52 protein-coding genes, 4 tRNA genes and 1 other RNA gene (1 of these 57 running past the window's edge) are annotated in these 56,399 nt (G+C 63.9%); 27 read left to right on the top strand and 30 right to left on the bottom strand.

From position 1 onward, the window contains the following. On the bottom strand, positions 1-877 hold the 5' portion of the coding sequence (locus D0Z70_RS14215; RefSeq protein ID WP_119747646.1) for an isopenicillin N synthase family dioxygenase. It extends 71 nt beyond the left edge of the window; only the first 877 of its 948 coding nucleotides appear in the window; the start codon lies at positions 875-877; its stop codon lies beyond the left edge, outside the window. Between the two features lie 118 nt (positions 878-995). Between D0Z70_RS14215 and D0Z70_RS14210 the strand changes: the two genes are divergently transcribed. Continuing rightward, a complete protein-coding gene (locus D0Z70_RS14210) occupies positions 996-1,403 on the top strand; it encodes an EVE domain-containing protein (RefSeq protein WP_119747533.1) in 408 nt (135 codons plus the stop codon). A 152-nt stretch (positions 1,404-1,555) separates the two neighbouring features. Next, positions 1,556-1,837: a hypothetical protein gene (locus D0Z70_RS14205; RefSeq protein ID WP_119747531.1), complete on the top strand. Its 282-nt coding sequence runs from the start codon at positions 1,556-1,558 to the stop codon at positions 1,835-1,837. A 70-nt stretch (positions 1,838-1,907) separates the two neighbouring features. On the opposite strand, the gene D0Z70_RS14200 is transcribed toward D0Z70_RS14205, so the two are convergent. From D0Z70_RS14200 to D0Z70_RS14180, 5 genes are all read right to left on the bottom strand, one after another. Then, on the bottom strand, positions 1,908-2,210 hold the full coding sequence (locus D0Z70_RS14200) for a glycine zipper 2TM domain-containing protein (RefSeq protein WP_119747644.1): 303 nt from the start codon (positions 2,208-2,210) through the stop codon (positions 1,908-1,910). Positions 2,211-2,877: 667 nt separating this feature from the next. After that, a tRNA-Thr gene (locus D0Z70_RS14195) sits at positions 2,878-2,952 on the bottom strand. 28 nt (positions 2,953-2,980) lie between these two features. Beyond that, complete coding sequence (locus D0Z70_RS14190) at positions 2,981-3,838, bottom strand: hypothetical protein (RefSeq protein ID WP_119747642.1); 858 nt, start codon at positions 3,836-3,838, stop codon at positions 2,981-2,983. Further along, positions 3,835-5,157 (bottom strand): replication-associated recombination protein A, encoded by a 1,323-nt coding sequence (locus tag D0Z70_RS14185; RefSeq protein WP_119747529.1) that lies wholly within the window; start codon positions 5,155-5,157, stop codon positions 3,835-3,837. Before D0Z70_RS14185 ends, D0Z70_RS14190 begins: the two co-directional genes overlap by 4 nt. 28 nt (positions 5,158-5,185) lie before the next feature. Next, positions 5,186-6,364, bottom strand: coding sequence for a glycosyltransferase family 4 protein (locus D0Z70_RS14180; RefSeq protein WP_119747527.1), 1,179 nt, complete (start codon positions 6,362-6,364; stop codon positions 5,186-5,188). Positions 6,365-6,491: 127 nt separating this feature from the next. Between D0Z70_RS14180 and D0Z70_RS14175 the strand changes: the two genes are divergently transcribed. The 3 genes from D0Z70_RS14175 to rnr all read left to right on the top strand — a co-directional run bounded on the left by D0Z70_RS14175 (position 6,492) and on the right by rnr (position 10,041). Next, positions 6,492-6,710, top strand: a complete 219-nt coding sequence (locus tag D0Z70_RS14175; RefSeq protein WP_119747525.1) for a hypervirulence associated TUDOR domain-containing protein — start codon at positions 6,492-6,494, stop codon at positions 6,708-6,710. A gap of 58 nt (positions 6,711-6,768) precedes the next feature. Beyond that, positions 6,769-7,422, top strand: a complete 654-nt coding sequence (locus tag D0Z70_RS14170; protein ID WP_119747523.1) for an MOSC domain-containing protein — start codon at positions 6,769-6,771, stop codon at positions 7,420-7,422. A gap of 300 nt (positions 7,423-7,722) precedes the next feature. Beyond that, positions 7,723-10,041 carry a ribonuclease R gene (gene rnr, locus D0Z70_RS14165; RefSeq protein ID WP_119747514.1) on the top strand — a complete coding sequence of 773 codons (2,319 nt, stop codon included), beginning with the start codon at positions 7,723-7,725 and terminating at the stop codon, positions 10,039-10,041. Positions 10,042-10,180: 139 nt separating this feature from the next. On the opposite strand, the gene D0Z70_RS14160 is transcribed toward rnr, so the two are convergent. Beyond that, entirely contained in the window at positions 10,181-10,636 is a 456-nt protein-coding gene (locus D0Z70_RS14160) for a universal stress protein (protein ID WP_119747640.1), read from the bottom strand. A 185-nt stretch (positions 10,637-10,821) separates the two neighbouring features. Here D0Z70_RS14160 and D0Z70_RS14155 point away from each other — a divergent pair, with 185 nt between their 5' ends. The 4 genes from D0Z70_RS14155 to D0Z70_RS14140 are packed head-to-tail and all read left to right on the top strand — an operon-like array spanning position 10,822 to position 14,584. Then, positions 10,822-12,135 (top strand): pyruvate dehydrogenase complex dihydrolipoamide acetyltransferase, encoded by a 1,314-nt coding sequence (locus tag D0Z70_RS14155; protein ID WP_119747512.1) that lies wholly within the window; start codon positions 10,822-10,824, stop codon positions 12,133-12,135. Further along, positions 12,135-12,536: an acyl-CoA thioesterase gene (locus tag D0Z70_RS14150; RefSeq protein ID WP_119747510.1), complete on the top strand. Its 402-nt coding sequence runs from the start codon at positions 12,135-12,137 to the stop codon at positions 12,534-12,536. Before D0Z70_RS14155 ends, D0Z70_RS14150 begins: the two co-directional genes overlap by 1 nt. Positions 12,537-12,558: 22 nt before the next feature. Continuing rightward, entirely contained in the window at positions 12,559-13,974 is a 1,416-nt protein-coding gene (gene lpdA / locus D0Z70_RS14145; RefSeq protein WP_119747508.1) for a dihydrolipoyl dehydrogenase, read from the top strand. Continuing rightward, on the top strand, positions 13,952-14,584 hold the full coding sequence (locus D0Z70_RS14140) for a phosphatase PAP2 family protein (RefSeq protein WP_119747506.1): 633 nt from the start codon (positions 13,952-13,954) through the stop codon (positions 14,582-14,584). The genes lpdA and D0Z70_RS14140 overlap by 23 nt, the downstream gene beginning before the upstream one ends. On the opposite strand, the gene D0Z70_RS14135 is transcribed toward D0Z70_RS14140, so the two are convergent. From D0Z70_RS14135 to map, 4 genes are all read right to left on the bottom strand, one after another. Then, the gene (locus tag D0Z70_RS14135) at positions 14,564-16,042 is read right to left on the bottom strand and encodes a DUF2142 domain-containing protein (protein ID WP_119747503.1); all 1,479 of its coding nucleotides are present in this window, start codon (positions 16,040-16,042) and stop codon (positions 14,564-14,566) included. The two genes, D0Z70_RS14140 and D0Z70_RS14135, sit on opposite strands and share 21 nt — an antisense overlap. A 159-nt stretch (positions 16,043-16,201) precedes the next feature. Continuing rightward, entirely contained in the window at positions 16,202-17,614 is a 1,413-nt protein-coding gene (gene glnA, locus D0Z70_RS14130) for a type I glutamate--ammonia ligase (protein WP_119747501.1), read from the bottom strand. Between the two features lie 97 nt (positions 17,615-17,711). Next, the gene (locus D0Z70_RS14125; protein ID WP_043151458.1) at positions 17,712-18,050 is read right to left on the bottom strand and encodes a P-II family nitrogen regulator; all 339 of its coding nucleotides are present in this window, start codon (positions 18,048-18,050) and stop codon (positions 17,712-17,714) included. A 247-nt stretch (positions 18,051-18,297) separates the two neighbouring features. Next, entirely contained in the window at positions 18,298-19,125 is an 828-nt protein-coding gene (gene map, locus D0Z70_RS14120; RefSeq protein WP_119747499.1) for a type I methionyl aminopeptidase, read from the bottom strand. 80 nt (positions 19,126-19,205) lie between these two features. Between map and D0Z70_RS14115 the strand changes: the two genes are divergently transcribed. Further along, entirely contained in the window at positions 19,206-19,967 is a 762-nt protein-coding gene (locus D0Z70_RS14115; RefSeq protein WP_119747497.1) for a competence/damage-inducible protein A, read from the top strand. A 3-nt stretch (positions 19,968-19,970) separates the two neighbouring features. Here D0Z70_RS14115 and D0Z70_RS14110 read toward each other — a convergent pair whose 3' ends face one another. Continuing rightward, positions 19,971-20,642, bottom strand: a complete 672-nt coding sequence (locus D0Z70_RS14110; RefSeq protein ID WP_119747495.1) for a spermidine synthase — start codon at positions 20,640-20,642, stop codon at positions 19,971-19,973. A 134-nt stretch (positions 20,643-20,776) separates the two neighbouring features. On the opposite strand from D0Z70_RS14110, the gene D0Z70_RS14105 reads away from it, so the two are divergent. Beyond that, the gene (locus tag D0Z70_RS14105; RefSeq protein WP_119747493.1) at positions 20,777-21,226 is read left to right on the top strand and encodes a hypothetical protein; all 450 of its coding nucleotides are present in this window, start codon (positions 20,777-20,779) and stop codon (positions 21,224-21,226) included. On the opposite strand, the gene D0Z70_RS14100 is transcribed toward D0Z70_RS14105, so the two are convergent. From D0Z70_RS14100 to D0Z70_RS14055, 10 genes are all read right to left on the bottom strand, one after another. Beyond that, positions 21,211-23,001, bottom strand: a complete 1,791-nt coding sequence (locus tag D0Z70_RS14100) for a carboxypeptidase-like regulatory domain-containing protein (RefSeq protein WP_119747491.1) — start codon at positions 22,999-23,001, stop codon at positions 21,211-21,213. The two genes, D0Z70_RS14105 and D0Z70_RS14100, sit on opposite strands and share 16 nt — an antisense overlap. Then, positions 22,998-25,121, bottom strand: a complete 2,124-nt coding sequence (locus D0Z70_RS14095; RefSeq protein ID WP_119747489.1) for a DUF4175 family protein — start codon at positions 25,119-25,121, stop codon at positions 22,998-23,000. Before D0Z70_RS14095 ends, D0Z70_RS14100 begins: the two co-directional genes overlap by 4 nt. Beyond that, the gene (locus D0Z70_RS14090; RefSeq protein ID WP_119747487.1) at positions 25,118-26,266 is read right to left on the bottom strand and encodes a BatA domain-containing protein; all 1,149 of its coding nucleotides are present in this window, start codon (positions 26,264-26,266) and stop codon (positions 25,118-25,120) included. The genes D0Z70_RS14095 and D0Z70_RS14090 overlap by 4 nt, the downstream gene beginning before the upstream one ends. Next, positions 26,263-27,156 (bottom strand): DUF58 domain-containing protein, encoded by an 894-nt coding sequence (locus D0Z70_RS14085; RefSeq protein WP_119747485.1) that lies wholly within the window; start codon positions 27,154-27,156, stop codon positions 26,263-26,265. The genes D0Z70_RS14090 and D0Z70_RS14085 overlap by 4 nt, the downstream gene beginning before the upstream one ends. A gap of 8 nt (positions 27,157-27,164) precedes the next feature. Next, positions 27,165-28,154: an AAA family ATPase gene (locus tag D0Z70_RS14080; RefSeq protein WP_119747483.1), complete on the bottom strand. Its 990-nt coding sequence runs from the start codon at positions 28,152-28,154 to the stop codon at positions 27,165-27,167. Positions 28,155-28,281: 127 nt separating this feature from the next. Next, positions 28,282-28,977 carry a DUF4159 domain-containing protein gene (locus tag D0Z70_RS14075; protein WP_119747481.1) on the bottom strand — a complete coding sequence of 232 codons (696 nt, stop codon included), beginning with the start codon at positions 28,975-28,977 and terminating at the stop codon, positions 28,282-28,284. A gap of 16 nt (positions 28,978-28,993) precedes the next feature. Further along, entirely contained in the window at positions 28,994-30,328 is a 1,335-nt protein-coding gene (locus tag D0Z70_RS14070) for a TldD/PmbA family protein (protein WP_119747479.1), read from the bottom strand. 19 nt (positions 30,329-30,347) lie between these two features. After that, a complete protein-coding gene (locus D0Z70_RS14065) occupies positions 30,348-31,982 on the bottom strand; it encodes a TldD/PmbA family protein (RefSeq protein ID WP_119747476.1) in 1,635 nt (544 codons plus the stop codon). A 285-nt stretch (positions 31,983-32,267) separates the two neighbouring features. Further along, a tRNA-Pro gene (locus tag D0Z70_RS14060) sits at positions 32,268-32,344 on the bottom strand. A gap of 102 nt (positions 32,345-32,446) precedes the next feature. After that, a complete protein-coding gene (locus tag D0Z70_RS14055; protein ID WP_119747474.1) occupies positions 32,447-32,737 on the bottom strand; it encodes a JAB domain-containing protein in 291 nt (96 codons plus the stop codon). 165 nt (positions 32,738-32,902) lie between these two features. Here D0Z70_RS14055 and thyA point away from each other — a divergent pair, with 165 nt between their 5' ends. From thyA to D0Z70_RS14035, 4 genes are all read left to right on the top strand, one after another. Beyond that, positions 32,903-33,838: a thymidylate synthase gene (gene thyA, locus D0Z70_RS14050; protein WP_119747472.1), complete on the top strand. Its 936-nt coding sequence runs from the start codon at positions 32,903-32,905 to the stop codon at positions 33,836-33,838. Between the two features lie 120 nt (positions 33,839-33,958). Further along, positions 33,959-35,254, top strand: coding sequence for a 3-methyl-2-oxobutanoate dehydrogenase (2-methylpropanoyl-transferring) subunit alpha (locus tag D0Z70_RS14045; protein WP_119747470.1), 1,296 nt, complete (start codon positions 33,959-33,961; stop codon positions 35,252-35,254). A gap of 214 nt (positions 35,255-35,468) precedes the next feature. Continuing rightward, entirely contained in the window at positions 35,469-36,473 is a 1,005-nt protein-coding gene (locus D0Z70_RS14040; RefSeq protein ID WP_119747468.1) for an alpha-ketoacid dehydrogenase subunit beta, read from the top strand. A 100-nt stretch (positions 36,474-36,573) separates the two neighbouring features. Continuing rightward, positions 36,574-37,875, top strand: coding sequence for a dihydrolipoamide acetyltransferase family protein (locus D0Z70_RS14035; RefSeq protein ID WP_119747466.1), 1,302 nt, complete (start codon positions 36,574-36,576; stop codon positions 37,873-37,875). 3 nt (positions 37,876-37,878) lie between these two features. Here D0Z70_RS14035 and D0Z70_RS14030 read toward each other — a convergent pair whose 3' ends face one another. Beyond that, positions 37,879-38,352: a hypothetical protein gene (locus D0Z70_RS14030; protein ID WP_119747638.1), complete on the bottom strand. Its 474-nt coding sequence runs from the start codon at positions 38,350-38,352 to the stop codon at positions 37,879-37,881. 172 nt (positions 38,353-38,524) lie between these two features. On the opposite strand from D0Z70_RS14030, the gene D0Z70_RS14025 reads away from it, so the two are divergent. From D0Z70_RS14025 to D0Z70_RS14015, 3 genes are all read left to right on the top strand, one after another. Continuing rightward, positions 38,525-39,679, top strand: a complete 1,155-nt coding sequence (locus tag D0Z70_RS14025; protein ID WP_119747636.1) for an AI-2E family transporter — start codon at positions 38,525-38,527, stop codon at positions 39,677-39,679. 42 nt (positions 39,680-39,721) lie between these two features. Next, positions 39,722-39,798, top strand: a tRNA-Asp gene (locus tag D0Z70_RS14020). 82 nt (positions 39,799-39,880) lie between these two features. Continuing rightward, positions 39,881-39,957 (top strand) — tRNA-Asp (locus tag D0Z70_RS14015). Positions 39,958-40,037: 80 nt separating this feature from the next. Here the strand turns inward: D0Z70_RS14015 and aqpZ are convergent. The 6 genes from aqpZ to D0Z70_RS13990 all read right to left on the bottom strand — a co-directional run bounded on the left by aqpZ (position 40,038) and on the right by D0Z70_RS13990 (position 42,875). Continuing rightward, complete coding sequence (aqpZ, locus tag D0Z70_RS14010) at positions 40,038-40,769, bottom strand: aquaporin Z (protein WP_119747464.1); 732 nt, start codon at positions 40,767-40,769, stop codon at positions 40,038-40,040. Between the two features lie 279 nt (positions 40,770-41,048). After that, a complete protein-coding gene (locus tag D0Z70_RS14005) occupies positions 41,049-41,282 on the bottom strand; it encodes a DUF2842 domain-containing protein (RefSeq protein ID WP_119747462.1) in 234 nt (77 codons plus the stop codon). Next, positions 41,279-41,866, bottom strand: coding sequence for a 5-formyltetrahydrofolate cyclo-ligase (locus D0Z70_RS14000; protein ID WP_119747460.1), 588 nt, complete (start codon positions 41,864-41,866; stop codon positions 41,279-41,281). Before D0Z70_RS14000 ends, D0Z70_RS14005 begins: the two co-directional genes overlap by 4 nt. Positions 41,867-42,172: 306 nt before the next feature. After that, positions 42,173-42,329, bottom strand: a non-coding RNA gene (gene ssrS, locus D0Z70_RS25935) — 6S RNA. Between the two features lie 11 nt (positions 42,330-42,340). After that, complete coding sequence (locus D0Z70_RS13995) at positions 42,341-42,676, bottom strand: cell division protein ZapA (protein ID WP_119747458.1); 336 nt, start codon at positions 42,674-42,676, stop codon at positions 42,341-42,343. Then, entirely contained in the window at positions 42,669-42,875 is a 207-nt protein-coding gene (locus tag D0Z70_RS13990; RefSeq protein ID WP_239018931.1) for a hypothetical protein, read from the bottom strand. Before D0Z70_RS13990 ends, D0Z70_RS13995 begins: the two co-directional genes overlap by 8 nt. 179 nt (positions 42,876-43,054) lie before the next feature. Here D0Z70_RS13990 and tkt point away from each other — a divergent pair, with 179 nt between their 5' ends. From tkt to hflX, 9 genes are all read left to right on the top strand, one after another. Further along, the gene (tkt, locus tag D0Z70_RS13985; RefSeq protein WP_119747456.1) at positions 43,055-45,022 is read left to right on the top strand and encodes a transketolase; all 1,968 of its coding nucleotides are present in this window, start codon (positions 43,055-43,057) and stop codon (positions 45,020-45,022) included. Between the two features lie 29 nt (positions 45,023-45,051). After that, positions 45,052-46,062: a type I glyceraldehyde-3-phosphate dehydrogenase gene (gap, locus tag D0Z70_RS13980; RefSeq protein WP_119747454.1), complete on the top strand. Its 1,011-nt coding sequence runs from the start codon at positions 45,052-45,054 to the stop codon at positions 46,060-46,062. 145 nt (positions 46,063-46,207) lie between these two features. Beyond that, complete coding sequence (locus D0Z70_RS13975) at positions 46,208-47,410, top strand: phosphoglycerate kinase (protein WP_119747452.1); 1,203 nt, start codon at positions 46,208-46,210, stop codon at positions 47,408-47,410. A gap of 68 nt (positions 47,411-47,478) precedes the next feature. Continuing rightward, complete coding sequence (locus tag D0Z70_RS13970; RefSeq protein ID WP_119747450.1) at positions 47,479-48,384, top strand: fructose bisphosphate aldolase; 906 nt, start codon at positions 47,479-47,481, stop codon at positions 48,382-48,384. 268 nt (positions 48,385-48,652) lie between these two features. Then, positions 48,653-49,369: a thiamine phosphate synthase gene (gene thiE / locus D0Z70_RS13965; protein WP_119747448.1), complete on the top strand. Its 717-nt coding sequence runs from the start codon at positions 48,653-48,655 to the stop codon at positions 49,367-49,369. Continuing rightward, the gene (locus tag D0Z70_RS13960) at positions 49,366-49,989 is read left to right on the top strand and encodes a glutathione S-transferase family protein (RefSeq protein ID WP_119747446.1); all 624 of its coding nucleotides are present in this window, start codon (positions 49,366-49,368) and stop codon (positions 49,987-49,989) included. The genes thiE and D0Z70_RS13960 overlap by 4 nt, the downstream gene beginning before the upstream one ends. After that, complete coding sequence (locus tag D0Z70_RS13955; RefSeq protein WP_119747444.1) at positions 49,976-51,232, top strand: M24 family metallopeptidase; 1,257 nt, start codon at positions 49,976-49,978, stop codon at positions 51,230-51,232. The genes D0Z70_RS13960 and D0Z70_RS13955 overlap by 14 nt, the downstream gene beginning before the upstream one ends. Before the next feature lie 181 nt (positions 51,233-51,413). After that, the gene (gene alaS, locus D0Z70_RS13950) at positions 51,414-54,071 is read left to right on the top strand and encodes an alanine--tRNA ligase (RefSeq protein WP_119747442.1); all 2,658 of its coding nucleotides are present in this window, start codon (positions 51,414-51,416) and stop codon (positions 54,069-54,071) included. A 4-nt stretch (positions 54,072-54,075) separates the two neighbouring features. After that, complete coding sequence (gene hflX / locus D0Z70_RS13945) at positions 54,076-55,410, top strand: GTPase HflX (RefSeq protein ID WP_119747439.1); 1,335 nt, start codon at positions 54,076-54,078, stop codon at positions 55,408-55,410. 140 nt (positions 55,411-55,550) lie between these two features. On the opposite strand, the gene D0Z70_RS13940 is transcribed toward hflX, so the two are convergent. After that, positions 55,551-56,219: a hypothetical protein gene (locus tag D0Z70_RS13940; RefSeq protein ID WP_182913968.1), complete on the bottom strand. Its 669-nt coding sequence runs from the start codon at positions 56,217-56,219 to the stop codon at positions 55,551-55,553. Positions 56,220-56,399: the final 180 nt, after the last annotated feature.

Below are 56,399 nucleotides of genomic sequence, written 5' to 3'. Positions count from 1 at the left end.
CGCGGCGCGGATTGGCGTCGCTCACACATTGCGGCAGCGCATCGATCATTACGTCGGGGCGCAGGTGCAGGAAGAAGGGCATCGAATAGCGCGAATGGCCGCGCCGCTCCGGTGGCGGATTGACCACGCGGTGGCTGGTCGATGGCAGCCTATGGTTGGTCAGCCGCTGGAGCATGTCGCCGACATTGATCGCCAGCGCGCCGGGCGGCGGCACCACTGGCAGCCAGTTGCCGTTGCGGTCTTTGAGTTCCAGCCCGCCTTCTTCGGCCCCCAGCAACAGGGTGATCAGGTTGATATCCTCATGCGCGCCTGCGCGGATACCCGGCGCTTCCGGCGACACCGGCGGATAATGGAGCAATCGCAGGATCGAATTGCCCCGGTCGATCGGCCCGTCGAACCAGCGTTCCTCCAGCCCCAGATAGAGCGCGATCGCCGACAGCAATTCCGCGCCGACCCGGTCAAACTCGGCATAGAGTTTGGCAAAGACCGGGTGGAAAGCGGGCAGCTCATCGGGCCAGACATTGGGCGGCATCGTCTCGGCCAGCGGGTCGCCCGGCGGCAGATCGCGCCCCACATGCCAGAATTCCTTCAGGTCGTTCTCGCTGGCACCCTTGGCGATTTCCGTGCCGAACGCGGTATAGCCGCGCTGGCCGCCATTAAATTTGGCATCATAGGCGCGCTTGGCGGCTTCGGGCAGGGCGAAAAAGTCGCGCGCCAGCGTCCATCCCGCGTCGATCAGCGCCGGGTCCATGCCATGATCGCGCACCATCGCGAAGCCGAATCGCTGGAAGGATTCGCCGAACCCCTGCGCGAAATCCGCCTTGCTCAACTCCGCCATCGACAGGACGGGCACCTGATCCAGCACCGATTGCGACACTTGGCACTTCTCCGAAAATTTGGGTCTGAAAACATTGAGGGCAGGGCGCGCAACATAAGGATCGCGCACCGATATTCCCATCCTTGATCGCGGCGAAGCGGTGATGCAAGGAGGCAAAATGAACTATTGGCTGATGAAATCGGAACCCGACGTTTTTTCCTATGACGACCTGGTCGCCAAGGGGAAGGCGGAATGGGACGGCGTGCGCAATCACACCGCCCAGATCAATATGAAGGCGATGCGCCGGGGCGACCTGGCGCTCTTCTACCACAGCAATATCGGGGTAGAGGCCGTGGGCATCATGGAAATTGTCGAGGAAGCGGCGCCCGACAGCACGGACGAGAGCGGCAAATGGATCGCGGTCCATGTTCACGCGCGCGAAAAGCTCGCCAAACCGGTCACGCTCAAGACGATGAAGGCCGATCCGGCGCTGGTCGGCATGGTCATGCTGCGCCAATCGCGCCTGTCCGTGTCACCGGTGTCAAAGGCCGAGTTCGATCATATTGTCGCACTATCAAAGGCTTAAGGCGTCAGAATCGTTCCGGTTGCGTTCTGCGCAATTGCGGTGACGTTCTTTGCGATTGTCGCTTTGCTGCGCTGCGACATAGAAGCGCCTCAACAGAATAAGAATATTTCAGAGGTGTTTGATCGGCATTCACAAGGAGTTTACCCATGCGAATGCTGTCCAAGTTTGTTGCCGCCAGCGCCCTTAGCGCTTTTGTTGCCCTCGTTGCGCCTGCCCAGGCTGAAGAAGCCGCCAAGCAGCGCTTCACCCACGAAGGCTATACCTACGTCTATGACGTCAAGGATACCAAGTCGGGCAAGGTCATTTCCGGCCGTCGTTTCCCCGACGCCGTCGCCTTCAACCTGTCCGTCAAGAACGGCAAGGTTTCCGGTGTGTCGGGTGGCCAGCAGGTCACTTTCAAGGTCGACGAAGCCCGTGGTGCCGCCACGAACTGAGCGTCACGCCGCTTGAGCCACTAAAAAAGGCCGCTTCCGACGGGAAGCGGCCTTTTTTGTCGGGTAAGCCTCAGCGGCAGCGACGCTTGCTGTCGATTTCCTTGCCAAGCAGACCGCCGCCAACCGCGCCGAGGATCGTCCCCGTCGTGCGTTCGCCGCGCGTATCGATCGCCCGGCCGAGCAGCGCGCCACCGGCAGCACCGACGATCAGACCGGTCGTGCCATTGGACTTGCGGCAATAGGTCCGGCCATCGCGACCGCGCCATTCCTTGTAGCGATGATCCTTGCGCGCCTGTGCGCCATCGGTCGGCACGGCCATGGACAGCGGAACGGCCAGCGAGACGGCGGCCAGGGCGAGTAGGGTTTTACGCATGAGTATCTCCTCCATTTGCGTTGATTTGATGCTTGAACCCCCGCACTTTGGCTGAGGTTGCATGAACCTGTCACAACGAGATAAGCTGTTGTTTTTAATCAGTTAAAATTTCAGTCGCGATGACGTCACGCAGGGATGATCGCGATCGGCTTGGACCGATCTCCCTGAAACTCAGCGACGCGAAAACTTATCCACAGCTTTATGACAGTCCTGATACGGACCGATGCCGATTCCGCTTTGCACGACTCGCTTTTGGTGAGACCATCCCTCTATCGGAACAGTAGGAAACGGAGTGATCCATTTCCAAAAATCCCTGGTAAAACAGGAATTTAATGCTGACCTGATGGTCCGTAGGAAGGGCGTCGTTCGCAAGGGCGACATCAGCCAACGGATCGGTCCAAAAGACCGTAGCCGGGTACGCGCGAAAGTGAACGTCGGGCTTCGGATATGACGGACCAGAGCCGGATTGGCTGCCCTTGGCCCAATCTGGAGCAGTCCTTGGCAAACAGCCTTTCAGGCCGGTGCCAGGACAACGCCGGGCCGATGATCGCCTCTCGCCAGAGAAGCGGATCGCATGACCCGACGGCAGTGGGGACCGACAGCAATGTCGGCCCCCATTTTGCGTTTGGGGCCTGGCGCTGAACGCATCGGGGGGAACTACGCCAACTGGTGCCGGATGCAGGATTTGAACCCGCGACCTTCGGTTTACAAAACCGCTGCACTACCACTGTGCTAATCCGGCGCGCCAGTCAGGTGACACGCCCTTACTATCAGATGACGCCGAACGTCCAGCCCTCCGTTGCAGCAATTTGTCGATCGAGCGCGGCTGGCGTCCACAGCGTATCCAGCCCCGCCACCGCCCGCATCCACGCCGCCGTCAGGATCGCGTCCGCGCCATGATCGTCCGGCATGGCGCCCTCATGCCGCTGCGACCCGATTCTCTCCAGCGCATCATTGAGCGCCGCCAAATCGCGCATCTTGGCCCGACCCTTCGCCCGCCCGGCAGCCGACGCTGCAAGGCTGGTATAGATTTCCACGATCAGCGACCCGCGCGCAGGCAAGGGATCGAACGGCCACACCGGCACATCGCCCCGCACCCGGTGCAGCAATCGCATCCCGGCAAAGCTTGCCTTGGCCACCTGCGCCGCGCCGATCGCGTCATAGACGGTGGATGGCTTGCCCCCACCACCCGCGAGATAATGCGCCTCGCACGCGCGATTATGCATATAGTCGGCCTTCACCCCGTCCGCCTTGCCGAAATAGAAATGTCGCCGGTGCGCCACCTCCAGCAGGCTCGCCGCGCCCAGATCAACATCCTCGCATATCGCATCGACATAGGCCCAGAAGTCCGGTCCATTGTCCGGCACGGCGTCCCCCGGCAGATAGCCACCGCGCGCCACGAAGGGCGGCGCAAAGCTGAAATCGAACCCGAACAGGGTAGGGGCCTCGCCCGCGATTCCCACCAGCCAGTCGGCCACGCCCGTCCGCGACCAGACCCCGTCCGGTGCCTCCACCAGCCGAGGCACCGCGCTCCCCGCCTCGCACAGCGCGACCGCAATCCCCTTATGCCGCGTGCCCTTCGCCCCGGACCAGTCGATCGCGGCAAAGCGCGTGAAGCCGGGCGTCACCCTGCGCCGCGCTCCGCCCGCAATCGCTGCCAATAGGCGATCCGCTCGGCAATCCGCGCCTCATAGCCCCGGTCGGTCGGCGCATAGAATGTCTGCGGCGTCATCTCATCGGGCCAGTAATTCGCGCCGGAAAAGCCATCCGCCGCGTCATGATCATATTGATAGCCTTTGCCATAGCCGACATCCTTCATCAGCTTGGTCGGCGCGTTCAGGATGTTCTGCGGCGGCATCAGCGACCCGGTGTCGCGCGCCGATTTGAACGACGCCTTCATCGCCATATAGGCCGCGTTGGATTTGGGCGCGGTCGCGCAATAGAGGCAGGCCTGCACGATCGCGACTTCGCCTTCGGGACTGCCCAGAAAGTCGTAAGCCTCCTTGGCCGCCAGACACTGGACCAGCGCTTGCGGGTCCGCCAGGCCGATATCCTCGGCGGCAAAGCGCACCAGCCGCCGCAGCACATAAAGCGGCTGCTCGCCCGCCACCAGCATTCGCGCCATATAATAAAGCGCAGCCTGCGGGTCCGACCCGCGCAGCGACTTATGCAGTGCGGAGATGAGGTTGTAATGCCCCTCCCGATCCTTGTCATACACCGCGACCCGGCGGTGGAGCAGGGCGGACAGGCCAGCCGGATCGAGCGGCTCTGCTATGTCGATCGCATAGAGCGTCTCGACCTGATTGAGCAAAAAGCGCCCGTCGCCATCCGCGCTCGCCACCAGCGCCTCGCGCGCGTCCGCGTCCAGCGGCAGGGGACGCCCCGTCACGGCTTCGGCCCGATCCAGCAATTGCTCCAGCGCTGCCGCATCCAGCCGCCGCAGGATCAACACCTGCGCCCGCGACAGCAGGGCCGCGTTCAGTTCGAAACTCGGATTTTCGGTGGTCGCGCCCACCAGCGTTACTGTTCCATTTTCAACGAAGGGCAGAAATCCGTCCTGCTGCGCCCGGTTGAAACGGTGAATCTCGTCCACGAACAAGAGAGTCTTGTCGCCCCGCCGCCCATGCTCCTTCGCGGCGGCAAAGACTTTTTTGAGGTCCGCGACGCCCGAAAATACTGCCGATATCGGCTCAAATCGCATCCCCACCGCATCGGCCAATAGCCGCGCGGTCGTGGTCTTGCCGGTGCCGGGCGGTCCCCACAATATGATCGAGGACAGTCGCCCCGCCGCAACCATCCGCCCGATCGCGCCGTCTGGCCCGGTCAGATGCTCCTGCCCCACTACCTCCGCCAGCGTGCGCGGACGCAAGCGATCGGCAAGCGGCGCGGTCTCGCTGACGGCATCAGTGCCGGTCAGGGCGTCATCGGAAGCGAAAAGATCGGCCATGCCTATTGATATAGGGACGAAAGCGCGCTCAGGGAACCGGGCTGGATCGCGGCATCATGCCCTGCTCGCGCTGGCGGATGATCCGCAAATAGGTGTCGACCAGCGCCTGATTGACCTGATCCCAGCCATTGCGCTCCGCCCGCACCTGCGCCGCCGCACCCGCCTGTCCGCGCGTGTCCGCATCCAGGCAATAATCCTGCAAGGCGTCGGCAAAGGCGCCGATCGCACCGGGGCGGATCAGTCGCCCGGTCACCCGGTCGGTCAGCAGGCTCTCGCTCCCCGTCGCGCGCGCCGCCACCGTCGGCAGGCCGCACGCCATCGCCTCCAGCGTGACATTGCCGAACGTCTCGGTCACGGACGGGTTGAACAGCATGTCCATGCTCGCGACCGCGCGACCCAGATCATGACCCTGCTGAAAGCCTGTAAAGACGGCGCCGGGCAAGCGGTTCTGGAACCATTCGCGCGCCGGGCCTTCGCCCACCACCAGCACCTTATGCGCGACCTGGCGCGTCGCAAGCTGGTCGATCGTGTCGGAAAACACGTCCAGCCCCTTTTCCATCACCAGCCGACCGATAAAGCCGATGGCGGGCATGTCATCGCTAATGCCGATCGAACGCCGCCAATCGAGATCGCGCCGACCCGGATTGAAAATCTCCCGGTCGATGCCGCGCGTCCAGATGCCGACGTCATAGCTCATCCGCTGTTCGCGCAGCAGTTGCGCCATCGATTCGGACGGCGCGACGATCGCGTCGCAGCGGCGGTAGAAGCGGCGCAATATCCCTTCGATCACCGGCTCCAGAAAGGCCAGGCCATAATAGCGCGGATAAGTCTCGAACCGCGTATGCACCGATGCGACCGTGGGCAAACCATTCCGCCGCGCCCAGCTGAGCGCCCGATGGCCCAGCGGATCGGGACTGGACAGATGGATCAGATTGGGCGCGAACGCCTTGAGATCGCGGCGAACCCTGGCCGACATGGCATAAGGAATCCGATATTCCTTGCGCCCCGGCACCGGCACCGACGGCGTGCTGATCAGATCGCCTGCGGGCGCGAAAGCCGGCGTGTCGGTGGTGGGCGAATAGACCCGCACCGCTGCGCCCTGCCGCAGCAAATAGCCAACGAAGCGATTGAGCGCCTGATTGGCCCCATCGCGCACATAATTATAATTGCCGCTGAACAGGGCAATGCGAAGGCCGCTAACATCCATCGCAGCCCCTTAGCCCAAGAAATGTGAAAACCCAAGGGAACCGGGTAAGCCTTTGGGAATTATGCCCTTCGTTAGGATTGGGACACCGGCTGACGCGGTTGCGCCCACAGGATGAGAGGATGCCCCGATGTCGCAGACATTCCGTAAAGGTGCGCGAGTCAGATGGAATTGGGGGCAGGGCGTCGGCCGGGGACATATAGCGGAGCGGTTCGACCGTCCCGTCGAGCGCCATATCGAAGGCGTGCCTGTCCGCCGCAACGGGTCGCCCGCCAACCCTGCCTATCTGATCCACGCCGACAATGGCGCGCAGGTGCTGAAACTCAGTTCGGAAATCCACACCGCCTGACACCACTGTCTGGCAGCCGGCATCTCGCATCATCAATGCAGCCATGGCATGAGGGGGCATGGACACGCCCTTCATGACCATAGACGCGCTGCTCGTCGGCACGCCCGTTCCCTTTCGCGACGGCGACTATAGCGCCATCGCCAAGACGCCCGTCACCGGCCCTGTGCAGATCAGATGGGACGGCTTCGTCGGTAATCAGGTCGCCGACCCGATCCACCATGGCGGCTGGGACAAGGCGATCCACCTCTACCCGCAGGACCATTATGACTGGTGGCGCGACCGCAAGCCCGGTCAGCCCTTGCTCGATGCGCCCGGTGCCTTTGGCGAAAATATCGCCTCGCGCGGGATGACAGAGGATCAGATTTGCCTGGGCGATCGCTTCACTTTGGGCAGCGCGATCGTCGAAGTCAGCCATGGCCGCCAGCCCTGCTGGAAACTCGATCATCGCTTTGGCGCGCGTGACGTCATGGCGACCATCGTCAAGACCGCGCGCAGCGGCCTCTACTTTCGCGTGATCCAGCAGGGGGAGGCGCAGGCTGGCACCGCCATGACCCTGATCGACCGCCCGCTCCCTGACTGGAGCATCGCCCGCGTCTTTCACATGCTGATCGGCGGCGGCCACAAAAGCGACCCGTCCGCCGTCCGCACCCTCGCCAACACGCCCGTCCTCGCCGAAGCCTGGCGCGATCGGGCCCGCAGACTCGCCCCCTAACCCTTCTCCCCTTGGGGGAGAAGGATATGAAGCCTTAACGAACGCAGTGAGTTTAGGCGAAGTTGGAAGAGGGGAAACGGCGGGCCGTTCTCTGTCCTACAAGCTCCCATCCTGCTATACCGCCACCCGGCTCTTTCCCGCGTAAATCCGCACAAACGCACCTTGTAACATTATTACCAACTACAGACCGAAAATATCGCAATTGCCGGGAAATATGCGAAGTTAAGCGTCTCATTTCCAACATTCCGCCGCTCCGCCATTCCTCTGGCGCAGGCTCAGCCGCCCCCCTATAGCTGTCCCATGACATCAAACGACAAAAAGGCGCCTGCCCCCAAGCGCCCCGCCCGCGATAAGGTGCGCCCCGCCGGTTTCCCGACCCGCAACGAAATCATGGATTTCATCACCACGTCCGACCAGCCAGCGGGCAAGCGCGAAATCGCCAAGGCGTTCGGCCTCAAGGGCCAGGAAAAAATCGCGCTCAAGGCCCTGCTCAAGGATATGGCCGACGAAGGCTTGATCGACCTCGGCCCCGCCCGCGCCTTCCACAAGCTGGGCGGCGTGCCCAAGGTCACGGTACTGCGCATCATCGATGTCGACGACACCACCCTGATCGCTACCCCCGAACGATGGGAAGCCGAAGGCCAGCCAGCCCCCCGCCTGCGCATCGTCGAGCGCGGCAAACGCGGTGCCCTCACCGTCGGCGACCGCATCCTCGCCCGCACCGAGGAAGCCGGGAAGGGCTGGATCGCCCATCCGATGAAGAAGCTGCCCAAGGCGACCGAAATGCTGCTCGGCGTGGTCGAGGAAATGGCCGACGGCAAGCTATGGCTCCGCCCGGTGGACAAACGCATCCGCAAGGACACGCCGATCAGCGATCTTGGCTCGGCTAAAAAGGGCGATCTGGTGCTGGCCGAACCGACCGGTCGCCCGCCGCGCATATCCGCCCGCGTCACCGACATTCTCGGCGACCCCTTCGCCCCGCGCAGCTTCAGCATGATCGCCATCCACAAACATGGCATCCCCCACGTCTTTCCCGACGCGGTGGAAGAGGAAGCCGTCACCGCTTCCGCCCTCCCGCTCCATGCCGAAAAGCGGGAGGATCTGCGCCATCTGCCGATCGTCGCGATCGACCCGGTGGATGCCCGCGACCATGACGACGCTGTATGGGCGACCCCGGACGAGGATGAAGCCAACCCTGGCGGCTTCCGCGCCATCGTCGCCATCGCCGATGTCAGCTACTATGTCCGCCCCGGCAGCGCGCTCGACCGCGAAGCCCGCAAGCGCGGCAACAGCGTCTATTTCCCCGACCTCGTCGTGCCGATGCTGCCGCACCAGCTTTCCTCCGACATGTGTTCGCTCCGCGCCGGGCAGGACCGCGCTGCCATGGCCTGCCATCTCGTCATCAACGCAGCTGGCAAGGTGACATCCTGGCGCTTCTCCCGCGCCATCATCCGCGTCGCGGCCGTGCTGGCCTATGAGGACGCGCAGGCGGCGATCGACGGCAAGGCCGATCACCCGATGCTCGACATTGCGCTGAGGCCGCTCTGGGCCTGCTGGGCGCTGCTGCACAAGGCGCGCGAGAAACGCGAGCCGCTGGCGCTCGACCTTCCCGAACGGCGCGTGGTGCTGGACGAATGGGGCAAGATCGTCAGCGTCGCGGTGCGCGAACGGCTCGACGCCCATATGCTGATCGAAGATTATATGATCGCCGCCAATGTGGCAGCGGCCAAGGCGCTGGAGCAGAAAAAGGCGCCTGTCATGTACCGCGTCCATGAACCTCCCAGCCGCGACAAGCTGGTCGCGCTCAAGGATTATCTGGCGACCTTCGACATCGACTTTGCTCTCGGTCAGGTGATCCGTCCGGCAACCTTCAACCAGCTCATCAAGCGGGTAGGGGAGGCGGAGGAAAAGCCGCTGATCATGGAGCAAATCTTGCGCAGCCAGACCCAGGCCTATTACAGCCCGGTCAATATGGGTCATTTCGGCCTGGCGCTCGGCTCCTACGGCCATTTCACTTCGCCCATCCGCCGCTATGCCGACTTGCTGGTCCATCGCGCGCTGGTCGGCGCCCATGGCCTGGAACTGCCCGCGCCCAAGGGTGGCACCATCCCCGCCAAATCCTCGCTCAGTGTCGAGGATTATGAGAATATGGGCCGCGTCGGCGAAATGATCAGCCAGTTCGAGCGCCGCGCCATGGAAGCGGAACGCGACACGGTCGATCGCTACGTCGCCGCCTTCCTCTCTGCCCATGTCGGTGAAATCGTGAAGGCGCGGATCACCGGGGTCCAGAATTTCGGCTTTTTCGCCACGGTCGAGGAACTGGGCGGCGACGGGCTGGTCCCGGTATCGACCATGGGCCGCGAACGCTTCTTCTACGACGAAGCGGGCCGGGCGCTGGAAGGCGTGGAAAGCGGCGATCGCTACTCCGTGGGCCAGCGGCTGGAATTGCGACTGGCCGAAGCCGACCCGATCAACGGCGCGCTGCGTTTCGAATTGCCCGACGCGCCACCCTCACGTGGCGGCCCGATCAAACGCGACCGCACCCGACCGGGCAGTCATCGCGGACGACCGATCAATGTCCGCCACATGGGTAGCAAAAGGGGCAAGCATAAGCGGTAACCGCGATCCTCCCCGGCACGGGGAGGGGGACCACGAAGTGGTGGAGGGGGCCATCCACCCGCACGGCGTTGATACGCCACCCCCCTCCGTCGGGCTGCGCCCGCCACCTCCCCTTGCAGGGGAGGATCAATCAGTAGAATCAACTCAGCCGATCAATCGCCTCAGCATCCAGCCCGCCCGGAATTATCATGATCGGGCAGGGCATCCGCCCAGCGTCCGCCCCGGCAAAGTGCGATACCAGCGCGCCCGGCGGGCCGCTGGCCGCCGCGCCCAGCACGAGAGCTGCGACATCGTCCATCTCGTCCAGCGTCCGACGCACCACAGTGACTGCATCGCCCTGCCGCACTGTGATGCTGGGGCGGATGCCGGACTCGTCGGTCAGCGTACCCGCCGCGCTGGTCACCAGCGCTTCGGCACGTTGCAACGCCTCATCCTCCATGGTCGCCTGCACGCCGCCCCACTGGACGAACTCGGCAGGCGGGATCAGGGCCAGGATGCGGACCGCGCCGCCCGTCTGGGCGGCCCGGCGGGCGGCAAAACGCAGCGCGGTTTCGGCTTCCGGCGATTCGTCCACGACAACCAGATATGTCCGCACTTTCCATCGCCCCCGCGTCGCTTTGATGGCCCCGCCGGGCATCATTGCCGGTCCAACGAACCAGTGCGGTGAAATGTGGGCCATATTTGCCCCTTCCGCAAGCGCTCGCTTGACCGATCCGGCGAATGGGTGAAAACGGGCAGCCATTGGCGCGTGCCGTACAGATAAGAAGAGGCCCCGAACGCATGAGCAAGACGATCCAGATGCCCGCTTTGTCCCCGACCATGGAGGAAGGGACGCTGGCCAAATGGCTGGTCAAGGAAGGGGATACGGTATCGTCCGGCGATCTGCTGGCGGAAATCGAAACCGACAAGGCGACGATGGAATTTGAAGCGGTCGATGAAGGCATCGTCGCCAAGATATTGGTGTCCGAAGGCTCCGAAGGCGTGAAGGTCGGCACCGTCATCGCCATCATCGCTGAAGAGGGCGAAGATGTTGCGACCGCCGCCGCCAGTGGCGGCAAGCCCGCGCCCAAGGCCGACGCCGTTCCCGCCAAGGCAGAGGCCGCAGCCCCCGCCGCTGCCGCGCCGAAGGCAGACGCAGTCCCTGCTGCGCCAGCCTCAACCGACGCCCGCGTCAAGGCTAGCCCGCTCGCCCGCCGTCTGGCGCAGGCCAAGGGCATTGATCTGGCCGCTGTTTCCGGCACCGGTCCCAACGGACGCATCGTCAAGGGCGACCTGGACGGTGCAAAGGAAGGCGTCGCCGCCCCAGCCGCAGCACCTGCGCCTGCGCCTGTCGCGGCTCCCGCTGCCAAGGCACCCGCAGCAGCCCCGGCACCCGCCGCCGCCAGCGGCGCGCAGGATTTCGGCATTCCGCACGACGTCGTCAAATTGAGCGGTATGCGCAAGACGATCGCGCGCCGCCTGACCGAATCCAAGCAACAGGTGCCGCACATCTACCTGACCGTCGACATTCAGCTCGACAGGTTGCTCAAGCTGCGTAGCGAATTGAATGCGGGTCTCGCCAGCCGCAAGGTCAAGCTTTCGGTCAACGACCTGCTGATCAAGGCGCTGGGTGTCGCGCTGATCGAAGTCCCCGAATGCAACGTCCAGTTTGCGGGCGACCAGATGCTGCAATTCAAGCGCGCGGACATCAGCGTCGCGGTGTCGATCCCTGGCGGCCTGATCACCCCGATCGTGACCGGCGCAGATGCCAAGGGCGTCGCTGCCATCTCGACCGAGATGAAGGATCTGGCCGATCGCGCCAAGGCGGGCAAATTGTCGCCCAATGAATATCAGGGCGGCACCGCGTCGCTCTCCAACATGGGCATGTTCGGCATCAAGCAGTTTGAGGCGGTCATCAATCCGCCCCAGGCCATGATCATGGCGATCGGTGCGGGCGAAAAGCGGCCCTATGTCATCGACGACAGCCTCCAGATCGCCACCGTCATGTCGGCGACCGGCAGCTTCGACCATCGCGCCATTGACGGTGCCGATGGCGCGCGGCTGATGAAGGCGTTCAAGGAACTGATCGAAAACCCGATCGGTATGCTGGCCTGATGGCGCTGATCGACGAGCAGCCGCCGGAATATAGTCCGGCGGTGCGCGTCATCGCCATGCCCGCCGATACCAATCCCCATGGGGATATTTTCGGCGGCTGGTTGATGAGCCTGATGGATTCGGCAGCTGGATCAGTCGCCGCCCGTCATTCAAAAGGCAGGGCGGTGACGATCGCGGTCGAGGGGATGACGTTCCTGCGCCCGGTCATTGTCGGCGATGAAGTGTCGGTGTTCGCCAGCCTGGCGTCGGTCGGCTCCACGTCGATGAAGATCATGGTCGAAGCCTGGCGACGCGCCCGTCATGACGACCGTTCCTATCGCGTGACCCAGGCGACCTTTACCTTCGTGGCGATCGGAGAGGATCGCCAGCCCCGTTCCGTTCCGCCGATTGCGGAAGCCTAATCATAAGAAGCGAGTGTGACCCATGGCTGATACCTACGATCTCATCGTCCTTGGCTCCGGCCCCGGCGGCTATGTCGCCGCGATCCGCGCCGCGCAGCTTGGCTTGAAAACTGCCATTGTCGAGCGCGAAAACCTGGGCGGCATCTGCCTCAACTGGGGCTGCATCCCGACCAAGGCGCTGCTGCGGTCGGCCGAGATTTTCCACTATATGCAGCACGCCAAGGATTATGGCCTGGCGGCGGACAATATCACCGCTGACATCGAAGCGGTGGTGAAACGATCGCGCGGCGTGGCCAAGCAGCTTAATCAGGGCGTTACCGGCCTGATGAAGAAGAACAAGATCAGCGTCCATATGGGCGACGGCAAGCTGACCGGCAAAGGCAAGCTGACCGTCACCAAGGACGGCAAGGTCGAGGAACTGACCGCCAAGCATATTATCATCGCCACCGGCGCGCGCGCGCGCGACCTGCCGCAGCTCAAGGCTGACGGCAAGCGGGTGTGGACCTATCGCCACGCGATGACGCCGCCGGAAATGCCGACCAAGCTGCTCGTCATCGGCTCCGGCGCGATCGGCATCGAATTTGCCAGCTTCTATAATGACATGGGCGCTGACGTGACCGTGGTCGAGATGATGGACCGCATCGTCCCGGTCGAGGATGCAGACGTGTCCGCCTTCCTTGAAAAGGCGGTCAAGAAGCAGGGCATGACCGTGCTGACCGGCGCGAAGATCGAGAAGATCGCGACCGGCGACAAGGGCGTGACCGCGACCATCAAGGACAAGGCAGGCAAGGCGATCGAGGCTGAATATAGCCATGTCATCGTCGCCATCGGCATCGTCCCCAATGTCGAAAATCTGGGTCTGGAAGATGTTGGGATCGAGCCGGACCAGCGCTACCATATCAAGACCGATGCCTATGGCCGCACCAATGTCGACGGCTTCTGGGCGATCGGCGACGTCACCGCGCCGCCATGGCTGGCCCACAAGGCGAGCCATGAAGGCGTCATCGTCGCCGAGGCGATCGCGCAGGCGCTGGGCAACACGGATGTCCATCCCCACGCGATGGACGTGCGCAACATTCCCGGCTGCACTTACTGCCACCCGCAAATTGCCAGCGTCGGCCTGACCGAAGCCAAGGCGAAGGAAGCCGGTTACGACGTGAAGGTCGGCATGTTCCCCTTCATCGGCAATGGCAAGGCGATCGCGCTGGGCGAATCCGAAGGCTTCACCAAGACCGTGTTCGACGCCAAGACGGGCGAATTGCTGGGCGCACACATGATCGGCGCGGAAGTGACCGAAATGATCCAGGGCTATACGATCGGCAAGACGCTGGAGACGACCGAGGCGGAATTGATGCACACGGTATTCCCGCATCCGACCATTTCGGAATCGATGCATGAAAGCGTGCTGGCGGCCTATGGCCGTGCGCTCCATATCTGATCGCTGGACAGTATGGAAAGGCGCGGGGGCTTTGGCTCTCGCGCTTTTTTGCGTCTTGGGCGTTGCTCTGATGCAGCGGGCGGGGTGGTTGGATGGCCTGAATGTCGGGCTGATGGGCTGGGCCGGGGCGGCGCGCGATAGCGGGATCGGCCAGCAACTCACGCTACTGATGCGGCTGGCAACGGCGATCGGCGACACGATCGGCAGACTTGCGATTTTGGCGCTGGTCCTGCCGGCGCTGCTGTTGTGGCACCGCCGCGCCGACGCGCTCTGGCTGGCGCTGATGATGGCAGGCGGGACTGCGCTGAACCTGATCCTCAAGCAGATATTCGCCGCGCCGCGCCCCGACTTGCTGCCGCATCTCGACATCGTCCACAGCTACAGCTTTCCCAGCGGTCATGCAGCGGGCAATATGATGATGTTCGGCGCGCTGGCGATGCTGGCGGGACGGCACAGCGCCTATTGGGCGGCGGGCGTGATGATCGCGCTGATCGGGATTAGCCGTGTCTGGCTGGGCGTGCATTGGCCGAGCGATGTCACTGCCGGATGGATCGAAGGGCTGGGTTGGCTTGCTTTGTGCCGCGTCTGGCTACCAGCGCGGCGAGGGTAGCAGCAACGCCTGCGTCAGGCTGTCATGCGGCGGCATCCCGTCGCTGGTGATGAAGCCATGGACCCAGAAACTGTCATAAGCGCTGGCCATCGCGATTAGCAGGAGGAGCAGCGCTGAGGTGGCAAGCACTGTCCGTGCGCCGCGCACGGCCCGGTCTGGTGGGAGCGCCAGCAGCACCAGCGGCAGGACAGGCAGGAAATAGCGCCCCTGCGTCCCCTGGATGAAATCCGCGCCCGGCGGCGTGCCGGTCAGATACATGGCGGTTTCGATCAGCAGCGCGACCCCACCCGCAACCGCCAGCCACCAGAGCCGCTGGGCCATACCAAAGCGCGCTTCCGCTCCGCTCAGGACTGCCGCTGCCAGCATCACGGCTGCCAGCGGATAGGCAGCCAACGGCAGCAGGATCGCGTTCCAGCCAAAGCGCCCGACGATCTGGAGCGCATAGACCGGCGCCCGCTCGATCACGCTGGACGTCAGGATGTGGCCATAACCCACCGGATCGTTCAGGATCACCGCCAGTTGGTCGGCCAGCGGCGCGGTCAACACGCTCTCGCCGGTCTTACGGGACATGATATGGTAGAGCGCCTGACTGCCGCCCGAAAATTTCATCCAGCCTATGAAAACCGCCGCACCCAGCGCCATCGCACCCAGGATCAGCCACGGTCGCCTATCGCGCCGATGCTGCGGCCAGCGCAGACCCGCCGCCATCAACGGCAGATAGACGCCCTTGGCTAACGCCAGCAACGGTGCGGCCAGGAACAGTCCCGCCGAAGCCTGCCCCATGAAGCCGACGCGCAGCGCCAGTGCCAGCCCCAGAAAGCCCATGCCGTTGATCACCGCATCGGGCGAGAGCGAGCCGATCTGATAGGCAAAGGTCGGCAGCAGCGCGACGCCCAGCATTGCCATCCGGCCAAAAGGCAGCAGTCGCAGCGCCGCGATCAGCAGGGCCAGCGCGACCAGCGCATTGACGATCCGCCCGATATAGAAACTGCCCAGCCGCGGCAGACCCAGCGCATCGCCGATCAGCAGGCCCGCCGCGCCCGGTGCATAAAGCGTCGGCGCATAGCTGGCGACATTGGGGAATTCGGCAAAGACGGTGCCGGGCCGCGAAGAATCCGCTTTCCAGCTGTGCGCCAGCATTGCGGTGTCGAACCGGCGCACAGTGGCAGGCACATCGGTCGGGAAATCGATGCCATGAAGGTCGATCGCCGCGCGGGGCAATTGCGCCCCGATCGCCTCGCCCCGCTGCGTTGTCAGCACGCCGCCTTCGGACAGCAGCAGCGCCTTCATATAATGCTGGTTTTCGTCCGGCGCCTGAAAAGGTGGCGTCACCAGCGCAAAGAACAACGTCGCGACGCAGATCGCCGCCAGCAGCAGCCGTTCGAGCGCAGACCATGGCGCGGCGAACAGCATATCGCCCCCCGTCGCCCGCGCCATCCCGATCCGCTCGTTCCGCATTACCGCCCTGTGCTTCTGGTTCGTTCCCGCCGGACCATAGGCCGCCAGCCCTTAACATTTCGCGCCTGTAAATAGATTTTGCCCGATCATGACTGCAACGGAAAAGGCCCGGTCGCTTGGGAGCGACCGGGCCTTTCGATTGTACAGAGCCGAAAAAGATCAGCCGCTATAATACATGTCGAATTCGACCGGCGAAGGCGCCATTTCCCAACGATACACTTCGGGCCACTTCAGTTCCATGTATGCGTCGATCTGGTCCTTGGTGAACACGCCGCCCTTGAGCAGGAAGTCCTGATCCTTTTCCAGGCTTTCGAGCGCTTCGCGGAGCGATCCGCACACGGTCGGCACCTTGGCCAGTTCCACCGGCGGCAGGTCGTACAGATTCTTGTCCATGGCTTCGCCCGGATGAATCTTGTTTTCGATCCCGTCGATGCCTGCCATCAGCAGTGCCGATGTGGCAAGGTAGGAGTTGGCAAGCGGATCGGGGAAGCGGAATTCGACGCGCTTCGCCTTGGTGCCGGCACCGTAGGGGATACGGCACGAAGCCGACCGGTTGCGCGCCGAATAGGCGAGCAGCACGGGGGCTTCAAAGCCCGGCACCAGACGCTTGTAGCTGTTGGTGGTCGGGTTGGTGAAGGCGTTGAGCGCCTTGGCGTGCTTGATCACGCCGCCGATGAAATAGAGGCAGGTGTCGGACAGACCGGCATAGCCGTCACCGGCAAACGTGTTCTGCCCCTTGCTCCAGATCGAAATATGCGTGTGCATACCCGAACCATTGTCGGCCTTGATCGGCTTGGGCATGAAGGTCGCGGTCTTGCCATAGGCCTGGGCCACCATCTTCACGACATATTTGTAGACCTGGATGCGGTCGCAGGTTTCGACCAGCTTGCCAAAGGTCAGGCCCAGTTCGTGCTGGCTGCCCGCGACTTCATGGTGATGCTTGTCCATGGGCAGGCCCATTTCCATCAGCGTGGTCACCATTTCGGCGCGGATGTCCGTGGTCACATCGACCGGGCCGACCGGGAAATAGCCGCCCTTGGCGCGCGGGCGATGGCCCATATTGCCGCCATCATATTTCGTGCCGGTGTTGGTCGGCAGCTCGACATCATCCAGCTTGTAGAAGCTGCCATTGTAGGTGTTGTCGAATTCGACGCTGTCGAACATGAAGAATTCAGGTTCCGGGCCGATATAGACGGTGTCGCCAAGGCCGGTCGACTGGAGGAACATTTCGGCGCGCTTGGCGGTCGAACGCGGATCGCGCGAATAAAGCGAACCATCTTCGGGTTCCACAATGTCGCACACCAGGATCATCATCGGCGTCGCGCTGAACGGGTCGAAGAACACCGCGTCCAGATCGGGCTTCAGAATCATGTCCGATTCGTTGATTTCCTTCCAGCCCTCGATCGAGGAGCCGTCGAACATCAGGCCGTCGGTCAGTTCATCTTCGCCAATGACGTTCGCGCACATCGTCAGGTGATGCCAGGTGCCCTTGGGATCGGTAAAACGGACATCGACCCACTCGATCTCCTTTTCTTCGATCATCTTGAGAATGTCTTTTGGCGTATTGGCCATGTGCGCTTGCCCTTCTCGTTGTTACCCCCCCGAAGGGGTAGATGGATGCCCGTTGTTCCGTCGCCCCGATGCCGGGGTGACGAGAATTTGCGTGAGTTCAGATCGCGTCGCTGTCCCGCTCGCCGGTACGAATCCGCACGGCGCCCTCGACGTTGGAAATGAAGATCTTGCCGTCGCCGATGCGCCCGGTCTGCGCAGCAGCGCAGATCGCCTCGACCACACGGTCCGCCAGCGCATCATCAACAACGACTTCCAGCTTCACCTTGGGCAGGAAATCGACGACATATTCAGCGCCGCGATAGAGTTCGGTATGGCCCTTCTGCCGGCCAAAACCCTTGGCCTCGGTCACGGTAATGCCCGACACGCCCACTTCGTGGAGCGCTTCCTTCACCTCGTCCAGCTTGAACGGCTTGATGATCGCTTCTATCTTTTTCATCACTTGTAATCCCAACCCATGACGCACGACAGAATGCGGGCGCGACCCGCATCCCTCTCTCCTCAAGTGACGATCGTCATGTCCCCCCAAAGGCCAAGCGCCGTCCCTCTTGATATCCAATTACCGTGCCAAATGGCGAATCGCTAGAACATGCTTTCGGCGATGCAGCAATCTTTGTCCATATTGCCCGGATTCAGGGCATTTCCGTGCCAAACTGCCCGTTTTTTAAGCAGGGCATGGCGCGCGCTCAGCTATAGGGCGGCGCGTCCAGTCCGGCAGGGCTTTTGGTGAAAATCTCGCACCCGGTTTCGGTGATGCCGATGCTGTGTTCGAACTGGGCGGACAAGGTGCGGTCGCGCGTTACCGCGGTCCAGCCATCGTCCATCATCTTGACGCCGGGCTTGCCGATATTGATCATCGGCTCGATCGTGAAGAACATGCCGGGCTTGAGTTCGGGACCAGTGCCGGGGCGGCCGATATGCACGACCTCCGGGCTGTCATGGAATACCCGACCCAGCCCATGGCCGCAAAAATCGCGGACCACACCATAGCGGTGCTTCTCGGCGTGCCGCTGGATCACATGACCGATGTCGCCCAGATGGTTGCCCGGTTTCGCCTGCTCGATGCCCAGCATCAGGCACTCATAGGTCACCTCGACCAGCCGCCGCGCCTTGATCGGCGCGTCGCCCGCGATGAACATCCGGCTGGTATCGCCATGCCAGCCATCGACCAGCGGGGTGACGTCGATATTGACGATGTCGCCGTCCTTCAGCCGATAGTCGCCGGGAATGCCATGGCAGATGACATTGTTGATCGATGTGCAGCAGCTATGGGTATAGCCGCGATAGCCCAGGGTCGCAGGCACGCCGCCACCATCCAGCGTCATGCGCCGCACAATGTCGTCCAGTTCGCCCGTCGTCACGCCCGGCACGACATGCGGCACCAGCGCGTCGAGTATCTCCGCCGCCAGCCGACCGGCGCGGCGCATACCTTCAAAACCGGCCGCGTCATACAGTTTGATCGCGGACGAACGGGAAATCGGCGCATCGGCCGTCATCGTCATATATTCGGTCATGGCATGACTATAGGGGCAGATGCGCCATAATGCGAGAGGGGCGGCTAGGCAGGGCGGACAGGGCAGGCTATGGACGCGCCATGGCCGATCCCACCCGCATCTGGACCGCAGCGCTGATCGTGATCGGCGACGAAATCCTTTCTGGTCGCACCCAGGACAAGAATGTCAGCCAGATTGCGACCTGGCTGAACGTCCAGGGCATCCGCCTGCGCGAAGTGCGTGTGGTGGCGGATGACAGTGACGCGATCATCGAGTCGGTCAACATCCTGCGCTCGCGCAACGATTATCTGTTCACCACCGGCGGCATTGGTCCGACCCATGACGACATCACGGTCGATGCGATCGCGGCGGCGCTGGGCGTGGCGGTGGAGGTGCATCCACAGGCACGCGCAATGCTGGCGGGCTATTATGAAACGCGCGGTGGCCTGACCGACGCGCGACTGCGCATGGCGCGGGTGCCTGCCGGGGCCAGCCTGATCGAAAACCGCATGTCGGGCGCGCCGGGCATTCGCCATGGCAATATCTTCATCATGGCCGGCGTGCCGCACATCACCGCCGGGATGCTCGATAGCCTTACGGGAACGCTGGAGGGTGGGCTGCCAGTCCTCTCCGCCACCATCGGCTGCTGGGTCGCGGAAAGCGAGATTGCAGACCTGCTGGGTGCCGCCGAACGTGCACATGATGGCTGCCAGATCGGCAGCTACCCCTTTTTCCGCGAAGGCCGCACCGGTGCCAACTTCGTGGTGCGCTCGACTGATGCCAGTGCGCTAGACCAGTGTGTCGCAGCGCTCAGTGCCGCGCTGGAACAGGGTGGTTGGCCCGTGGTGCCGGACGGTATTTAAGGATCAGCGTTTCGCCGCGAACCATATGACATGGCGTGGCCCCTTGCCATTGTCGCGCGCCTTGACCACCACTTCATCGACGGCAAAGGCGGCATTGCGCAGGCGGCGGGTAAAGGCATCGTCCGATCCCGCCGACCACACCGCCAATATGCCGCCGGGGGTCAGCGCATCGCGCGCCGTCGCCAGACCCTGCGCGGAATAGAGCCGGTCATTGGCCGCCATGGTCAGCCCGTCGGGACCATTATCCACGTCCAGCAGGATCGCGTCATAACTCCCACGCCCGTCCGCAATTGCCGTCGCGACATCACCCATCACCAGTTCGACCCGCGGATCGTCCAGGCATCCGGCAGCCAGCTCGACCATCGGCCCGCGCGCCCATGCGATGATCTCCGGCACAAGTTCGACCAGCGTGATTCGGGCGTCCGCGGGCAAGATCGCCAGCGCCGCGCGCAGGGTGAAGCCCATGCCATAGCCGCCGATCAGCAGATGCGGTGCCTTGCGCCCCGCCAGCCGCTCGATCGTCATGACGGCCAGCGCCTTTTCCGACCCGCTCATCCGGCTGCTCATCAATTCGTTGCGATCCAGCACGATCATGAAATCGCCACCCCGGCGGTAGAGCTTCAATTCCTCCCCGCCCGGAATGGCGGCAGAGCCAAGATATTCGCGCGGGGTCATGCTGGCGTCTTTCCTTATGATGCGTCGCTGGCGCGCATGGCAGCTTGGCAAGCACGGCGCAAATGCTACAGGCATGTGCCAGATGCCGTCGCGCGATGGCCAGACATATCGAACGGCAGGCAGTTCCTCTCTTCATGCGCTATTTTCTCGACACCGAATTTAACGGCTTTGGCGGCGCGCTGATCAGCGTCGCGCTGGTGCCGGAACATGGCGACCAGGAATTTTATGTGGCACTCCCACTGCCCGACGATGTCGAGCCATGGGTGGCACAGCATGTCGTCCCCTATCTGCGCCATGTGCCGCCGGGCATTTTTCTGGAACTCAACCGGGTGGATGCGGCCGATCATGTCGCCGCCTATCTGGAGGGGGATGACGATCCTCTGATCATCGCCGACTGGCCGGAAGATCTGGCCCATTTCTGCGCCCTGCTGGTCAAGGGACCGGCGCTGATGGCCGGGGTCGATTTCGGTCTGCGGCTGGAACTGATCAACGCGGCGGGCTTTAGCGCGGCGGCCAACAGCCGGGTGCCGCACAACGCCCTGCATGATGCGCGGGCGCTGCGGGATTTCTACTTCGCCGATTGAGGCACAGTTGCGCGCCCAATCCGCGCCCGCTCCAGCCACCACAGCAGCGCACTGACCAGCAGCCAGCCCAACGCGAAGGGCCAGGACGATCCGGGGCTTGGCTGGCCGGTCGCCGCCCGGTCGTCCCGTGCTGGCGGGCGCAGCATCAGCATGGCGTCTCGATCTCGCGCTGCGCGCATGACCGGCAGAGCATCAGCGGACTGTACGTAGAAAGGCGTCGACCGGCTATCTCCGGGTTGGCGCAGCAGATGCCAACCCGCCTTGTCGGGCCAGAAAGCGCCGCAGCCGCCCACGGGCAGCAGGTTCGCCTGCCGTCCATCCGGGCGTTCGACCTGTGCCGTAGCGGACAAGCCGCACGGGGTCATGCGCTCGTCTGCCCAGCCGGAGGTGGTGATCGGGGTCATGCCGGGCGCGGGGCGCGCAACAGTCGCCAGCATCGCACTCCACCAGTCGCCATAGAGCGTCCGATACCCCGTCAACGTCAGCGCATAGCTGTCGATCCCCGTGAACAGCGCAACCCGCCCGGTGCCAACCGCCCGCCACGCCGCCAGCGTCGCGCCGCCCGCATCGCGCAGCAACGGCACGGCATCGCCGCCATCGGGCGTCAGGCCAAGGCGGCTGATCTCCGGCAGCATCTCGTCGGGCAGGGCAATGTCGGCTGGCACATCGTCATTGCCGATGCCCTGACGGGTACGGGCGATCGCGGGTGGGAGAGCCTTGGGCAAAGCGAGCGGTGCCACACCATCCTTGCCCGCCAAGCCAAAGCCCAGCGCCCGCCACTGGCCGCGCGTCGCCGCGTCGATCGGCCCGCTGGCGCGCAGGATCAGGCCCAGCCCGTCCCGCACCGCGCCCATGACCACGCCGCGCCGCGCCGCCCAGCTCCGATCGTCGATGATGGCGACATCGAACCGGCGCAGCGTCGCGCCGTCGATTGCGATCGGGGCATCACCCAGCGCGATCCCGCCGCCCGCGCTCATCTGCGTCGTGACGGCAAAGCCCGCATCACTTGCCCAGCGGCGCAGATATTTGATTTCGGCATTGGGCGCGGCGGAGAGGATCAGCAGGCGGGGGGCGGGGCTGTCGGCCACCAGTACCGGCACGCTGGCCTGTTCGACTGTACGTCGCCCGTCGCGCACGCGCAGGGTGAACAGCACGGCTCCGGCAGCGCGCGCCGTGCCGGTCAGCGCGAAGCGCCCATCGGCATCGGCCTGAACGCTGTCCGTCACCTGGCCCGCGGGGTCCAGCAACTCGACGGTGGCGCGGGGCAGGGCGCTTAGCTGGCCGCCAACTCTGAAACTGCTTCCCGGCGCAACGATCGAAGGGGGAGCGATATGGCTGATCCCCGGACGCTGCGGCGGCGGGTCGAAGCGGACGGTAACAGTCTTGGCCGCTTCGATGTCGCGGGGCGTCAGGCCATTGCCCAATATGATGATCTCGCTGGTGCCGGGATGCCGACGCAACGCGGTCGCAAGGTCCGGCACATGCTCACCAGCGCCAATGTCCGGGGCTTCTGGCAGCAAGATGAGTGGGCTACCCATGGCGCCAAGGCGCGGCGTTCCTTGGGTCGCGATCCGCAGCGTGGCGTTACCCACCGTCACGGCAGGCGGGAATAGCGCCAGGAACAGCAGCACCGCACAGATTGGCTGGAGCGAGAGCAGCGCGATCAGGCGCTTGAACGATGGCGCGGCAGCGCTGCGATACCACAGGACCAGCCGCACGCTTGCCAGCAGCACGGCCATGCCCAGCAGGATGGCGGTGATCCATGCGGCGGTCATGGCGTACCGCCTCCCATCGCGCCTAAATAGCGCGCACCACCAGCATCAGCCGGACGGCGACGGGCGAGGTGGGCGGGTGGCCGCGCCATGGCGGTCCACAGCAAGGCGCGCAGCTTCGCACGACAGGGCAGGCAGGCCGGGTCGCGACGCACCGCGTCGATCGCGCCGGACAGCGCCAGCGGATCGGGCAAATGCGCGGCTTGCGCCCGCGGCCAGCGATCGAGCGCATCCAGCGCGATTGGTCCCCGGATCGCACCCGGCCCATCGCCCAGCGCCCGCCAGGCCGCGGCGGCGGGACCATCGCGTCCCTCGACAGGCGCGATTGCCAGCACCCGGCTCGACAGCCCCTCCCGCTTGCCGGTCATGCGGCGGCTGGCGTCGATCGGCGGCAATTCCGGCCCGACCCGCGACAGGAATATCCGCGTCGCCTGCTGCACCTCCTTGATAAAGCGCAGCGCGCGATAGGCGAAGGGCAGCGCCAGATCGGGATGCCCCTGCTTCAATTGCAGTTCGGACTGCCACATTTCATCGACCGCCTGTTTCAGGATCGCGCGGGTTTCGGGATCGAGGCTGGAGGCGGGCGAATCGTCATGCGGATGGCCGAAATCCGCCAGCACATCCTCCGGCGCGCCAAAGCCGGGTGCGTTCTGGCGCGGCGGCCCGCCATGATCATGGCCGTCATCATCGCTATGCTGCTCGCCATCTGCGGTCGGCGATTCGGGCGTTTCTTCCTCCTCGCCGCCCAGAAACTGGCTGTAGCGCCCGCGCAATATCTGCTGGTCGCCGCCAATGCTGGCGGAACGGGTGAGATAGCGATCGGCGGCAAGGCCGCGCTTCTGCCTGATCAGCGTTTCGGCGTCGATAATGATCTGGCGCTGGCTGCGGAAATAGGCGGGCAGGGTGGTGTTGACCATGCCCTGAAGGCCGCTGCTTTCGGGCTGTTTGGGCGATGGCCAGCGCAGGATCAGGCTGGGACCGCGCACTTCGTTGGCGACGGGCTGGCGCGTGTCCCGTACGATCAGCTGCACCACCATATCCCCGCCCGCGCCAAAGCCCAGAGCGCTGAAATCCAGCCGGGGGGTAAAACGCCGGTCGCGCGCCGGACCGCTGCCGGACAGGGCGATCTCGCGCTCGCTGAAGGTGACATTTTCTCCTTCGCCCAGCGCCAGCGTGATGCGCAGCCGGGCGGTGGCGGCGACGCCATAGTCGTCCGTCGCGGTAAAGACCGGGGTCCAGCTGCGTTGACCGGCCGTTACCATCGTCAGGCTGGCGGCGGGGCTGATTGCTCTCACCTGCGGCGGGCTATCGGCAATGGCGTCGATCCGGTGGAGTGGCGGCGTCGGGCCACGGCCAGAGGCTGGATCGACACGATAGAGAAAGGAAGCGTCGAGCGTGCGGCTGGCAATCCAGTTGGCGCCATCCCGGCGCAGGCCAAGCCGCGCGCCGCCGATCGGCTGGATCGCGGGGACAGTCGCCTGCGGATCGAAGCGCAACGTCCATTCGATCCGCGATCCCACCGGCGCGCGGGCGTCCAGCGACGCTGAATCGCGCGGCGGCAGGCCGGTATAGGCTGGCGGGATGATCCGCAGATTCTGGGCAACCAGACGCGGGATGCCGGGCGTTGCGGGGAGTGCTTCGGTGCTGGGCGCCAGGGTCGGTGGACCATGGCCGGGGCGAGGCCAGAACAGCACCAGTCCGATCATGATCAAACCGGCGATCCACAGGATCAGGATCAGGCGGCGCGACCAGTCGGGGCGCAGGCTTTGCGGACTGTCGCCGTCGATCCGGTCCGCCAGACGCGCCTGCTGGAGCCGTTCGAGTAGACCGAGCATGGCCGGGTCAGCGAACAACAGGTCGGCGCTGTCCTCCAAATCCGGCCGGATGGCATCCAGCGCACGGACCAGCCAGCGCTGATCGTAGCGGGCTGCACGATGGCGGGCGAAGAACAGGGCGATCGCCGAACCGATCACGACAATCACGACGGCAGCAACAATGCCGAACAAGCGCCAGCCGATCGCGGCAGTGGCGATGATCAGCGGCAAGGCAAGCGCCAGACTGTCGGCCATCACCCGGCGTTTTGCAGGGGCCGTCCAGCGCGTGGGCAAATCCCCCGCGCTCATGGACTGGTCCCCCGGTTGCGGCGGGTCGCCAGCCAGCGTTCGGCGATAAGCAGCGCCGCAATCAGCATGGCCAGCCACGGGCTTACATCCTGCGGCGGCTGGTCATAGACGCGACCACCGGTCAGCGGAGCATAATCAACGGCAGCAACCCGCGCTGGCGCTGGCGGAGCGAGTGCCAACACAGCGCGCAGCTGCGCCGGAAAGTCCGCCTCCAACAGGGCTGGCATCATCGCCGGGGTCAATGGGCGGGTGAAACGCAACAGCCGCCCTTGGCCCAAAGGTATCGCCTCGACCAACGCCACGCCAAGCGGATCACGCCATATCGAGGCGCGCGGCTGGTCCGCAGGGACCAGCATGTCCGAAGCGACCAGCGCTGTTCCACCCTGCGCGATCCACCGGGTCAGACCGTCCGGCATCGTACCGCCGCCCAGCCAAATGAGGAGGTGGCGCTGGTCCGGTAGTGGCGCATCGAGCGCGCCAATGTCGATAGCCGCCGCGCGTCCGGCGGGTTGCCATGCCAGCGCAGCGGCGCGCAGATAGCGGACGCCGCCACGATGCTGGTCATCGTGCCGGATTGACAGCAACGGCATGGCGACAGGCTGGCTGCGTGGCGCGGGCATGGCACCCGGCACGATGCGCCAATCCAGCTTGCGCGAGAGGCGCAGGCGGTCGGCATCGGCGCCTTCAATCACTTGCGGCGTAACGATGGTCAGCGGAACCCCTGCCGGAATGTCAGCGTCGAGCTGGCGGATCAGGCTGGCAACCGGCAGCGCCCCGGTCGGCGATGGCTGGTCGATCGCTGGAAAGCTGGGTGCCAGCCAGACGGTTCGGACGTCACCAGTCGGCGCGCGCGCCGGATCGACACCGGGCACCAGCGCGACGACCGGCGTGCGGTCGCCCGCCCCGAACAGCACCGGATGCGCCAGCCACAAGGCCACCAGCGCAAGCAGCGCCAAGCGCAACAACAACAACACCCGTTCGTCAAAGCGCAGTCGCGATCGGGGTCGGGGCCGTTGCCGCAGCCAGCGCAAGGCGGCGAAATCGGTCGGCACCTGCTCGCTGCGCCGGGCGATATGGATGACCAGCGGGATGACGAGCGCCAGCAGCGCCGCCAGCGCGCCGGGCAGCAACAGGGCTGGGGTCATGAATATTCCGCCGCTTCATGCGCACCGAACAGGCGGCGCAGGGGCAGGTCGATCGGCTGGTCCAGCACATGGGTGGCGTAACGGATGCCCATAGCATCGAACCGGTTGTGCAGCGCATCGCGCGCCGCGCCGAAACGGGCCAGAAATTCGCTACGCAAGGCGGCCCCGTCCGCCAGTAACTCCTCGCCCGTTTCAGGATCGCGGAAGCGATAGCCGCCATCGAATGGAAAATCGCGCTCGGCGACGGTCAGCATTTCGATCACGAGCGTTTCGCGCCCCGCTGCGGCCAGTTTTTCTGCCAGTTCGACCGCGCCGGGATCGAAACAGTCGCTGAGTAGGATGACGAGATCGCGCGCGCCGATCCGCTCCCACAGCGGGCCAAGCTGGTCCTCCCGCGCAAAGCCGCCTACCGCGTCCACCGCGATCAGGTCCAGCAACAGCCGGTCCCGCTGGCGCGCGCCGCTGGCAGGCGGCAGCAGCGCCAGCCCCTGATCGCTTAGCGCCATCCAGCCAAAACGGTCGCCCTGCCGCATCGCCAGATCGGCGATGCAGGCGGCCAGCCCTTTGGCGGCGTCGAAGCGGCGATAGTCGGGGCGGGCAGCATCGGCCTGCGTCATGGAGGCGCTGGCGTCCATCAATATCCACACCGCAACCGGACTTTCCCGCTCGGCTTCCCGCACGAAGAATTTGTCCGACCGGGCGTAGAGCTTCCAGTCGATCTGGCGCAGCTCGTCGCCGCGCTCATAGGCGCGATATTGCGCGAACTCCAGGCCCGCGCCCCGGCTGTGGCTCTGGTGCAGCCCAATGCCGTGCGACCCCACCGCCCGGCGCGTGACGAGGCGCAGGCCTTTCAGCCTGCTGCGCACGTCCGGAGGAATGAGATCGACCACTCGCAAGCTCAGCTGAGCGGCACGGCGCGGAGCAGGGCGGCCACGACATCGTCGGCGCTGCGTCCTTCCGCCTCCGCCGCGAAGGACAGCAGCAGGCGGTGGCGCATCACCGGCGCGGCCAGCGCGACGATATCCTTGCGCGTGGCAGCCAGCCGTCCGTGCAGCAATGCGCGCGCCTTGGCCGCCAAGATCAGCGACTGCCCGGCGCGCGGCCCCGCACCCCATTTCACATATTTGCGAATCTCGTCTGGCGCGCTGTCTCTGGGGCGGCTGGCGCGGACCATGTGCGTGACCCAGCGCAGCAGATCATCGCTGAAATGCACCTGCCGCACCCAGGCCTGCAACGCCAGCACCTCCTCGCCATGCATCACGGCAGGGACGACGTTTGCCTTCGCCCCCGTCGTCTGAGCAAGGATGTCCTGTTCCTCCTGCTCGGTCGGATAATCGACGCGGATGTGGAGCAGGAAGCGGTCGAGCTGCGCTTCGGGCAGGGGATAGGTGCCCGCCTGCTCCAGCGGATTTTGCGTCGCCAGCACGAAGAAGGGGGCGGGCAGCTGGTGCGTCACCCCCGCATAGCTGACCGTCTTTTCCTGCATCGCCTCCAGCAGCGCCGCCTGCGTCTTGGGCGGGGTACGGTTGAGTTCGTCGGCCAGCAGCAGATTGGTGAATACCGGCCCTTTCTGGAAACGGAAGCTGCGATGGCCGGTGCCATGGTCCTCCTCCAGCAATTCGGTGCCCAGAATGTCGCTGGGCATCAGGTCGGGCGTGAACTGGACGCGGCGAAACTCCAGCTTGAGCGCTTCACCCAGCGACCGGACGAGCAAGGTCTTGCCCAGCCCCGGCACGCCCTCCAGCAGGCAATGGCCGCCCGCCAGCAGGCCGATCAGCAATTGTTCGACAACCTCGCCCTGTCCCACGATCGCCTGTCCGATTGCAGACCGCAATTCGGTAAGGCGGGCTAGCTGGCCCTGAATATCGGCTTCGGTGATGCTGGTCATAACGAGTCCGTTACCTCAATTAATAACGTCATTCCCGCGAAGGCGGGAATCCATCTCCTGACTTTGCGTGCCGGGATGGGGTGGGAGATGGAACCCCGCCTTCGCGGGGATGACGAATGCCTACAAATCACACCGACAGCGCATACATCACGATATTGACCCCGAATTTGGTGTTATCCTCGGCCAGGAACCGTTTGTTGCGCCAGTCATAGTCCCATTCGCAGCCATAATCCTTGTTGCTGTACAGCACGCCCAGCCGCCCTTCGATCTCGATCCCTTTCAGATAGTCATGAACCAGATCGTCGCCCCAGCCATTGAGTTCCAGGCCGGTATTGGGCGGGCCGTCAAATTTGAAGAAGGACCGGTAGAGCGGGTGGGCATTGGGCAGTTGCTTCAGCGCCTTGGCCCCGAAAATCTTGCCCATCTGCGCCTCGAACGACCGGGCGAACAGGCCGTCAATATCGTGGTTGCAATCATCGACCAGCACGAAGCCGCCATTGCGGACATAGCGCTCGAAATTGCGCCGCTCGGCGGCTGAAAACTCGACCAGCTTGTGGCCCGCGAGATAACAGAAGGGCGCAGTCAGCATTTTGGGGTCCGACAGGGCAATGACATGCTCCTTCGGGTCCACCCGCAACGTCGTATAGTCGATCAGCGACGTGATCAGGTTGGACGGCATCCGCTGGTCGACATCCCAGTCGCCGGAGTCGTAGCGCAGCCGCGTGAACCAGAAATCATAGCCCCCGGCGGCGGCGAGCGGCCGGGCCAGCATTGCGCTGGCCAGACCACCCGCCATCAACCGAAGAAAGTCGCTTCGCGTCATATCGCGCGCATAGGCCTTACACCGCGTCCGACAGTGACGTGAAGGTGAAGTCGCGCAGCTTCATCGGCGGCACGACCATCGGCGCATCCGCCTCGTCGCCCTTTACCCGGACGGGTTTGCCCAGTTCCTCGACATTGTTCAGCATGATGACCGGGGATTCGTTGAAGCGGAAATTCTTGATCGGATATTTGATCTGGCCATTTTCGATGTAGAAAGTGCCGTCGCGGGTCAGGCCGGTCAGCAGCACCGTCTGCGGATCGACCATGCGGATATACCAGGTGCGTGACACCAATATGCCGCGCTCGGTCGTGCGGACCAGATCGGCGGTCGATTTGGTGCCGCCGGTCATGATCAGATTGCCCGGCTGCGCCATCGCGGGCTTGCCCTGCTTTTGCGACCAGTAGCGCGAATATTCCATGTTCACGAGCTTGCCATTTTCGACGATCGGCATCTTTCCGCGCGGCAGGCCTTCTTCGTCCCACGGATAGACAGCCGCTCCGGGATAGGCCGGGTCGGCGAAGAAATTGACCTGCGGCCCGAACACCTGTTCGCCCAGCTTGTTGCCGCCGCCCTTTTTCGACAGGAAGCTGCGGCCTTCGTCGGCCGATCGCGCATCGAAATAGAAGAACATGAACTGGATGAGGCCAGCGGCCGCCGCCGGTTCCAGAATGACGGTATATTTACCCGGTTCCAGCGCCTTGGCTTCGGCTGACGCACTCGCCTTGCGCATGGCGACGCGGATATCCTCACCCGCGTTGAAGGTTGCGACATCCTGCACATTATGCCCGACCCAGCCGGACCCGCGGCCATCCTCGGTGCGGACGGTGCAGGTATAATCGGCACTGGTGCCGGTCTGGTAACCGTAATTGCCCTTGCTGTTCATGAAGGCGACGAACCCGGCCTGATCCTCCAGATAGCCAGCCGCAATCAGCTTTTCGGCGCGGCAGGGCGCGATCGAATCGATCGCCACCTTGGCGCGATAGTCAGCGGTGATGCCGGCGGTAGCCGCGCTATATGTGGGCGTCGGCTTGTAGGTCTGCTTCTCGACCGCGGGCATGAATTCCGGGTTTTCCGGGGCCAGCTTCGCCAGTTCCTCCGCCCGGCGCACCACGCGCTCCAGCGCGGCATCATCAAACTGGTTGATGGTCGCGATGCCGACCCGCTTGCCATAGGCGACCTGCACCGACAGTTCGATATTGTCGGTGATGCCTGCGGTCGACACGTCGTTGCGGGCGAAGCGCACATTGCCACGGATCGAACCGGTCAGTTGCGCGGTACATTCGTCCGCCTTGGAAAAGCCCACGACCTTGGTCAGGATCGCCTTGGCCTGTGCTTCGGAAAGGATGCTCATATTTTCTCTCCCTGACCGATCAACCGAGCGAACGGGCGGTGTTGATGACGTTGATGCCGTTGAAGCGCGCAGTGCTGGAGCCGTGCGACACGGCAGAAACCTGCGCAGGCTGGCCCTTGCCGTCGAAGAAGGAGCCGCCCAGGCGATAGTCGCTGGCGTCGCAAACCCTGGCGCAGGCGTTCCAGAATTCCGGGGTGCGGATCTGGTAGGCCACATCCTCGATCTGTTGGGTGATCTTGCCCTGCTTGATCTCGTAGAAGAGCTGTCCGCCAAATTGCGCGTTGTAGCGCTGCTGGTCGATCGAGAAGCTGCCGTCGCCGATGATGTAGATGCCGTCCTCGACATTGGCGATCATGTCGGCGACGCTCTGCTTGGCCTTGCCGGGTTCAAGGCTGACATTGGCCATGCGCTGGAACTGGACGTTGGACCAGCTGTCGGCATAGCAGCAGCCGTCGCTCTCGCTCTTGCCCTCGATATGCGCCTGGTCGCGGATCGCCTGATAGCCGACCAGCTTGCCGTTGCGGATCAGGTCCCACTTCTTGGTCTTGACGCCTTCATCATCGAAGGCGACTGCGCCCAAGCTGCCGGGCTGGGTCTTGTCCGCGACGATATTCACCTTGTCGCTGCCATATTGGAAATTGGCCTGCAGCTTGTCCATCGTGGCAAAGCTGGTGCCAGCATAATTGGCTTCATAGCCCAGCACCCGGTCGAGTTCGAGCGGATGGCCGACCGATTCGTGGATGGTGAGCCAAGTGTGCGACGGGTCCAGTACCAGATCATATTTGCCCGGCTTGACCGACGGTGCCTTGATCTTCGCACGCGCCTGTTTGGCGGCGGCGATCGCATCTTCCTTCATATCATAGCTGTTGCCATAGACGGTGACGCCGTTGGGCAGCACGGTCTTGCCCGACGCTGCGCCATCCAGATATTCAAAGCCCAGCCCCATCGGCGCGGACAAGCCTTCGCGCACGCGGAATTTGCCTGTCGCCTTGTCGACGGCGGTGACCTCCATGGGTGCCCAGATGCGGTGGACATCCTGGTCGATATAGCTGCCATCGGTGCTGGCAAAATATTTCTGCTCATTGACCAGGAACAGGATGGAGCGGATGAAGTCCGCGCCTGCATCCATGGCGGCGGCGTTGACGCCCATCAGCAGGTCGACCTTGTCCTTGATCGGCACGGTCATGCTGTTCTTGACGATCGGCGTGCGCCAGCTGACTTCGCCCGCGCCCTTGACCGGGGCGAGTTGCACCGGTGCAGACTGGGTCGGTGCATTCGCCTTGGCAATGGCGACCGCCTGGGTCGCGGCCTTGGCCACGGCTTCCTTGGTCATCTCGTTCGTCGCGGCAAAGCCCCAGGCTCCGCCTGCGATCACGCGGATGCCAACGCCGGTCGATTCGGTGTTGACGATATTTTCCACATTGCGTTCGCGGGTGATGACGAACTGGCGCAGGTAGCGGCCGACGCGCACGTCGCAATAGGTTGCGCCGGCGCTCTTGGCGGCATTCATCGCTGCGTCGGCCAAGGCCTTCTTGACCGCGACGTCGATGACGCTGTTCAGTTCCTCAGCCGCAATGACCTTGCCGAACATCGACGGCAGGATCAGGCCGCCCACGCCCATGGTGCCAAAGGCCAGAAAATCTCTTCTGTGCAAGGTTCGTCTCCACCTGCAAATGCCCGCGCGACGCGGGTCGGATTGTGCTTGGGATGCGGCCGGTTGGCCGTACCGATGGGCGGGATCATCGCGGCAGGGCGGGGCCGGGTCAAACATCTTTTACGACTGCGCAACTTGGGGCCGCGCGCTTTCGACATATGACATCTGTCGAAAGTTGCTGGCCAGCGCGGAACAGGCCGGACGTTGCGTGGACGCAACAAAATCCGGCGCGGATGGCCGTTCCCCGTGAAGGGGTGGATCAGTTCATGATGCTGTAAAGAAAGTTGGTCGGGGAAAGAGGATTCGAACCTCCGGCCCCTGCCTCCCGAAGACAGTGCTCTACCAGGCTGAGCTATTCCCCGACCGATGCCGAAGCCGCTTTGAGGCGACCCCGTAAGGCAGGCCGCAGCCTATAGAGACGGCTTTTCAGGCTGGCAAGCGGCCAGAGCGGCTTTTTTTGCACCTCACAAAAGCCCGGCAGCGCGGAAGCTGAACCGGCTTTCCCCGGCCTCTATCATATGGTCGGCCAGCCGCATGTCGAGCGGGCGCAGCCGCCGCGTGAGGGCGCGGGTCAGGGCGATGTCGGCCGGGCGGGGCAGGGCGGGGGTGTCGTCGGGTCGCTGTTGGTGGATGGCCAGCCATCGCCCCTCCAGCGCCAGCAATTGGCCGATGACGGTACGCCAGTCGTGCGCCAATGGCACGCGGTCGCGGGGACGCCAGGTGCGATCGAGGATGAGCAGGTCCAGTCCAGCCATGCAGGAAATGTGACCCAGGCCGGTTTGGCGTCGCCAGCGCAAGCCGCGCCATTATGGTGAAGGACGCCCGACAACATGGTCCAGAACGAACGGGACATTGGCGGGCGGCCATGGCTGGGCTACAGCGGGCGGTGATCCATAGCCTTCAGTTCAGGATGCCCGCCCTTGCGCGACACGACGCCCCATTATGAGCAGCAATATCTCGACCTGATGCGCCATATCTGGCGGCATGGCGACGAACGGATCGACCGCACCGGGGTCGGCACAAGGTCGATCCTGGGCGCGACGATGCGTTTTTCGCTGGCCGACGACGCCGTGCCGCTGCTGACGACCAAACGGGTCTATTGGAAGGTCGCGGCGCGGGAGATGCTGTGGTTTCTGTCGGGCGACACCAATATCCGCGAACTGGTGCGGCAGGGTGTGCATATCTGGACCGACTGGCCGCTCGACGCCTATCGCCGCGCAACCGGCGAGACGATCGACCGCGATGCTTTCGAGGCGCGAATCATCGAGGATGAAGCGTTTGCGCGGCAATGGGGTGATCTGGGTCCGGTCTATGGCGCGCAGTGGGTCAACTGGCCGCGCTATGAAGCGGCGGGCGACGGCCTCTACCGGCGGGCAGCCCAGGGGCATAACCAGATTGCCGATCTGGTCGCCGCGATCCGGGCAACGCCGGGGTCGCGGCGGTTGCTTTTCACCGGATGGAATGTCGCGGAAGTCGCCAATATGGCGCTGCCGCCCTGCCATATGACCTATCAGTTCCAGGTGTCGAACGGCAAGCTCAACGGCCTGCTGTTCCAGCGCAGTTGCGACCTGGGGCTGGGCTTCGCCTTCAACATATTCGGCCTGTCGATGATCACCCGGATGCTGGCGCAACAATGCGATCTGGAGCCGGGCGAGGTGGTCTGGCAGGGTGGAGACGTGCATCTCTATCTGAACCATGCCGCGCTGGTGGAGGAACAGATGGAGAGAATTCCGAGTGGCGCCCCCAGGCTGCGGATCAATCGGCGGCCTTCGGACATTTTCAGCTACGCCATCGAGGATTTCGAGGTGATCAACTACGCGCCGCAGGCCCATATTTCCGCGCCGGTCGCTGTCTAACCCGACGGTGAGCCGGACATAGCAAAAAGGAAAAATAGGTAAGGAAGACTTGCCTTTCGCGGTGACGTAATATAATGTTAGCAGCAAGTAACATTATTGCGATGCAGCATAGGAGGCAGGATGACCGATCCGCACGATTCGGCGCGATTGCAGGGTGAGGCCGGGCGTAATCTGCCCCCGCTGCGCCTGCACGTCCCTGAGCCGCCCGCCCGCCCCGGCGAGAGCGCGGACTTCACCCATTTCGACATTCCCGCTGCCGACGCAGCGCCCCGGCCCGACGAAACGGCGCAGCCTGCGACGATGCGCGACCTGGCCTATGGGCTGGTGCGAGTGCTGGACGAAGAGGGTGCGGCGGTGGGGCAATGGAACCCCAATCTGCCGCCCGAAACCTTGTTGCGGATGCTGCGCGCGATGGCGCTGACCCGCGCGTTCGACGCCCGCATGTTCCGGGCGCAGCGGCAGGGCAAGACCAGCTTCTACATGAAGTCGACCGGCGAGGAGGCGGTGTCGATCGGCGCGGCGCTGGCGTTGGATCGCGATGACATGTGCTTCCCTAGCTATCGCCAGCAGGGCATCCTCATCGCCCGCGACTGGCCGATCATCGACATGATGAACCAGATTTATTCCAACAAGGGCGACCGTCTGAAGGGCCGCCAGCTACCGATCATGTATTCGGCGCGGGAGGCTGGGTTTTTCTCCATCTCCGGCAACCTGACGACGCAATATCCCCAGGCCGTCGGCTGGGCGATGGCGAGCGCGGCGCGCGGCGACACGCGGATCGCGGCGACCTGGTGCGGCGAGGGATCGACTGCGGAGGGTGACTTCCATAGCGCCTGCACCTTCGCCAGCGTCTATCGCGCGCCGGTGATTATGAACGTGGTCAATAATCAATGGGCGATCAGCAGCTTTTCCGGCTTTGCCGGGGCCGAGGCGACGACCTTTGCCGCGCGCGCCGTGGGCTATGGCATTGCCGGGCTGCGGGTCGATGGCAATGATGTGCTGGCGGTCTATGCCGCGACCCGCTGGGCCGCCGACCGGGCGCGGGCCAATGCCGGGCCGACGCTGATCGAACATTTCACCTATCGCGTCGAAGGGCATAGCACGTCGGACGATCCGACCGCCTATCGCTCTGCCGAGGAAAGCAGCCTGTGGCCGCTGGGCGACCCGATCGCGCGGTTGAAACAGCATTGCATCGGCCTGGGCATCTGGGACGAGGATCGCCACGCCGCGATGGACAAGGATCTGGCCGAGATGGTCCGCGACGCCGCGCGTGAGGCGGAGAAGAACGGTATCCTTGGCCACGGTCTGCACCATCCGATGGAAAGCATGTTCGAGGATGTGTTCGAGGACATGCCCTGGCACCTGAAGGAACAGCAGCAACAGATGCTGGACGAATGGAAGGCGGCGGGGCTGTGAGGGCGCGTCATCATCTCCTCTCCCCGGCGGGGAGAGGATACCGCAGCTCAGCAGCTTGCTGCTTAGCGAAGGTTGGAGAGGGGGCTATGCCCGCTCGTTACTCAACCGCTATTCCCCCTCTCCCAGCTTCGACTAGGCAGCAAGCTGCTAAGTCTGCGCATCCCTCTCCCCGCCGGGGCGAGGGAAGGATGGTGCCATGACTGACACGATACACATGAACATGATCCAGGCAATCAACAGCGCCATGGACGTGATGATGGAGCGCGACCCGACGGTCGTGGTGATGGGCGAGGATGTCGGCTTTTTCGGCGGCGTGTTCCGCGCCACCGCCGGGCTGCAACAGAAATATGGCAAGAACCGCGTGTTCGACACGCCGATCACTGAATGTGGCATCATTGGCGTCGCGGTGGGCATGGGCGCCTATGGGTTGCGGCCGGTGCCGGAAATTCAGTTTGCCGACTATATCTATCCCGCGCTGGACCAGCTGGTGTCGGAAGCCGCACGCTTGCGCTACCGCTCGGCAGGCGAGTTTATCGCGCCGATGACGGTGCGGTCGCCCTTTGGCGGCGGCATCTTCGGCGGCCAGACGCACAGCCAGTCGCCCGAAGGCATCTTCACCCATTGTTCGGGGATCAAGACAGTGATCCCGTCCACCCCCTATGATGCCAAGGGGCTGCTGATCGCGGCGATCGAGGATAATGATCCGACCATCTTCTTTGAACCCAAGCGCATCTATAACGGCCCGTTCGACGGCGAATATGATACGCCGGCGACTAGCTGGGCCGGCCATGCTGACGCCCAGGTGCCGACCGGCTATTACCGCATCCCGCTGGGCAAGGCGCGGATCGCGCGGGCGGGCGGGGCGCTGACCATCCTCTGCTATGGCACGATGGTCCATGTCGTGGAACATACGGTCGCGATGCTGGGTCTGGACGCGGAGATTGTCGACCTGCGCAGTCTGGTGCCGCTCGACATCGAAACGATCGAGGCGTCGGTGAAAAAGACCGGGCGCTGCCTGATCGTGCATGAAGCGACCCGCACCAGCGGCTTTGGCGCGGAACTGCTGGCGCAGGTGCAGGAACGCTGTTTCCATCACCTCGAAGCGCCGATCGAGCGGGTGACCGGGTTCGACACGCCTTATCCGCATAGTCTGGAATGGGCCTATTTCCCCGGTCCCGTCCGTATCCGCGAAGCCATCAACAAGATCATGAAGGATTGACCTTCAACCACCTTCCGTTCGTTTCGAGCGAAGTCGAGAAACGGAAGCGCAGTTTCAAGTCATGTGTCTCGACTTTGCTCGACACGAACGGAGCTTTTTTATGGCCCTCTTTACATTCAAGCTGCCCGACATTGGTGAGGGCATTGCGCAGGCCGAGATCGTCGGCTGGCACGTCAAGGTCGGCGACCGGGTCGAGGAGGACCAGCCGATCGCCGACATGATGACCGACAAGGCCACGGTCGAGATGGAAAGCCCGGTCGCAGGCATAGTCGTGCGCCTCGCGGGCGAGGAAGGCGATCAGGTCTCGATCGGCGCGATGCTGGTCGAGATAGAGGTCGAGGGCGACGATGTTGCCGCGCCAATGCCGCCGGTCGAGGTGATTGAGGCGGAAACAGCTGGCGCAGCTGAAATTGCGGAAGCTGAAAAGCCCCTCCCCTTCAGGGGAGGGGTTGGGGTGGGGCCTATCGAGGATAGCACGCCGCTGGCCGAACCGCACCACCCCCCGACCCCCTCCCCTGAAGGAGAGGGGGAGAAGGCCAGCGCCCCCATCCTCGCCTCCCCCGCCGTCCGCGCCCGCGCCAAAGACCTCGGCATAGACCTCGCGCAGGTAAAGTCCGCTGGCGACCATATCCGCCATGCCGATCTCGACGCCTATCTGCTCTACGGGCAGGGGCAGGGCTATCGCGCGGCGGGTGCGTCCGCGCGTCGTCCCGACGAGCAGGTCAAGGTGATCGGGATGCGCCGCCGCATCGCCGAGAATATGGCCGCCTCCAAGCGCCACATCCCGCACTTCACCTATGTCGAGGAAATCGACGTCACCGCGCTGGAAGTGCTGCGTGAACAGCTCAACGCCAGCCGGGGCGACAAGCCAAAGCTCACCATGTTGCCGCTGCTGATCGTCGCCATCTGCAAGACTTTGCCCGACTTTCCGATGCTCAACGCCCGCTATGATGATGAGGCGGGCGTGGTGACGCGCCATGGATCAGTGCATCTGGGGCTGGCGACGCAGACCGATGCGGGGCTGATGGTGCCGGTGATCCGCGATGCGCAGGACCGCAACGTCTGGCAGCTGGCGAGCGAAATCCGCCGCTTGGCCGACGCTGCCCGGTCGAGCAAGGCGAAGTCGGAGGAACTGTCCGGCTCCACCCTGACGCTGACGTCGCTGGGTCCGCTTGGCGGCATTGCGACCACCCCGGTCATCAACCGGCCGGAAGTGGCGATCATCGGTCCCAACCGGGTGATCGAGCGCCCGATGTTCCGGGGCAAGGAGATTGTCGCGGCGAAGCTAATGAACCTGTCGATCAGCTGCGACCATCGCGTTGTCGATGGCTGGGACGCGGCCAGCTATGTGCAGGCGATCCGCAAATTGCTCGAAAGTCCCGCCTTGCTGTTTGTCGATTAAAATTCAGCGCATCGTCGCGCGATAGCTGAGCCGTCCGGCATGGCCGGGCGGCACCGCTTGCGGCAGCGACCAGCGGACATGGGTGACATCGGCCGCCACGGCGCGGCGCGTGCCGCCCAGTGGCGTGGGCAGCCATAGCTGCTCCATCCGGCCCCAATGCGCGCCGCCATCGACCGACACCTGCATGGTGGGATCGGTCGGGTCTATCTGCGCGCCACGCGGCAGTGGGCGCACCACAGCCTGATCGCGCAGTGGCGCGCTGCCGTCATTGCGCCAATGGACGATGACGATCAGCTGGTCGCCGGGCGCAACCCGGTCAGCGCTGGCCAATAGGCGGCGGGATCGACCGTTGACGTCAGTCGTCACCCGCTCGACGAACATCTGCGTGTCGAGCCGGACGCCCGGTTGCGCCCATGCCGCCTGCGGCACCGCAAGGCCCGTCAGCGCGATCATCCATGACAATATGGCGGCCTTCATGCCCATTCCCGTTTTACGTCCCCGTGTCCGTCCCTAGAACGGCTGGGCCAATATTTGGTTAAGCCGCTGTTTTCCTGCGTCCGGTCATGGGCCTGACCCTGCTTTGCAAATTGACGCCCGGTGGCAGCGGGCGCACATCGGACTGGCCCTTCGACCGGAGAATCAATCGACCGTGAAACTGCCCGAACAGCAGGAAATCAACCGCAGGCGCGACCGGCTGCTCGCGTCGATCGCGCTGACGGCGGGGATCGGGTTGGTGCTGGCGCTGCCCTTTGCGCTGCGCGCGGGGGCGGAGTTTTTCCTGCCACTGACCGCTGCGCTGGTGATCGCGATCGCGCTGGTGCCGCTGCTCGAATGGATGGAGCGGCATCGCCTGCCGTCCGGACTGGCGGCGCTGCTGGCGGTGATCGGATTCCTGGTGGTTGCCAATAGCGCGCTAGTCCTGATCATCGTGCCAGCGACCGACTGGTTCCGCATCTTGCCGCAACGATTGCCACAGATTCAGGCGAACCTCGCCCCGCTGATCGATTTCTATTCCAACCTCCAGCGCTTCGTCGATGAAACAGTGCAGATGCTGGCGACGGGGCCGGTCGCGGCGGCGCAGACCGCGACGGTCGATACGCCGCGCTCCCTGCTCCAGTTTGCCGCCATGTCCGCCCCGGCGGCGATCATCCAGATGGTGTTCGCGCTGCTCATCATCTACTTCTTTCTGGCGGGCTGGACCGGCCTGCGGCGGCGCACGATCAACAGTCGCGACAGTTTCGACGGCGCGCTGGCAGTGGCGCGGGTGATCCAGAATGTGGTCGATGCCACGTCCGCCTATGTCATCACCATCGCCGTCATCAACCTGTGCCTGGGTCTGGCGGTCGCGCTGGCGCTGTGGCTGATCGGGATGCCGTCGCCCTTGATGTGGGGCGGTATCGTCGCGCTGCTCAACTTCATCCCTTATTTCGGCCCGATGCTGGCGGCGGTGCTGCTGGCGCTGGGCGGGTTGATGGTGTTTGACGATGTGTGGGTGGCGATGATGCCTGCGGCCTTGCAGGTCGGCTTTCATCTGGTCGAGGCCAATGTGATCACGCCCACGGTGCTGGGGCGGCGGCTGACGATGAACCCGTTGCTGATTCTCGTGTCGCTCACCTTCTGGGGCTGGGTGTGGGGGACGCCGGGCGCGCTGCTGGGCGTGCCGCTGCTGATCATCATCCAGACCGTCGTTTCAGCCGCCGGCACGCCCGATATCGCCGGTTTCCTGTTCGAGCAGGGGACGCTGACGGTCGCGCCGCGCAAAGAAAGTGACGAGAATGCGAAAACAGCCGATGCGGACGGTTGACAGTCCCGGCGGACGCACATAGACGGCGCTTCCACACCGAACGCGGGTGTAGCTCAGTTGGTTAGAGTGCCGGCCTGTCACGCCGGAGGTCGCGGGTTCGAGCCCCGTCACTCGCGCCACTTTCCTTGACCGGAAGGTGGGAATAAGGTGGATCAGGCAGCATCGTCTGGGGACTAAAATCCCGAACGGATGTCACCCTGCGCGGGTGTAGCTCAGTTGGTTAGAGTGCCGGCCTGTCACGCCGGAGGTCGCGGGTTCGAGCCCCGTCACTCGCGCCATTTCCTGCCGATGCAGGGGATGGCGCAATAGCGCAGATGAACGGGCCGACACGCATGGTATCGGCCCGCCTGTCCTTGGCTTACAGATTGTCGCCCGTGATTGCGGGGGCAAGCGGTTCGTTGGCCAGCCAGCGATAGATGCCGCCTGCGGCCAGCGCGCCGACCATCGGGGCCAGCCAGAACAGCCACAATTGCTGCACCGCCAGCCCGCCGACCAACAGCGCCGGACCGGTGCTGCGCGCCGGGTTGACCGATGTGTTGGTCACCGGAATGCTGATGAGGTGGATGAGCGTCAGCGCCAGACCGATTGCGATCGGCGCAAAGCCCGCCGGCGCGCGGCTGTCGGTCGATCCCAGGATGACGACCAGGAAGCCCAGCGTCAGCACCGCCTCGATCGCAAAGCCCGCTTCCATGCTATAGCCACCGGGCGACTGCGCCCCGTAGCCATTGACCGCCAGCCCGGTGCCGGTCAGGGCGAAATCGGGCTGGCCACTGGCGATGAACAGCAATAGCTGCGCCGCGATCACCGCGCCGATCAGTTGCGCGATGATATAGGGCGCGATGTCGCGTACCGGAAAGCGCCCGCCTGCCCACAGGCCCACGGTAACGGCAGGATTGAGGTGGCAGCCCGAAATATGGCCGATCGAATAGGCCATGGTCAGTACCGTCAGCCCGAACGCCAGGCTGACGCCCAGCAGGCCGATGCCGACATCAGGGAAGGCCGCCGCCAGCACCGCGCTGCCGCAGCCACCGAAAACCAGCCAGAATGTGCCGAACGCTTCTGCAAACAGCCTTTTGCTCATGGGAACCATCGCATCGTCCTCCTGTGGGGGTTGGCAAGGGCCACCGACAGGCTGTGCGTCCCCCGGCGCGCGGTGGCCGCCGCCCGGTGGTTCAGATGTGACGGGCATGGGGCAGGATCGCGCCATAAGCGCGCCTTCTGTATCGACTGGCGCATGGACATGGCTTTGCCCCCCTTCCGCAGTCAGGAAGCGGCGCGCGTCTCCGGAACCGGGGACAGGCCGTTACGCTTCCTTAACGGAATAGATACAGGGGGACCGCACACTTGTCACGATCGCAAATCAGCGACGCTACCAGCGTCCGGTCTCCATCCAGGCAAGGAGGCGGCGCAACGGCAGAACCCAGATCCACACGATCCCCAGCACGACATAGAGCGGCGTCTGCGCCCAGACCGGCAGCGTGCCGATCAGGCCCGACAGGCTGGCCACCATCACCGCCCACAGCGCGATCAGACCGACGATCGCCAGCATCCCCACCGGCTTGCGCCAGCTTGGCTGATGATAATGGCGCGGGTCGATGCTCATGCCAGTGGCCCTTCGATCAGTTCGACTTCGGTCAGCACCATATGCAGCGGCAAGTCCCAAGGGTCGGCAGGCACGGCATCCTGCTCCTGCACTGACCAGGCAATGCCGATGCGCAGCGCGTCGGGCAAGCGGGCAAAGGCACGATCATAATAGCCGCCGCCCTGACCCAGCCGATTGAGAGCGCGATCGAACCCGACCAGCGGGGCGATGATGACGTCGGGCGTCACCGGACCCTCGCCGGGCTCCGGGTGGCTGGTGCGGAACGGGCCGGGCAGCAGTATGTCGTCAGGCTGCCAACGCAGGAAGTCCATGCTGCCCAGCCGATCCAGCACGCGCGGCAACGCCACGGTCTTGCCCATGGCGCTCAGCTGATGCGCCAGCCGTTGCGCGGGCGCTTCATCGTCCAGCCCCATATAGAGCGCCACCACCTGCGCGTCGGCAATGCGGCGGGCGAGGGGCGATGGCAGCACCTTGAACGCCAGCCGGTGCGCCAGCGGATCAAGCGTCGAGACAAAGGCACGGCGGCGGTCGCGGGCGATCTGGCGCAAGCTCGTCTTGTCGATGGTGTCGCCATTATCGCGCATGGGAGTCTTTCGGCATTAGCGGGACGTAATGAAGTTCTCCTCTGCGAGGAGAGAAGAAGCGCATAAGACTTTTCGTTATCTCTACAACGTCATCCTGAATTTATTTCAGGATCCATCGTGCCCCAAAAGCCGCTGCTGGATGCGAGAAATGGATGCTGAAACAAGTTCAGCATGACGATGAAGGTGGGGGCAGTTCCATATTCGATAGCTCGGCCCGCCAAGGGAGGATATCGGTTAGTGTGGACGCGCCATGTTGGATGCATCGGGAACATTCACACCCGCTCGACGGAAAAGAAAGGCAGGGGTGACGGGACCGCCTTGGCCGTTTGCTGGAAAATCCTCTGACGCCTCAACGTCAGGTGGGGACCATATAGATCGGGCCGGAGCCCGCCCAGGGACAGCCCCCTAGGATGTGATTATCGCCTCAGGGATGTTCGCTAAAGCTCGTACCAGGCAGTACCCGTCCACCCCAATCTAGGCGTCCGCAGCGCGGGCGGCAAGCCCGTCGCGCAGCTTTTCTATGCGCGCCGCCAGCACCTCTATCGCCTGTGCCGCCTGATCGTCGTCCGCCTCCAGCGCCAACCTCTGTTGGCGGGCGGCGGTGTCGCGGCGCATGTCGTTCAATTCATCGGCCAGGAATAAAGCAGCAAACAGCAGGCTGCGTACCTCCGTCATGCCCGGCGCGCCCTGCTGCGCAGCTTGCGCCTTCTCTTCGATCAGGCTGGCGAGATGGGTGAGATGGGCTTCCTCGCCATCGCGGCACCTGATGTCATAATGGCGTCCGGCTATGTGCAACGTGGTTTCAGCCAATGGTCCGCCCTTTCAGATCCGCGATCAGCTCGTCGAGCGAACGCAGCGCCGCGCGGGCGCCGTCCACGTCCATATCCGGCGTGCTATTCTGGGGAGGAGAGGGGGGCGTGACGGCCGCAAGGCGGGCCACATCCTGTTCGAGCCGACCCACTGCACGTTCCAGCGTGCCAATTGCCTGCATCATGCGCTCGCTTGCCATTCCCCACGCATAGCGAAACTTGGCGCAGCACAAAAGCGATGATTGGGCCGACTGGAAGCGGCTTTGCGCCCCGCTGCGGTTGACGCATGGGGCTTGACGCGACAAAGGAGGCCCGATCTCGACTCGCCCGCACAGCCTGTGGGCAGGTCAGTCCTGTTCAGGAAAGACGCACGCTGCCGATGACCGTTTCCGATAAGTCGCTCGCCAACGCCATCCGGGCGCTTTCCATGGATGCCGTGCAGGCCGCCAATAGCGGCCATCCGGGGATGCCGATGGGCATGGCAGACGTCGCAACGGTACTGTTCAGCGATTATCTGAAATTCGATCCGACCCAGCCCAAATGGGCCGACCGCGACCGTTTCGTCCTGTCGGCGGGCCATGGCTCGATGCTGATCTACAGCCTGCTGCACCTGACCGGCTATGCGCGTCCGACGATCGAGGACATCGCCAATTTCCGCCAGCTGCACAGCCCGTGCGCTGGCCATCCTGAAAATTTCGAGCTGGCAGGCGTTGAGGCGACTACGGGTCCGCTGGGATCGGGCCTGGCCACTGCCGTCGGCATGGCGATTGCCGAGCGGCACCTGAACGCCCAATTTGGTGACGATCTGGTCGATCACCGCACCTGGGTGATTGCCGGGGACGGCTGCCTGATGGAAGGCATCAACCATGAAGCGATTGGTCTTGCCGGTCACCTGAACCTTGGCCGCCTGATCGTGCTGTGGGACGATAACAAGATCACCATTGACGGTGCCGTCGACCTGTCGAGCAGCGAAGATGTCCACGCCCGCTATGAAGCAACCGGCTGGCATGTCGTGTCGTGCGATGGCCATGACGTGGCCGATGTCCGCCGCGCGCTGGCGCAAGCGGTCGCCGATCCGCGGCCCTCGCTCGTCGCCTGCGCGACCAAGATCGGCTATGGTTCGCCCAACAAGGCGGGCACGTCGGGCGTCCACGGCTCTGCGCTGGGCGAGGCCGAAGTCGCCGCAGCGCGCGAATTTCTGGGCTGGGACGCGGCGCCCTTCGTCATTCCGGCCGATATTGCCGCAGCGTGGAAGGCGATTGGCGCCAAGGGCGGCGATGTTCGCACTGCGTGGGAAGCCCGGCTTGCAAGCAATGAGAAGGGCGCGGAATTTACCCGCCGCATGGCTGGCGATCTGCCCGCCGACTTCTCGCTAGAAGCCTATATCGACAGCCTGATCGCCGCGCCGCAGAAGGTCGCGACCCGCAAGGCCAGTGAATTGACGCTGGGCGCGATCAACGACCTGTTGCCCGAAACGCTGGGCGGTTCGGCGGACCTCACCGGCTCCAACAATACCAAAACCAAGTCGACCGGCCCGCTGACGAAGGACGATTATTCGGGCCGCTATGTCTATTATGGCATCCGCGAATTTGGCATGGCCTGCGCGATGAACGGCATGGCGCTGCATGGCGGCGTCATCCCCTATGGCGGCACCTTCCTCGTCTTTTCCGACTATATGCGCGCGGGCATCCGCCTCGCCGCGCTCCAGCAGCAGCGTGTCATTCACGTCCTGACACATGACAGCATTGGCCTTGGCGAAGATGGCCCGACCCATCAGCCGATCGAGCATGTCATGTCGATGCGCATGATCCCGAACCTGGACGTCTATCGCCCCGCCGACATTGTCGAGACGGCGGAATGCTGGGAGCTGGCGCTGAAGGACGCGACCGGCCCGTCGGTACTGGCGCTGACCCGCCAGAACCTGCCCCAGCTGCGCACCGAAAAGGCTGAAAATCTGTCGGCCAAGGGCGCCTATCGTCTGCGTGCCGCCAATGCGGATCGCAAGGTCGTGCTGATCGCCACCGGCTCCGAAGTCGAGATTGCGGTCGATACCGCCAAGGCGCTGGAAGCCCAGGGCATCGGTGCCGATGTCGTGTCCATGCCAAGCTGGGCGCATTTCGAGGCGCAACCGCAATCCTACAAGGACGACCTGCTGCCGCACCATGTGCTGCGCGTGTCGATTGAGGCGGGGACGACCTTTGGCTGGGAACGCCATACCGGTATCGCGGGCCTGCGCTTTGGCATCGACAGCTTCGGCGCGTCGGCCCCGGCGGAAGCACTTTACGACCATTTCGGCCTGACCGCCGCGAAGATCGCGCCGCAGATCGTGGCCGCTCTCAATAACTGACCGAACAACAACTTCAGGAGGCTAGTGCAGTGGCAACGAAGGTAGCAATTAACGGTTTCGGACGTATCGGCCGCCTGGTGGCGCGCGCCATCCTGTCGCGCACCGACCATGATCTGGAACTGGTCAGCATCAACGATCTGGGCGACGTCAAGTCCAACGCCCTGCTGTTCAAGCGCGATTCGGTCCATGGCAACTGGAAGGGCGACGTCAGCGTCGATGGCGATTTCCTGGTCGTCGATGGCAAGAAGATCAAGGTGACCGCCGAACGCGACCCCGCCAACCTGCCGCACGCGGCGCTGGGCGTGGAGATCGCACTGGAATGCACCGGCATCTTCACCACCAAGGACAAGGCAAGCGCGCATCTGACCGCCGGTGCCAAGCGCGTGATCATTTCCGCGCCCGGCACCAATGTGGATCGCACCGTCGTGTTCGGCGTCAACCATGACGCGCTGACCGCCGATGACATCGTCATCTCCAACGCCAGCTGCACCACCAACTGCCTGGCCCCGCTCGCCAAGGTGCTGAACGACGCCATCGGCATCGAAAGCGGCTTCATGACGACGATCCACAGCTATACCAACGACCAGAACACGCTGGACCAGCTGCACAGCGACATGCGCCGCGCCCGCGCCGCCGCCCTGTCGCAGATCCCGACCTCGACCGGCGCTGCCCGCGCAGTGGGTGAGGTTCTGCCTGAACTCAAAGGCAAGCTGGACGGTTCGTCGATCCGCGTGCCGACCCCCAACGTCTCGGTCGTCGATCTGAAGTTCATTCCGAGCCGCCCGACCACCAAGGACGAGGTCAACGCCCTGCTCAAGGCCGCGTCGGAATCCGGCCCGCTCAAGGGCGTGCTGGGCTATTCGGACGAGCCGCTGGTCTCGATCGACTATAATGGCGATCCGCGCAGCTCGACCGTCGACAGCCTGGAAACCGCCGTTGTCGACGGCAAGCTGGTTCGCGTGCTCAGCTGGTACGACAATGAATGGGGCTTCTCCAACCGCATGATCGACACCACCGGCGTGGTGGCGAAGTTCCTGTGAACATTGGGGGGCTGGGTTAAAACCAGCCCCCTTTTTCGTCATCCCGGCGAAAGCCGGGATCCCGCTTTCTTCTGTGTCCTATGATGCGCAAGAAGAGAGATCCCAGCTTGCGCTGGGATGACGTTATGGAAAATTGAGGCATAGCATGACCAAGCCGTTCAAGACACTCGACGATATGGGCGACATCCACGGCAAAGCCGTGCTGGTGCGCGAGGATCTGAACGTGCCGATGCAGGACGGTTCGGTCAGCGATGATACCCGCTTGCGTTCGGCCATGCCGACCGTGCTGGAACTGGCCGATCGCGGCGCAAAAGTGCTGATCCTGGCCCATTTCGGTCGTCCCAAGGGGCAGAAGAACCCCGAATATTCACTGTCCAAGATCACCCGACCGCTATCCCAGGTGCTGGGTCGCGAAGTGCAGTTCATCCCTGATTGCCAGGGTGAAGCCGCGACCGATGGCATTGCGGTGATGCGTCCCGGCGACATTGCGATCCTGGAAAACACCCGTTTCCATGCGGGCGAGGAAAAGAACGATCCCGCTCTGGTCGATGCGATGGCGGCGATTGCCGACCTTTATGTCAACGACGCCTTCTCCGCCGCGCACCGCGCCCATGCCTCGACCGCAGGCATCGCGCACAAGCTGCCGTCCTTTGCTGGCCGCGCCATGGAGCGCGAACTCGATGCGTTGCAGGCCGCGCTCGGCACTCCGGTCAAGCCGGTCGCCGCTGTCGTCGGCGGGGCAAAAGTCTCGACCAAGCTGGATGTGCTGAACCATCTGGTTACGAAGGTCGATCATCTGATCATTGGTGGCGGCATGGCCAACACCTTCCTCCACGCGCGCGGTGTCGATATCGGCAAGTCGCTGTGCGAGAAGGATCTGGCTGACACGGCCGAGGCTATTTTCGACGCGGCGGAAGCGGCCGGTTGCACCATCCATCTGCCCTATGACGTAGTGGTCGCGAAGGAATTTGCCGCCAACCCGCCATCGGTCCGCACCTGCAACGTCCATGAAGTTGCAGAGGACGAAATGATCCTAGACGTCGGCCCCGCCGCCGTTGAAGCGCTGGCTGACGTCCTCAAGACCTGCCGTACGCTCGTGTGGAACGGGCCATTGGGCGCGTTCGAAATTCCCCCGTTCGACACCGCAACGGTGGCGCTCGCCCGCACCGCGGCTGCGCTGACCAAGGAAGGCCAGTTGACCTCGGTCGCCGGTGGCGGTGATACTGTGGCAGCCCTCAACCATGCAGGGGCAGCAGCCGATTTCACCTTCGTCTCGACGGCGGGCGGCGCGTTCCTGGAATGGATGGAAGGCAAGGATTTGCCGGGCGTAAAGGCTTTGATGGCCTGACGACCGGTCAACGGTGGCACCGCCTTGGAGAGGGCGGCGCCATCTCCATTAAGAGAGAGTATGTGCAGATGCTGGATCAGGTTCAGAAGCAGAAGATTGCGACAGGCGAAGGCTTTATCGCCGCACTCGACCAGAGCGGCGGTTCAACGCCCAAGGCGCTCAAGGGCTATGGCATCGAAGAGGGTGCTTGGGGCTCTGACGAGGAAATGTTCGGCCTGATCCACGCGATGCGCAGCCGCATCATCACATCGCCCGTGTTCACCGGCGACAAGGTGCTGGGCGCGATCCTGTTCGAGCGCACGATGGACGGCACCGTCGATGGCAAGCCGACCCCGCAGGCGCTGATCGAGCGCGGCGTCGTCCCCTTCATCAAGATCGACAAGGGTCTGGAAGATGAGGCGAACGGCGTTCAGGTGATGAAGCCCAATCCCGACCTGGACGTGCTGCTCCACCGCGCCAAGGCGCTCGGCGTGTTCGGGACCAAGGAACGCTCGGTCATCAACCTCGCCAACCGCGAAGGCATTGCTGCCGTCGTCAAGCAGCAGTTCGAGATCGGCCAGCAGGTGCTTGCCGCCGGCCTGATGCCGATCATCGAACCCGAAGTGAACATCAAGTCGCCCGAACGCGCCGAAGCCGACGCGATCCTGCTCGACGAACTGCTCAAGGCGCTCGACGCGCTGCCCGCCGATCAGCAGGTGATGCTGAAGCTCTCGCTGCCGGTGCAGCCGGGCCTGTTCGATCCGCTGGTCGATCATCCCCGCGTGCTGCGCGTCGTCGCACTGTCGGGCGGCTTTGCCCGTCCCGAAGCCTGTGTCGAACTGGCCAAGAATCGCGGCATCATCGCGAGCTTCAGCCGCGCGCTGCTCAACGATCTGCGTCACCAGATGAGCGACGATGAATTCAACGCATCGCTGGGCGAAGCGATCGACGAAATCCACGGCGCTTCGGTCGCCAAGACGACGGTTGCGGCGTAACCTGCGTTATGACTACAGCCTTATCTTCCCCTTTAAGGGGGAGATATCGCACATAAGCTTCCGCTATCCCTACAACGTCATGCTGAATTTATTTCAGCATCCATTTCTCGTCACAAACCGCCGGTTGAGCTGGAGAAATGGACCCTGAAACAAGTTCAGGGTGACGGTGGAGGCGGGGGCAGTTCCATCTATAATTCCCCTACCTTGCAGGGGAGGCAAGGAAAGCCAGAGGCTTTCGTTACGATGCTGGCTGGGCTAACACCCCGGCATGACCGATTTTACCGATGAAGAGCTGGCGCTCGACCCGCATTTTGCCGATCAGTTTGAACAGGGTTTCCGCCCCGCCTGCCAGCTTTACCTGATCTCCCCGCCCACCATCGACGCGACCTTCGTGAACGCCTTGGCTGCCGCGCTTGACGGCGGCGATGTCGCCGCGTTCCAGTTGCGCCTGAAAGGGCCGGATGAGGACGCTATTGCCGCGCTGGCCGCGCCATTGCAGGCGCTGTGCGCCGATCGCGACGTCGCCTTCATCATCAACGACAGCATCGCGCTGGCGCAGCGGCTGGGTGCGGACGGCGTGCATCTGGGGCAGGGCGATGGCGATCCGCGTGAGGCCCGCAAAATCCTCGGCCCAAAGGTGCAGATCGGCGTCACCTGCCATGACAGCCGCCATTTGGCGATGGAAGCGGGGGAGGCGGGGGCCGATTATGTCGCGTTCGGCGCTTTCTACCCCACCACGACCAAGGATGTGCTGCACCGTGCCGAACCCTCGATCCTGGGCTGGTGGACCACCATATTCGAGCTGCCCTGTGTCGCCATCGGCGGCGTGACGGCGGACAATGCCGCACCGCTGGTGGCCGCAGGCGCGGATTTTCTGGCGGTCAGCAGCGCCGTGTGGAACCATCCGGCAGGGCCGGGCGCTGGCGTTGCGGCCTTTGCCGACGTGCTGCAACTCTCCCGCAATGGAGCGCCGGAACCCAAATGACCATCATCGTCCATCACCTCAACAACAGCCGGTCGCAACGCATCCTCTGGCTGCTGGAGGAATTGGGCGAGCCTTATCAGGTCGTCCGTTACGAGCGCGACCGGAAGACCATGCGCGCGCCCGCCACGCTGCGGGCCATCCATCCGCTGGGGCGCTCCCCGGTGGTGGAGGTGGACGGTCACGCCCTGATCGAAACTGGCGCGATCATGGACTATCTGGTCGCCCGCGCCGGACGCTTCGGCCCGCCCGCCGATGCGGCGGGGGCGATCCGCTACCGCCAATATATGCATTATGCCGAAGGATCGATGATGCCGCCGCTCCTCGCGCTGCTGATCATCGGCAAGCTTGGCCTGCTTGGCCGTCCCGCGCGGCCCACGGTGCAGCGGATGCTGGACGATCACCTCGACTGGCTGGAAAGCGAATTGGCTTCGCGTCCCTATTTTGCCGGGGATGATTTCACCGCCGCCGACATGATGATGAGCTTCCCGATCGAAGCCTCCCGCGCGCGCGGTGGCCTGAACGACTCGCGGCCAGCCATCCTGCGCTGGCTCAGCGAGATGCAGGCGCGCCCGGCCTATCAGGCCGCCCTCGAAGCGGGCGGTCCCTATGCTTACGCCTGATCGCCGCACTGTGCTCGCCTCCATGGCAGGGCTGGCGGCCAGCGCTGTCACCCCGCGCCTGTTCGCGCAGGAGCGGGCGGCGGAAGCCTTGACGTCACGCACCGGCACGATCGCACCGATAGGCCGCCCCGAACGCGCCGATCGCCTGACCCGCGCACAAGCCATGATGCAGCGCGCGGGGATCGACGCACTACTGATAGAGCCGGGCGCGAGCCTCGTCTATTACACCGGTGTCCGCTGGTGGCGCAGCGAGCGGCTGACCGCCGCCATCATCCCTGCAAGTGGCACCCCGCTGATCATCTGTCCCTTTTTCGAGAAGCCCTCGATCGAAGAATCGCTCGGGGTCGCGGCGGAGGTCCGCGTCTGGCAGGAACATGAAAGCCCCCACGCCTTGATCGCGACCTTCCTCAAGGAGAAGGGGCTGGCGCGCGGTCGGATCGGCATAGAGGAAACGGTGCGCTATTTCGCTGTCGATGGCCTGAAAGCCGCGCTACCTGGCGCGACGCTGATCCCCGACAGCGTCACCCGCACCCTGCGGATGCGCAAGACACCCGCCGAAATCGCGCTGATGCAGACGGCGGCCGACGTCACCATGGCCGCCTATCGCTGGACCTACCCGCAGGTAAAGGCCGGCATGACCCCCGCCGACATCGGCGCGCTGATGACCGCCGCGACCAAACAGCTCGGTGGCAAGCCCGAATTCAATCTCGTCCTGCTCGGCGAAGCCGCCGCCTATCCCCATGGCTCCGGCAAGCCGCAGGTGGTGCGGGCAGGGGAGGTGGTGCTGATGGATTGCGGCTGCACCGTCGGCGACTATCAGTCCGACATCAGCCGCACCTTCGTCCATGGCGCACCCCCCACCGCGCAGCAGCGCAAGGTGTGGAACAACGTTTCACGCGGCCAGAGCATCGCGATCAAGGCTGCCGAGCTCGGCGCGCCCGCAGGCTCCGTCGATGACGCGGTACGTAGCTGGTATGAAACGCAAGGTTACGGCCCCGGCTACGCGCTCCCCGGCCTGTCCCACCGCACCGGCCATGGCATCGGCATGGAGGGGCATGAGCCGGTCAACCTGGTCCATGGCGAAACCACCGAGCTGGACGTCGGTATGTGCTTCTCTAACGAACCGGGCCTGTATCTGCCGGGCAAGATGGGGGTGCGGATGGAGGACTGCTTCCACATGACCACGCAGGGACCGGCATGGTTCTCCAAACCGCCTATGTCGATTGAGGAACCGATCGGGTAAATTCCTCCCCGGCACGGGGAGGGGGACCGCCCGCAGGGTGGTGGAGGGGGAGCGCGTCGTGGCGCTGCGCCGGTGGCAGACCCCCTCCGTCAGGCCTTCGGCCCGCCACCTCCCCGGACCGGGGAGGAAAAGCCGAAAAGCCCCGCTTGTGCGGCGGGCCGCTTCCCACTAAATCGCCCCCATGACATCGACCAACGACATTCGCCGCTCCTTCCTCGACTATTTCGGGGCCAACGGCCACACCATCGTCCCGTCCGCGCCGCTGGTGCCGCACAACGACCCGACCCTGATGTTCGTCAATGCGGGCATGGTGCCGTTCAAGAATGTCTTTACCGGCCTTGAAACCCGCCCCTACAAGACCGCGACGTCGAGCCAGAAGTCGGTCCGTGCGGGCGGCAAGCATAATGATCTCGACAATGTCGGCTATACCGCGCGCCACCATACTTTCTTTGAAATGCTGGGCAATTTCAGCTTCGGCGACTATTTCAAGGAACAGGCGATCCACCATGCCTGGACCCTGTTGACCAAGGAATGGGGGCTTCCGGCCGACAAGCTGACCGCGACCGTCTATCACACTGATGATGAGGCGTTCGACCTGTGGCGCAAGATTGCGGGCCTGCCAGACCACCGCATCATCCGCATCCCGACCAAGGATAATTTCTGGGCGATGGGCGATAGTGGTCCTTGTGGGCCTTGCTCGGAAATCTTCTACGATCATGGCGACCATATCTGGGGCGGCCCGCCCGGCAGCCCGGAGGAGGATGGCGACCGCTTCGTCGAGATCTGGAATCTGGTGTTCATGCAATATGAGCAGGAAGCCAATGAGATCGTCAGCGAACTGCCAAAGCCGTCGATCGACACCGGCATGGGTCTGGAGCGCATCGCCGCCGTCATGCAGGGCGTCCACAACAATTATGATACCGACACGTTCAAGGCGCTGATCGCCGAGAGCGGCGCGATCACCCGCACCGCGACCGATGGTGATCATCAGGCCAGCCACCGCGTCATCGCCGATCATCTGCGCTCGACCAGCTTCCTGATCGCCGACGGCGTGCTGCCCGCCAATGAGGGACGCGGCTATGTGCTGCGCCGGATCATGCGCCGCGCCATGCGCCACGCCCACATCATCGGCGCCAAAGACCCGTTAATTTATCGCCTCGTCGGCAGCCTCGTCTCCGAAATGGGCGGTGCCTATCCCGAACTGGTCCGCGCCCAGCCGCTGATCGAGGAAACGCTGCTGCGTGAGGAAACCCGTTTCCGCAAGACGCTGGAAAACGGCCTGCGCCTGCTCGATGAAGCGACGACCGGCATGGCCGAAGGCGGCACGCTCCCCGGCGAAACCGCGTTCAAACTCTATGACACATTCGGCTTCCCCTATGACCTGACCGAGGATGCGCTGCGCACCCAAGGTCTGGGCGTCGACCGCGCCGGTTTCGACGCGGCCATGGCAGAGCAAAAGGCCGCCGCCCGCGCCGCGTGGAAGGGATCGGGCGAAAAGGCGTCGGACGACATCTGGTACGATATTGCCGAAACCCTCGGCAGCACCGAATTTGTCGGCTACGCCTCGACCAAAGGCGAGGGCGAAGTGCTGGCCATCGTCAAGGACGGCGCGCGCGTCGATAGCGCGACCGTCGGCGACAGCGTTGCGATCATCACCAACCAGACGCCTTTCTACGGCGAAAGCGGCGGCCAGAATGGTGATGCTGGCACGATCACCTCGCTCGGCGGCCTGTCCGCTGACGTTGCCGACACGTCCAAGCCGTTGGGTCGCCTCCACGCGCATCAGGCCGTAATCAGCGCGGGCAGCGTCAAGGTCGGCGACACGGTGCAGCTAAGCGTCGATGTCGATCGCCGCGATCGCATCCGCGCCAACCACAGCGCCACCCACTTGCTCCACGCCGCCCTCCGCAAGGAACTGGGCGCGCATGTGACGCAAAAGGGCAGCATGGTCGCCGCCGATCGCCTGCGCTTCGACTTCTCGCACCCCGAAGCCCTGACCCACGCACAGATCGCCAAGGTCGAGGCGGACGTGAACGCGCAGATCCGCCATAATGAGGAGGTTACGACCCGCCTCATGACGCCGGACGACGCGATTGCGGCAGGCGCGATGGCGCTGTTCGGCGAAAAATATGGCGATGAAGTGCGCGTTCTTTCGATGGGTAAGGGCGATGATAATCATTATTCGGTCGAACTGTGCGGCGGCACCCATGTCCGCGCAACCGGCGACATCGCCTTGCTCAAGATCGTGTCGGAAAGCGCCGTTTCCAGTGGCGTGCGCCGGATCGAGGCGCTGACCGGGGAGGCCGCGCGCCTCTGGCTGGTCGATCGCGAGGACAAGCTCCGCCAGTCCGCCGCCACGCTCAAGACGTCGCCGGAAGATGTGCCCGCGCGTATCGCCGCACTGGTCGAACAGAGCCGCAAGCTGGAACGCGAACTCGCCGAAGCCAAGAAAGCGCTGGCACTGGGCGGCGGGGCATCGGGCGCGGCCCCGGCTGGTCCTGAACAGGTCGGCAATGTCAGCTTCATGGCGCAGGTCATTGACGGCCTCGACCCCAAGGAACTACGCGGCATCGTGGACGGCAATAAAAAGACGCTGGGCAGCGGCGTGTCGGCGATCGTGGCCGTGGTCGACGGCCGCGCGACGATTGCCGTGGGCGTCACCGACGATCTGACCGGCACGATCAGCGCGGTCGATCTCGTCCGCGTCGGCGTCGAAGCGCTGGGCGGCAAGGGTGGCGGTGGCCGTCCCGACATGGCGCAGGGCGGCGGCCCGGACGGGGACAAGGCGGCGGCGGCGATCGAGGCGGTGAAGGCCCGACTTGCGGGGAGTCCCGGCTAACCCCATGGCCATATTCAACCGCGATTCCGAAGATGAAGTCGCCCGTGGCGCCCGCGCCGTGGTCGTCCATGCCGAAACCCACGGGCTGGAACGCCGGGACAGCGACGCAAGGCTGGAGGAAGCGCGCGGGCTGGCGCTGGCCATCGGCATCGACGTGCGCGCGGGACAGGCGTTCCGCGTCCGCGACCGCAAGCCCGCCACCCTGTTCGGTAGCGGTCAGGTCGACCAGATCGCCACACTCGTCGTTCAGGAAGAGGCCGAACTGGTCATCGTCGACAATGCTCTGTCGCCGGTCCAGCAGAGCAATCTGGAAAAGGCCGTCGGCGCGAAAGTCATCGACCGCACCGGGCTGATCCTCGAAATCTTCGGCGAACGCGCCGCCACCAACGAAGGCCGGCTTCAGGTCGAACTCGCCCATCTCGATTATCAGGCGGGGCGGCTGGTGCGCAGCTGGACCCATTTGGAGCGGCAACGCGGCGGCTTCGGCTTCCTCGGTGGTCCCGGCGAAACCCAGATCGAGGCGGACAGGCGGATGATCCGCGACCGCATGGCCAAAATCCGCAAGGAACTGGATCAGGTCACCCGCACCCGCGGCCTACACCGCGCCCGGCGGCAACGCGCGCCCTGGCCGGTGATCGCGCTGGTCGGCTATACCAACGCCGGAAAATCGACGCTTTTCAATCGGCTGACCGGGGCTGACGTCATGGCGGAGGATCTGCTCTTCGCCACGCTCGACCCGACCATGCGCCAGATTGCGCTGCCTGGCCTCGACAAGGCGATCCTGTCCGACACGGTCGGCTTCGTCTCCGACCTGCCGACCCAGCTCATCGCCGCCTTCCGCGCAACGCTCGAGGAAGTGCTGTCCGCCGACCTCATCGTCCATGTCCGCGACATCGCCCATCCCGATAGCGACGCCCAGCGCGACGATGTGCTGGACGTGCTGAGCGAACTCGGCGTGGCCGGAGAGGGGGCGCTCGACCGCGCCGAAGGCGAACCCGCAGCCCCGCCGATCATCGAGGCGTGGAACAAGCTCGACCTGCTCGACGCGCAAGCCGAAGGCTTGGCGAGGGAAACCGCGTCCCGCCGCGACGATGTCGTGATCCTGTCGGCCCTGACAGGGGAGGGCGTCCCCGACCTGCAACGCGCGATCAGCACCAAAATGACCGCGGGCGCTAAAGTCTACGGCCTGCGCATCGCAGCCGCCGATGGCGCGGCGCTGGCCTGGCTCCACGAACATGGCGAAGTGCTGACCAGCGACGCCCAGGGCGAGGAAACCCGCGTCGAAGTGCGCTTGTCGGACGCGGCCTTCGCGCGGTTCGGGAAGCGCGGGCAGGGGTAGGGGGTAAGCGCCACCCTTCCATCCACCGTCATCCCGGACTTGATCCGGGATCCATTCGCGCAACAGACGTAAATCTTGGGAAGGGTGGAGAGAATGGATCCTGACTTTCATCAGGATGACGCAAATGCCGATCGACTGCATCAGCGAATTATCAACCGGAACAAAGAGCGAAGCTTTGACGGTCGAGCAATGCGTTTGAGTCGGCGAGCGAACTCGTCGGACGCATCCCGAACCACGCCTACGTCTCGATGATAGCGATATGGACTTTCCGTCTGGGCGGCGGCTTGCAAAGCGCGTTCCGCAAATTCTATGGCCTCAGCCGTATGCCCCAAATCATTTGCAATCAGCGCGTTGCATCCGTTCCAACGGTACCGCAAGCTTGGGAATTGAAGGTCCGATGGTTTGAAACGGGTGGTAAGTATCTCCAGCACGTAATCATATTCGTTTGAAAGGCGCTGATTGACTACCAATTTGGCAAGATCAATTCCAGCCGTAGTAGTACGACCGGGATGGCTGAGTTCCCAGTCGAGCGCCTGTTTATATGTAATAACCGCTTCGGATATCTGACCAAGTGTAATGTAGCTAACGGCACGTATACATAGCGCGCTGGCTATATGAAAATCGTCGTGTGTATCGAAATATTCATCTATTAATGATAGGGCGACATTTGGGTATTTTTTAGTCAAATATCCCGCTTGAATCGTCAAATATTGTGGACGTGAGCTTCGCGATCGAGCCAATTTTTCTCGGTACGCGGCTTCGATATCAGCGTTCCACACGGTATTTCTAAACCAATCTGTACGAGCCATCTGCCCCTCACAAATCCCGAAACATAACCAGCGCATCGACATAGCCGAGGGCAGGGTGGGTCGCGTCCCCGGACGTGGTGTAGGTTATGACGGTAGCGCTGCTGGCTGGCTGCGCGCTTTCGATATAGCGCTGTGGCAGCCAGCCAGCAGCGCGGGTGGTCATCGCGGTTTTCGGATAGG

The sequence above is a fragment of the Sphingobium terrigena genome (genome assembly GCF_003591655.1).
GTDB classification, from domain to species: domain Bacteria; phylum Pseudomonadota; class Alphaproteobacteria; order Sphingomonadales; family Sphingomonadaceae; genus Sphingobium; species Sphingobium terrigena.
The sequence above is the reverse complement of the archived record's forward strand: the minus strand, read 5'-3'. Positions and strand labels throughout refer to the sequence as shown.

Excerpts from the sequence above, each read along its gene's own strand:
- D0Z70_RS14095 (WP_119747489.1), bottom strand. The coding sequence starts at position 25,121 with ATGAGCGCGGGGGATTTGCCCACGCGCTGGACGGCCCCTGCAAAACGC.
- D0Z70_RS14170 (WP_119747523.1), top strand. The coding sequence starts at position 6,769 with ATGGACACGCCCTTCATGACCATAGACGCGCTGCTCGTCGGCACGCCC.
- D0Z70_RS14055 (WP_119747474.1), bottom strand. The coding sequence starts at position 32,737 with ATGGCTGGACTGGACCTGCTCATCCTCGATCGCACCTGGCGTCCCCGC.
- D0Z70_RS14185 (WP_119747529.1), bottom strand. The coding sequence starts at position 5,157 with ATGGCCGATCTTTTCGCTTCCGATGACGCCCTGACCGGCACTGATGCC.
- D0Z70_RS14115 (WP_119747497.1), top strand. The coding sequence starts at position 19,206 with ATGGCCGATCCCACCCGCATCTGGACCGCAGCGCTGATCGTGATCGGC.
- D0Z70_RS14005 (WP_119747462.1), bottom strand. The coding sequence starts at position 41,282 with ATGAGCATCGACCCGCGCCATTATCATCAGCCAAGCTGGCGCAAGCCG.
- D0Z70_RS14155 (WP_119747512.1), top strand. The coding sequence starts at position 10,822 with ATGAGCAAGACGATCCAGATGCCCGCTTTGTCCCCGACCATGGAGGAA.
- tkt (WP_119747456.1), top strand. The coding sequence starts at position 43,055 with ATGACCGTTTCCGATAAGTCGCTCGCCAACGCCATCCGGGCGCTTTCC.
- D0Z70_RS14045 (WP_119747470.1), top strand. The coding sequence starts at position 33,959 with ATGACCGATCCGCACGATTCGGCGCGATTGCAGGGTGAGGCCGGGCGT.
- D0Z70_RS14110 (WP_119747495.1), bottom strand. The coding sequence starts at position 20,642 with ATGACCCCGCGCGAATATCTTGGCTCTGCCGCCATTCCGGGCGGGGAG.
- D0Z70_RS13990 (WP_239018931.1), bottom strand. The coding sequence starts at position 42,875 with ATGGCAAGCGAGCGCATGATGCAGGCAATTGGCACGCTGGAACGTGCA.
- D0Z70_RS14205 (WP_119747531.1), top strand. The coding sequence starts at position 1,556 with ATGCTGTCCAAGTTTGTTGCCGCCAGCGCCCTTAGCGCTTTTGTTGCC.
- lpdA (WP_119747508.1), top strand. The coding sequence starts at position 12,559 with ATGGCTGATACCTACGATCTCATCGTCCTTGGCTCCGGCCCCGGCGGC.
- D0Z70_RS14000 (WP_119747460.1), bottom strand. The coding sequence starts at position 41,866 with ATGCGCGATAATGGCGACACCATCGACAAGACGAGCTTGCGCCAGATC.
- glnA (WP_119747501.1), bottom strand. The coding sequence starts at position 17,614 with ATGGCCAATACGCCAAAAGACATTCTCAAGATGATCGAAGAAAAGGAG.
- D0Z70_RS14210 (WP_119747533.1), top strand. The coding sequence starts at position 996 with ATGAACTATTGGCTGATGAAATCGGAACCCGACGTTTTTTCCTATGAC.
- D0Z70_RS14175 (WP_119747525.1), top strand. The coding sequence starts at position 6,492 with ATGTCGCAGACATTCCGTAAAGGTGCGCGAGTCAGATGGAATTGGGGG.
- D0Z70_RS14070 (WP_119747479.1), bottom strand. The coding sequence starts at position 30,328 with ATGAGCATCCTTTCCGAAGCACAGGCCAAGGCGATCCTGACCAAGGTC.
- rnr (WP_119747514.1), top strand. The coding sequence starts at position 7,723 with ATGACATCAAACGACAAAAAGGCGCCTGCCCCCAAGCGCCCCGCCCGC.
- D0Z70_RS13955 (WP_119747444.1), top strand. The coding sequence starts at position 49,976 with ATGCTTACGCCTGATCGCCGCACTGTGCTCGCCTCCATGGCAGGGCTG.
- thiE (WP_119747448.1), top strand. The coding sequence starts at position 48,653 with ATGACCGATTTTACCGATGAAGAGCTGGCGCTCGACCCGCATTTTGCC.
- D0Z70_RS14125 (WP_043151458.1), bottom strand. The coding sequence starts at position 18,050 with ATGAAAAAGATAGAAGCGATCATCAAGCCGTTCAAGCTGGACGAGGTG.
- D0Z70_RS14030 (WP_119747638.1), bottom strand. The coding sequence starts at position 38,352 with ATGAAGGCCGCCATATTGTCATGGATGATCGCGCTGACGGGCCTTGCG.
- D0Z70_RS14150 (WP_119747510.1), top strand. The coding sequence starts at position 12,135 with ATGGCGCTGATCGACGAGCAGCCGCCGGAATATAGTCCGGCGGTGCGC.
- D0Z70_RS14140 (WP_119747506.1), top strand. The coding sequence starts at position 13,952 with ATGGCCGTGCGCTCCATATCTGATCGCTGGACAGTATGGAAAGGCGCG.
- D0Z70_RS13960 (WP_119747446.1), top strand. The coding sequence starts at position 49,366 with ATGACCATCATCGTCCATCACCTCAACAACAGCCGGTCGCAACGCATC.
- D0Z70_RS14200 (WP_119747644.1), bottom strand. The coding sequence starts at position 2,210 with ATGCGTAAAACCCTACTCGCCCTGGCCGCCGTCTCGCTGGCCGTTCCG.
- D0Z70_RS14035 (WP_119747466.1), top strand. The coding sequence starts at position 36,574 with ATGGCCCTCTTTACATTCAAGCTGCCCGACATTGGTGAGGGCATTGCG.
- D0Z70_RS14180 (WP_119747527.1), bottom strand. The coding sequence starts at position 6,364 with ATGGATGTTAGCGGCCTTCGCATTGCCCTGTTCAGCGGCAATTATAAT.
- hflX (WP_119747439.1), top strand. The coding sequence starts at position 54,076 with ATGGCCATATTCAACCGCGATTCCGAAGATGAAGTCGCCCGTGGCGCC.
- alaS (WP_119747442.1), top strand. The coding sequence starts at position 51,414 with ATGACATCGACCAACGACATTCGCCGCTCCTTCCTCGACTATTTCGGG.
- D0Z70_RS13975 (WP_119747452.1), top strand. The coding sequence starts at position 46,208 with ATGACCAAGCCGTTCAAGACACTCGACGATATGGGCGACATCCACGGC.
- D0Z70_RS14100 (WP_119747491.1), bottom strand. The coding sequence starts at position 23,001 with ATGACCGCCGCATGGATCACCGCCATCCTGCTGGGCATGGCCGTGCTG.
- D0Z70_RS13940 (WP_182913968.1), bottom strand. The coding sequence starts at position 56,219 with ATGGCTCGTACAGATTGGTTTAGAAATACCGTGTGGAACGCTGATATC.
- D0Z70_RS14040 (WP_119747468.1), top strand. The coding sequence starts at position 35,469 with ATGAACATGATCCAGGCAATCAACAGCGCCATGGACGTGATGATGGAG.
- D0Z70_RS13970 (WP_119747450.1), top strand. The coding sequence starts at position 47,479 with ATGCTGGATCAGGTTCAGAAGCAGAAGATTGCGACAGGCGAAGGCTTT.
- D0Z70_RS14105 (WP_119747493.1), top strand. The coding sequence starts at position 20,777 with ATGCGCTATTTTCTCGACACCGAATTTAACGGCTTTGGCGGCGCGCTG.
- map (WP_119747499.1), bottom strand. The coding sequence starts at position 19,125 with ATGACCGAATATATGACGATGACGGCCGATGCGCCGATTTCCCGTTCG.
- aqpZ (WP_119747464.1), bottom strand. The coding sequence starts at position 40,769 with ATGGTTCCCATGAGCAAAAGGCTGTTTGCAGAAGCGTTCGGCACATTC.
- D0Z70_RS14080 (WP_119747483.1), bottom strand. The coding sequence starts at position 28,154 with ATGACCAGCATCACCGAAGCCGATATTCAGGGCCAGCTAGCCCGCCTT.
- D0Z70_RS14075 (WP_119747481.1), bottom strand. The coding sequence starts at position 28,977 with ATGACGCGAAGCGACTTTCTTCGGTTGATGGCGGGTGGTCTGGCCAGC.
- D0Z70_RS14135 (WP_119747503.1), bottom strand. The coding sequence starts at position 16,042 with ATGCGGAACGAGCGGATCGGGATGGCGCGGGCGACGGGGGGCGATATG.
- D0Z70_RS14090 (WP_119747487.1), bottom strand. The coding sequence starts at position 26,266 with ATGACCCCAGCCCTGTTGCTGCCCGGCGCGCTGGCGGCGCTGCTGGCG.